Origin of the sequence: Christiangramia aestuarii (assembly GCF_009735585.1) — a bacterium.
Lineage (GTDB): Bacteria > Bacteroidota > Bacteroidia > Flavobacteriales > Flavobacteriaceae > Christiangramia > Christiangramia aestuarii.
Genome location: NZ_VJVW01000007.1, coordinates 1 through 50,882 on the forward strand (window position 1 = coordinate 1; position 50,882 = coordinate 50,882).

The window sequence follows — 50,882 nt, forward strand, 5'->3', positions numbered from 1 at the left end:
ATAAAGTAAGTATTAACGAGGATGGCAGTTTCGGGCAGCCACAGAACCTGGGAGCACCGGTCAATACCGAGTTCGATGAAAGCTTCCCCTTTATGGACAGCGATGGCAGCCTTTACTTCTCCTCCAACGGGCATGCCGGATTAGGCCTGTTCGATATCTTTAAACTGGAAGAGGGCCAGGTAGAAAACCTGGGCGAACCGGTGAATTCCAGCATGGATGATTTTGCCTATTTCCAGGTAGATAATTCAAAAGAAGGCTATATCTCCACCAACCGCGAAGGCGGCAGTGATGATATTTATGTCTTCAACAAGCTCAACCCGCTGATCCTGAAAGGACAGGTGACCGATGCGGTCAATGGCAAGCCCATCCCTTCGGCCACGGTAAGGCTGATGGATGAAGAGGGTGAGGAAATGGTGTTTCTGGAAACAGACCAGGAAGGAAATTACCAGACTGAGATCCCAAGAGACCAGACCTTCCCCGTAGAAGCCAAAGAGATCAGTTACGAGATTTTTAATGGAGAGGTTAGTTCCATGCAGGCCGATGACAAGGAGGAGATCCAGTATGATATTCAGCTAAACCCGGTAAAGGATGTGGAATACCTGGCCGAGATCGACAATATCTATTTCGATTTTGACAAAGCTAACATCCGCCCCGATGCCGCGGCAGAACTGGATAAGCTTATCGACCTGATGAAAAACCAGTACCCCGAGCTGGTCATCGAGATAGGTTCGCATACCGACCGCAGGGGTACCAACGCATACAACGAAAAACTGGCCGAGCGAAGAGCCAAATCCACCAGGGATTACCTGGTAGAAAATGGCATCGCCCCAGAGCGTATCGTTGCCTATAAAGGTTACGGCGAGACCAAACCGGCCATCGATTGTGACCGTTGTACCGAAAAAGATCACCAGCTTAACAGAAGGTCCATGTTCAGCGTGGTAAAAATGGATTAACCGGCTAACTAACCGGAAGAGGCATTCTGATATGTTTACTGTTCCCCCCGTTTTGGTAGCCCTTTAAAGGCTACGGCAGGAAACCCGGAATTGCCTCTTTTTAATAATTTTCAAACCCCAACAATTTGTTTTAGCCAAAGGTTCAGCCTCTAGCCTGAACCTTTGGCTTTTTTATTACGTAAGTATCATTAAACATGCTCTTCTTATAAATCAATAGTTTATTAACAAATTTTGGCATAATTGCTGAACTATTATGAGAGAATTGCAGAAAAAGAAATAATTGATGATACTAAAAAGAACACTAATCTGGAACATTCTTCTTTTCCTGATCCTTACCGGATGTTCAAAGGAAACAGAAGATTTTGGAAATGAAACAAGCACAAGCAGCGAAATAACCGAGCCTAATGGATCTGCCGAAGATCCTGAACTGGAGATTGAACGTTTTGTCTATAATGCCCTGAACGAAATATATTTATACAAGGCAGATGTACCAGAACTCGCAAACAACTATTTTGAAAACTCTAATGAAAAAAGCGAATACCTGGCTGGAGCTTCCTCCCCAGAAGCCCTCTTTGATGATCTTACTTCTAAAGCTGACCGGTTCAGCTTTATAACAGATGATTATAAGAGCCTGGAAGACCGGTTTGATGGGGTTAGCGGTGCCACCGGAATCAAATATGGAATTGGAAGGATTTCAGGAACCAACAATGTGTTTGGAATAATAAGATATGTTCTTCCGGGAACCTCGGCAGAGGAAGCAGGACTCGTACGGGGAGATATCTTTACCGAGATCAACGGTCAAAAACTTACCAGGAGTAACTTCTCCGATCTTATAGACCAGTCAGGTTTTACAATCAATGTGGGACAAGTAAATAATGGTGAAATCACCCTCACGGATAAGACAGTTACTCTGAGTGACGATCCTTACACTGAAAATCCTGTCTTTATTTCTAAGGTTTTTGAGATCGAAGGACGTAAGATCGCCTACCTGATGTATAACAGCTTTACAGGCAATTTTGACGATGAGTTAAATACCGTTTTTGGAGAATTTAAAACTGCGGGTGTTACCGACCTGGTCCTCGATCTAAGGTACAATGGAGGAGGCTCTGTAGAATCTGCCAAGGACCTTTCGAGTATGATCACCGGGCAATTCCAGGGAGATGTGTTTGTGAAGGAACAGTGGAATGCAAAATATCAGTCTTTCTATGAAACTCAAAATCCGGAAGCGCTTCTAAACAGGTTCGATGATAGGACACGAACCGGTGAAAAAATAAACAGTCTCAATTTATCTGAGGTATATATTCTAACTTCCGCTTCCAGTGCTTCAGCAAGTGAGCTGGTGATCAACGGCCTCGATCCATATATAAACGTAGTGCAGGTTGGTGATCATACCGTAGGGAAATTCCAGGCATCGGTCACCTTGTATGATAGCGATGATTTTAGTAAAGAAGGAGCCAGTGAAAACCATACTTATGCATTACAGCCACTGGTATTTAAATCTCTCAATTCTGTAGGAAAAACAGATTATGTAAATGGTTTGCAGCCGGATATCACCTACGTGGAAAACTTAAACGAATTTGGAAATCTGGGAGATGTAGATGAACCCTTATTACAGAAAGCCATGGATGCGATCTTAGGACGATCTGAAAGTAACAGGTCTGCCATTAAAAGAATTGAATTTGAACATCTTGGTGAAAACGGGATGAATGACCCCGAATTCCAGCGGATGTATATCAACCAGCTACCAGGTTTGAATTAATAAAATCAAACCGAATTAAAAAAGTCCAGGGTTCTAACTCCGGACTTTTTTTATTTCGGGATAATCGATATTTAATTTTTCATTAAAAGCCGTCAAAACCTATTAAATTCTCTTAAAAACGGGAAGATTATCTTGCTGCAGAATTGGTTTAAGGAAATTTTAAATAAACACCGTATAGAATTAACATTGAACCTTATCAATAAGGCATAAAAAAAAGGGCCAGCCTCTAGCCTGAACCCTTTTCTCGATTTGGGGGGAAAACAAACCTAGTTCGTTATTTTTTTATGAATATATTGGTGAAGTAATTTCTTCCTTCTTCATCCTGTCTAACTGAAATTCCAAAGTGAGTATAGTTACCTTCCACATTTTCTCTATGACCTTTACTTTTTAGCCAGGCATTTACTACCGCCTTGGAAGAACTGTAACCAAATCCTACATTTTCTCCTACAGCCTTGGCTCCTACCCTGTTCATAAGCTGGGATGCCCTCATGGAGAAATTGTCATGGCTTACTTCGCCTTCTTGTATCATATACTCATTATGACCTTCAGATTCAATAGAAACTTCAGCCAGCACCTTTAATTCGTTCAGGCCAATAGCCTTTCTGTAAGTATTAAGTTCATCAAGAATTTCAACCTCGATCGTATTATAATCGTATTCGGCCTTTTCAGTTACTACCTGGTCATAAGCGGTAACATCATCTTGAAGGCTATCTTTAGAGCACGATGTAAGAAACAACGCACAAAAAATTAACATACTTCCTGTTAACGTAATATTTTTCATCGATATACATGTTAGATTCAGGTAGGATAAATCTACATTTTTTATCGACTAAAGACATATATAAGCTAAAATATTACTAAAATTAGATAAAATTTAACATTATTTGTAGGAAAACACGGTCGGTTATTTGGTTTTCAGTCGATTAAAGGCCTGTGAGATGTTAAATCGATATTTGCTATTCGACGATAATTTCCTTACCGTCGTCGGCTAAAATCACCTTAGGAAAGATCTCCTCAGCCTCTATCCGGAACTGATCGATATTCGCGTACCTTGTAGAGTAATGTCCCAAAATAAGCGTCTGTACTTCGGCCAATTTGGCGATGCTAGCAGCCTGTTTAGCCGTGGAGTGTTTGGTAGGAAATGCCAGTTCCATCTGCTCCTCCAGGAAGGTGGATTCATGGTAAAGAGCGGTGACGTTCCTGATCAAAGGAACGATCTCCACATCGTAAACCGTATCACTGCAAAAGGCGTATGACTTTGGTGGAGGAGGATCTGCGGTTACGAGGTGGTTCGCAATGAGTTTTCCGTCCTCGGCCCTTACATCCTTTCCTGCTTTAAGGCTATTAAAAAGGCTGTAGTGAATATTGTATTCTTCAGCCTTATCTATTAGCAGCTTGCGATCTCCTTTCTTTTCACGGAATAGAAACCCATTGGTGTACACCCTGTGTTTTAACGGAATGGTAGTCACACTCAACTTATCATTCTCATACAGGAGTTGTGGATCTTTTGAAGTAAGTTCATGAAAAATGAGCGGAAAGTTGGTCCATGAATTGGCCAGTTTAAGCTGAAGGGTGATGATCTCCTTAATTCCTTTAGGCCCGTAAATATGTAATTCGGTTTCACGGTTAAGCAGGCGAAAGGTGGAAACCAGCCCGACCAGCCCATAGAAATGATCTCCATGCAGGTGAGAAATAAAAATATGTTTGATCCTGGAGAACTTGATCTTATTCCGCCTAAGCTGCACCTGGGTACCTTCGCCACAGTCGATCAAAAAATGATGATTCTGCATCTCCAGAACCTGCGAGGTAGGATTGGTAAAGCTTCGGGGAGTTGCTGCATAACAGCCCAGAATATTGATCTTCATTCGATCTGGTTTTTCAGCCTAGGTAAGCCTGTTTAAAATCCAAGATCCCTCTGGATCTCATCCATCTGAACCATGTCTTCAGCCTCCTGAAGCGTAGGAACAACCACCAGCTCATCTGGTAATTCATCGATGCCCACGGCATCGTTCACCAAAACAAAACTTTTGTTCTCGTTTCGGTGAAGGTTCGAAATTTCCAAAAAGGCCAGTATATTTTCAGAAGAGGCATTATTAAAACTTCTAAGATCTACCACCACATTCTCTGCCTTAAAATCATCATGATGGCGGGTAAGTTCTGAAGCGAATTCGGTTAAAGAATCGCCTTCTTTGGCTATCAATAAATAGTTCTCTTTCCTGGAAGTATTCATGCGTTAAATATGTTTCCCTCTAATTTAAAAAAATAGAAGTAGTCTTCTAAAGATTTTGCTATTGTTTAATTTTCGCGGCCAGCAAATAGATCACCGCCATTCTCACCGCCACCCCGTTCTGGACCTGGTCCAGGATTATGGCATGTTCAGAATCTGCAATATCACTGGTGATCTCCACTCCACGGTTGATTGGTCCCGGGTGCATGATCACGATCTCCTTATCAAGGCTATCCAGCAATCTTTTATTGAGGCCGAACTGTTTTACATATTCCCGGGTACTGGGGAAATAGCTGATGTCCATACGTTCGTTCTGAACCCTGAGCATATTGGCAACATCACACCATTCCAGCGCAGCTTTAAGATTGGTCTCCACCTCTACTCCCAGGGATTCTATATGTTTAGGGATAAGGGTTTTGGGTCCGCATACCTTTACCTGTGCACCCTGCAGTTTCAATGCGAAAATATTCGAAAGAGCCACCCGGCTGTGCAGGATATCACCAACGATCACCACTTTTTTACCGGCCACATCCCCCAGCCTTTCCCTGATAGAATAAGAATCCAGCAAGGCCTGGGTTGGATGTTCGTGGGCTCCATCACCGGCGTTCACGATACTGGCATTCACATGCCTTGAGAGAAATATCCCCGCTCCGGGATTAGGGTGACGCATCACCACCATATCCACCTTCATGGACAGGATATTATTTACGGTATCTATTAAAGTCTCGCCTTTTTTCACAGAAGATGAGGCCGCAGAGAAATTGATCACGTCTGCGCTAAGGCGTTTTTCGGCCAGTTCAAAGGAAAGCCTTGTCCTGGTACTGTTCTCGAAAAAAAGGTTGGCTATGGTAATGTCTCGCAGTGAGGGAACTTTTTTAATGGGCCTGTTAATGACCTCTTTAAAATGATCGGCTGTCTTGAAGATTAACTCTATATCTTCAGGTTTCAGATATTTGATCCCCAGTAAGTGTTTTACACTTAATTCACTGCTCATTTTTTATCTATTTTGAAATGAGGTAAACCGCATCTTCGCCATCGTTCTCTTTCCAGCTTACCTTTACTTTTTCTTCGTTGATCGCATCTACCTGTCTCCCATTATAATCTGGCTGAATGGGCAAATGCCTGCTAAACCTTCGGTCTATAAGACTTAAAAGTTCAATTTCTTTAGGTCTTCCAAAAGACTGGATCGCCGTTAGTGCTGCCCTGATGCTTCGGCCTGTATAGAGAACATCGTCTATGAACACCACGCATTTATCCTCAACAATAAAATCTATCCTCGTTTTATTGGCTTCCAGGGGCTTCTCACCCCGTCTAAAGTCATCACGGTAAAATGTGATGTCCAGCTGTCCCATTTTGATATCATCCAGGCCATATTCCTCTTTCAGGATCTTTTCCAGCCTTTCGGCCACATAGATGCCCCTTGGCTGAATCCCAATGAGCACGGTTTCCTTAAAATCGGTGTGTTTTTCTACTAATTGACAAGCCAAACGATGTAGAATGATATTGAGTTGGTTTGAGTCTAACAGTACTTTACGGCTCATGAGACTAATTGTAGATTGCCACAAAAGTAATGTTTTTTTTGAATTGAAAGCCATGCATTCTTCGATGATATCATTCAGTTAACCAGCTTCCCTCAGATAGTTTTTGTAAATTTAATAGAGCTTTTCGCCTTCAGATTTATCGATTTCAGCAATTTTCTAATTCATAAAACATGTTCAACAGCAAAGAGATCAGATGGTTTTTCCAGACCGAAGTCCAGTCCATTTCCAAATGGTTTGAAGACAATGCCTATACTTTTGAAAATACCGAAGCACGAATAGATTACTATCTCTCCCTGATCGAAAAAGAGGATGTAAGCATCAAACTTCGGGAAAACAATATCGAGGTAAAACATCGCCGAAGCAGGTCTGATGAGGAAAAGCTCACCAGCCAGGCTGAAGGCTATTTCGAGAAATATACCAAGTGGAGCTTTTCTTCGGCAGAAGATGATTCCCTGGTGCACGAGATCACCAATGAGGAGAAGCACGACTGGCTGCCGGTGAGAAAGGAAAGAATGGGATTTAAACTAAAAAAGGACATGAATGGCAATATTGTTAAGGTTAAACTGGAGGAGTTTCCGCCGTATGGCTGCCAGATAGAATATACAAGGTTAAAGGTGAAAGATGAGGCCTGGTATACTTTCGCCCTGGAATGGTTTGGAGATGAGGAGCTCAATTTTGATCTGAGTTTGATCAATGAAATTTTGGGAGATCATGAATTGAAATCCCAGGATTCTATGGGCTATGCTGAATTTTTAAAAAGTCTTTAAGTTGGCGATATCTTCCAAGTCTTGTTTTGAAGTTATACGACCTAAAAACTCCATGATCTCTTTCTCTACTACCTCTATATCCTTCGATTTGATCTCACTGCCAATAAAGTGGGTTCCCGGGGTCTCAAGAGCTTTTAAAACTTTTAAAGAGTCTGGAGTTGAAAACAACTTATAGGCATCTTCGTAAACACTAACCTCCACATGCTGGTCTTCCTCGATGAAATTCTTATGATAATACAAGGTAAGCACCGGTATTTCAATTTTCTTGAAAGTTTCCGGAAGCATGGTTGACTCCACCAAAACCTGCAGATCAACCAAAGCGCGTGACGGATAAATTGTATCCCAGTATTGTGTGGCCTCCGGCTGCTCGTGTTCGATCTTTTTCATTTCTCCGAAAGATATGAGGCTGGCGATCTCGTAACCCCAGGGTGAGTTTAGTACGAAAGTGCCGGGCTGGTCATCCTCGAGATTAGGAGAAAGATTAATAAGGGCAAAGATCTTATCTGGATAGGTTGCCGCCAGTTTTAAAGCTAAGGTGCCACCGGTCGAGGTACTCATGATGATTACCTTCTCCCCTATCTTGTTCCCTATCGCTAATGCCTCCTTCGCCGATTCCCAGGCATTCTTACCGTTAAAATTTTCCAGGGCCGCATCCGGCTGTAAACCATGTCCCGCCCAGCGGGCCATAAAAATGTTGGCATTTAAAGTATCGGCGATATGTTGGTTCACTGGATAGCCATCCCTATAACTACCGGCAAATCCGTGTAAATAAACAATGCTGTATTCCGCCTTCTCAGCTTCACGTTGCCAGACGATCCGGGCCTGGTTACCTTTTCTAACCGGCATGGAATCTTCTTTTTCAATAATTGAATGCTCCAATACTTTAAGATCTGAAGGCAAGTCTGGCAGCTTGGTTGTATACTCCGGGGTTTGGGGAATAGGTCCGGAGAAATAGGTTACCACCAATACTATTAAGAAGACCAGAGGTATCCAATATCTTTTTTTCATGTTCAATGATAAGAATTATTTAAGGCAGTAAAAGCCAAACTATTGTGAAAACCTGTAAACGCCTTCTTTTACAAAACGATTTCCGTGGTTTTAAGAGTATTGTGGATCAACAGAATATTAAAATAGAACAGCAAAACTAAATTGAACTTTAAAAATGTAATTCTATCTGGTGTAACAAAATAAACGGTACATCGTCATTGCAAGGATCACCAATCAATCATAATAGGATGAAAAAAATAATTCTTGTACTACTGCTTATCGGATTAGGCATTTCAGCAACAGCTGAAGAAAAAATGATCACCACCTCAGATGGAGTGGATCTATATGTAAAAATAGAAGGAAAAGGAAAACCCTGCCTTTATATTCACGGTGGACCCGGTTCTGGCAGCTTCTGGTTCGAGGAATTCTTTGGAGATTTTATGGAAGAGCACTTTACCATGATCTACCTTGATCAACGCGGCGTAGGGAGGTCTGGCAGCCCCAAAAATGGTGATTACAGCCTGGAAAGGATGAGCCTGGATTTTGAAGAGATCCGCCAGGAACTGGGATACGATTCCTGGCTTAGCATAGGCCATTCCTTTGCAGGAATTCTTCAGATGGGATATTTCGAAAATTACCCTAAGGCCCAGGATGGTATGATGATGATAAACTGTACTCTTTTTCTTGAGGACAGCTTTTGTAGCAGCTGGGGCCCTAAAGCTTCAGAATTCCTTGGTGAAACCTATGTGGGCTGCGAGAAAGACAGTTTAAGCCTTATGGAAAGAATAAGTAAGCTGGGGGATCAACTTCGTGAAAAAGACCTGTTCTGGAAAATGGCCTATGTAGAAAAGGAGAACCAGGCGATCATGGATGCTACCTACCAGGGCTTCCCAAACTGGAATTACGACCTGGGAAATAATGTATTCAATTTTGAAGAATACTGGAATAAATATCTCTCTGCAACCAGCGATATTGACATTCCGGTTTTATTCTTCCATGGAACGAAAGACTGGATGGTAGGCCCAGAGCATTATAAAAAGGTGGAATTCCCCAATGTCTTATTCTGGCAGTATGAAGGCGGGCATATTCCCTTCCAGGAAAACAGGGAAGATTTGAAAAAAGCGATCCTAAGCTATAAAACGAAATACAACTTCTCTATTTAGTGTTCAGATCAAAATAAAAAACCTCCTTAGTTGCCTAAGGAGGTTTAGTTTATAAATATCAGGAAAGATTACTCTTTACCTTCCATTTTGTCTTTCAACGCCTGAAGATCAGCATTTACATCACCGATAGTAGTGGTGTTGTCTTTGTTTTGCGCAGCTGATTTCTTAGCAGCCTGCTTAACAATCTTCTGCTCTTCTTCTTTGTGAATTACCATGTGAGAAGCTACCACTCTCTTGAATTCTTTATTGAATTCAATGATCTGGAATTCTGCTTCTTCACCTTTCTTCAATTTGCTTCCGTCCTCTTTTTCAAGATGTCTTTGCGGAACAAATGCAGTGATATCCTCGTTAAAGTCGATAGTTGCACCTTTGTCTACGATCTCAGTGATCTCTGCAGTGTGCTTGGTTCCAACTCCGTAATCTTTTTCATATTTATCCCAAGGATTATCCTCGATCTGCTTATGTCCAAGAGAAAGTTTTCTACCGTCCACGTCTAATTCAAGAACTACTACTTCAAGCTCATCACCTACGTTAGTAAATTCTGATGGGTGCTTGATCTTCTTAGTCCATGATAGGTCTGAGATATAGATAAGTCCGTCGATTCCTTCTTCCAACTCTACGAATACACCGAAGTTAGTGAAGTTACGAACAATACCTTTGTGCTTAGAACCTACAGGATACTTAGAAGTAATATCAGTCCATGGGTCTGGAGTCAATTGCTTGATACCAAGAGACATTTTTCTGTCTTCTCTGTCCAGGGTAAGGATCTGAGCTTCTACCTCATCACCAACGTTTACGAAATCCTGAGCTGAACGCAAGTGCGTGCTCCAAGACATTTCTGAAACGTGGATAAGACCTTCAACACCTTCAGCAACTTCGATAAATGCACCATAATCTGCGATCACAACTACTTTACCTTTTACTTTATCACCAACCTTCAGGTTCTCATCAAGAGCATCCCATGGGTGCTGAGAAAGTTGCTTAAGACCTAACTGAATTCTAGACTTAGACTCATCAAAATCAAGGATTACAACGTTAAGTTTCTGGTCAAGCTCAACGATCTCATTTGGATGGTTGATTCTAGACCAGCTAAGATCTGTAATGTGAACAAGTCCGTCAACACCACCAAGGTCAACGAATACACCGTAAGAAGTGATGTTCTTAACAGTACCTTCAAGTACCTGACCTTTTTCAAGCTGACCGATGATCTCTTTCTTCTGCTCTTCGATATCTGCTTCGATAAGCGCTTTGTGAGATACAACAACGTTCTTGAATTCATGGTTGATCTTAACCACTTTGAATTCCATGTTCTTACCTACGTAAGCATCGTAGTCTCTAATAGGCTTCACATCGATCTGCGAACCTGGAAGGAATGCTTCGATTCCAAACACGTCTACGATCATACCACCTTTAGTACGACATTTAATGAATCCGTTCACTACAAGGCTTTCATCGTGAGCTTTGTTCACACGCTCCCAGGCTTTGATAACTCTCGCCTTACGGTGAGAAAGGATCAACTGCCCGGTAGCATCTTCACGTACATCGATTAATACCTCAACCTCATCACCTTCTTTAAGGTCTGGGTTGTAACGGAATTCGTTAAGAGAAATTACCCCTTCACTCTTTGCATTGATATCGATAATTGCATCACGATCTGTAATATTGATTACTTTTCCTGTTACAACTTCGTCATCTAAAGTGTCAACGAAATTTTCTTCAACTAGCTTTTCAAATTCTTCCAGCTTCTCATCGTCGATAGGATCGATTCCTTCTTCGTAATTGTGCCAGTTGAATTCTTTAAGGAATTTCTCAGGATTTTCCTGTTGCTTTTCTGCTTCAGGTTGAGAGGCTGTCTCCATTCCGGCTACATCCTGCACTTCAATTTCCTGAGTGTCTTTGTTTTTGTTTTCTTCAGCCATTACTGACTTTAAATTTGTATTCTGAGTTTCTTCGGAAATCTTTCAGCAAAACAGAAACCACAGAAGTTGTTTATAGTTTTGATTTTCAATCCTTTTTGGATTTCCGGTCTTCTGCCAAAAAGGAGTGCAAAAATACGTAACTAAAAAAAAATCCGCAACTAATTACCTAATTAATTGCGGAGCTTTATTTTAGGGTGGGAATATCTAGGAATTCACTTCCTGGATCTTATCTTTTACGATCTTCAGGATCTTATCGAACTGCTCCTCAAGATCCATGTTCGAATTATCGAATTCTATAGCATCCTCAGCCTTTACCAGCGGGCTGTCCTCGCGTGTTGAGTCCAGGTAATCCCTTTTTTTTACATTCTTTTCTACCTCTTCATAACTCACGTCCTCTCCTCTTTCCTTTAGTTCATCATATCTACGCTGAGCTCTCTTTTCGGTAGAGGCGGTCATAAAGATCTTGAGTTCGGCATCTGGGAATACTACGGTACCAATGTCACGACCATCCATGACCACACCTTTTTCCTTGCCCATTTCTTGTTGCTCTTCTACCAGCTTCTTTCTAACTTCCGGTATAGCCGAAACTCTGCTCACCTGTTCAGAAACTTCCATATAGCGTATCTCGTTTTCTACGTTCTCCCCTTCCATATACATATCTGCATTTCCCGTCTCTTCATTTAATTTGAATTCGAGATCTACGAAGGGAAGATGCCGCAGGATAGCCTCTTTATTGAAGTTATCTTTAGAAACAAATACCTTTCTCATCATATAAAGGGTCACAGCCCTGTACATGGCTCCGGTATCCACATAAACATATCCTAACTCTTTGGCCAGTCTTTTGGCTACCGTACTTTTGCCGGTAGAAGAATGCCCATCTATCGCTATCGTAATCTTTTTTTCCATCACAATTTTATTCCAAGATGCAAATGTATAAATTAAAAACCGCCTTATTTCTCCAAAACCCATTAATCCTTAAATTGGGCCGATGAAGAAGAATTCCCAATTAGCTTTTACCGCACTTAGCATTTTAACTGTGAATAGGTAGGTGAATAAAACAATCCCAAAAAAAGAAAGGCATGTAGAATAATCCACATGCCTTTTAACTAATCAATTAAAAATTTCTATTAGAGATCTTTTGCATTCTTCACTCTTTCATTGGTAAGCGCGATATCTATAACCTCGCTCATTTCTCTTACATAATGAAAAGTAAGTCCTTTTAAATATTCTTCCTTTATCTCTTCGATATCACGTTTATTATCTTCACAAAGAATGATCTCTTTAATTCTTGCTCTTTTAGCAGCAAGGATCTTTTCCTTGATACCACCTACCGGTAATACTTTACCACGAAGGGTGATCTCCCCGGTCATGGCAATATGCTTCTTCACCTTTTTCTGAGTGAATAATGATACAAGCGACGTTAACATCGTGATCCCAGCACTAGGCCCGTCTTTTGGGGTCGCTCCTTCCGGAACGTGAATATGCACGTTATACTGATCGAAAATAGAAGGAATGATCCCAAGTCGCTCGGCATTTGCTTTGATATATTCCATGGCGATGGTCGCAGATTCCTTCATCACTTTACCCAGGTTTCCGGTAATGCTAAGATTACCCTTACCTTTTGAAAGTATTGATTCAATAAACAGAATATCCCCACCAACACTGGTCCAGGCCAGACCTGTTACCACACCGGCCACGTCATTATTCTCGTATTTATCGCGCTCCATTTTCGGGCTGCCCAGTATCTCGATAACATCCTGGTCTGTGATCTTCACATTGTACTCCTCTTCCATCGCGATATTCTTAGCAGCATATCTAACCACTTTCGCGATCTGTTTTTCAAGTCCACGCACCCCAGATTCACGGGTATAACCTTCTACGATCTTCTCGAGTTGCTTTTTGCCAATTTTAAGATGCTCTGAATTCAGACCATGTTCTTCCAGCTGTTTTGGAAGCAGGTGTCTTTTCGCGATCTGTACTTTTTCCTCAATGGTATACCCAGTTACATTGATCACTTCCATACGGTCTCTAAGGGCCGGCTGGATAGTGCTTAATGAATTACAGGTAGCAATGAACATTACCTTAGAAAGGTCGAAGCCCATTTCCAGGAAATTATCATGGAATTCAGAATTCTGTTCCGGGTCTAATACTTCAAGTAATGCTGAAGAAGGGTCTCCTGCATTACCCATACTAAGCTTATCAATCTCATCCAATACGAAAACAGGATTACTGGTTCCGGCTTTTTTCAGGCTCTGAATGATCCTTCCGGGCATCGCACCTATATAAGTTTTTCTATGTCCCCTGATCTCGGCCTCATCTCTAAGTCCACCAAGGGAGATCCTTACATATTCCCTTCCCAATGCCTCAGCTATAGATTTACCAAGGGAGGTCTTACCAACTCCAGGAGGTCCGTAAAGACAAAGGATCGGAGATTTCATATCGTTCCTTAATTTAAGAACTGCCAGGTATTCGATGATCCTCTTCTTCACATCATCAAGGCCGTAATGATCCCTGTCAAGGATCCTTTTAGCTCTCTTAAGGTCGAATTTATCTTTGCTGAACTCGTTCCATGGAAGATCCAGAAACAGGTCCAGGTAATTTCTTTGAATGGAGTATTCCGCAACCTGCGGATTCATACGCTGCATCTTGGAAAGCTCCTTCTCGAAGTGGTTCTGCACATGCTCATCCCACTGCTTATCCTTAGCCCTTTCCCGCATTTCCACGATTTCACCTTCATGAGAAACACCTCCCAGCTCTTCCTGAATGGTCTTCATCTGCTGGTGAAGGAAATACTCACGCTGCTGCTGGCTCATGTCACTCTGCACCTTGCTCTGAATATCATTCTTGAGCTCCAGTTTCTGGTTCTCGGTATTCATATGCTTCAGGGTAGCCAGCGCGCGCTCCTTAAGATCGTTCATCTCCAGCAACTTCTGCTTTTCCTCTACACTTAAGCTCATGTTGGAAGAAACAAAATTCACCAGAAAGGAATTGCTCTCAATGTTCTTGATCGCAAAAGAGGCTTCCGAAGGAATATTAGGGCTTCCTTTAATGATCTGCAGGGCCAGGTCTTTGATAGAATCTATGATAGCTCCAAACTCCGCATTATCCCTGTCGGGTCTTTGTTCTGGAATTTCTGCAACAGTAGCATTCATATAAGGCTCCTCAGTCATCACCTGGGTGATCTGGAACCTTTTCTTTCCCTGGATGATCACAGTGGTATTTCCATCGGGCATCTTAAGCACCCTTAAGATCCTTGCAACCACTCCTACCTTATTGATGTCTTTAGAAGTAGGATTTTCTACCTCCTCATCTTTCTGGGAAACCACTCCAATGATCTTGCTACCATTGTTAGCCTCGTTAATAAGCTTTATAGAGGCATCCCGTCCGGCGGTGATTGGGATCACTACTCCCGGAAAAAGCACAGTGTTCCTAAGAGGAAGTATAGGCAGAGTTTCAGGTAAACTTTCCTTGTTTATTTCCTCTTCATCTTCAGGCGTCATTAATGGGATCAACTCTGCATCCTCATCAATTCCCTGTAATGACAAACTGTCAATATTACCAAACTTTGTTTTCGCCATAATTTTATTTAAGTCAAACTGTCACCAAAACCAGAACTGGCCGGTTCTGAGCAGTATTTCAAAAGCCTTGAAAAATAAGACTTTCAGTGTTATTTCAGATTTTCTATTTCAATGTTTCAATTCCTATGCCACGCTTTATGGAAAATAATTTTTAAAAAGTGTAACAATTCGAAAACTTTCCCATCTTTATTACAGAAACCAAGTTTTAATTGACACCAACCATCACACATATTAAAGACCTGGTAGAGCGTTGCCGTCTTGGCGAGCAGCGAGCTCAAATGGAAATTTATGATCGTTATTACAAGGCTATGTATAACACTGCTTATCGTATAACAGGTCATTCAGCCGAGGCTGAAGACATCATGCAGGAAGCTTTTTTAAGTGCATTCACTAAAATTGACAGCTTTAAAGAAACTTCCACCTTCGGGGCATGGCTTAAACGTATCGTGGTGAACGAAAGCATTACGGCTTACAACAAAAAAGTGAAACTTGGAGAAGTAAGCTATAATGATGAATTAAAGAATGAAGCCGATGACGGCGGAGTAGCCTTGAATGAAGATGATAAAACCAATAAAAAGGTGCGCCTCATCCTGGAGAAGATAAAATCTCTGAAAGAGAATTACAGGTTAGGATTAACCCTGCATCTCATTGAGGGCTACGACTATGAAGAAATTTGTGAAATAATGAATATTTCTTACGCTAATTGCAGAACCATGATTTCAAGGGCGAAGGAAAGCTTAAGAAAAAAATTACAGGATCATGAAAAATAATGACTTTGACGAGCTTTTAGAAGGTCTGGATTTCGATATCGAAGAGCCTCATACCGGCCACCGGGAGCGCTTTTTCAAAAAGCTGGACCAGGAGGTTTCTAAACCTGAAGAAAAAGGAAAGGTTAGAAGACTATGGGCACCGATAATGGCTATCGCGGCCAGCTTCCTGCTTGCTTTCTTCCTTCTTGGCGAATTTGTAGCGCCAACGGCTTCAGCAAAAAATGCCGACCTGGCGAGCATCTCTCCCGAAATGAAACAAACCCAGGAGTTTTACACTGGGCTTATTCAAAAAGAGCTTAATATCCTCGAAGCAGAAAGTTCACCAGAAACAAAAGTCATTATAGATGATGCCCTTCAGCAGATGGAAAAGCTGGAAAAAAACTACGAGGAATTACGAAAAGACCTTGTTAACAGTGGAAAAGACAACAGAGTGATCCACGCTATGATCCAGAATTTTCAGCAACGAATAGACCTGCTGAACAATGTTTTAACCCAAATCGAAAATATCAAAACACTAAAGAACCAAAATCATGAAGACAATATTATCTAGTATACTCATCTTTGCCGCACTGGCCCCTGGCCTGCCCCATTTTGAAAATTCAGAATGTAGCGATCTAATTGAAAAAACCGAGCTAACAGGAAAGCATACCAAAGAAAAAAAGATCAAAAAAGAGTTCAAGGTAAGTGCAGATTCAAAGCTGAATATAGACAATAGCTACGGAAATGTAGATATTACTACCTGGAATGAGAACCGGGTGGTCATTGAAGTGATCGTCAAAACCAATGGTAACGACGAGGAAGAAGTAGAGAAGAAACTGGAAGAGATCAATGTGGAATTCAATCAGGATGCTTCAGGAGTAACTGCCAAAACAAGGTTTTCTAAAAGTGAAAAATCCTGGTGGAAAAATCTTTTCGAAGGTTTCGATAACGTGAATATGGAAGTGAATTACATGGTTCGTGCTCCAGAGGGCAACCACCTGGGAATAAGCAACGATTATGGTGGCATCTATATAGATAAAACCACCGGGAATACCAGCATCAATTGTGACTACGGAAAATTGGACTTGGGCGAGCTTAGAGGTAAAGCCAATGCGCTTACATTCGACTACACTCGCAGCAGCAGCATAGATTACGTGACCAATGCAGCGATTAACGCCGATTATTCCGATTACGAGATCAAAGAAGCCGAGCAGTTGGTTATTACGGCAGATTACTCAAAATCTAAGATTGGGAAGGTGTCCAAACTGGAGTACAACTGCGATTATGGAAGCGTAGAAGTAGATAAAGTGAAGGTTTTGATTGGGAACGGAGATTACCTAACCACCAAGATCAACCGTGTTTTCACCTCAGCAGACCTTAATATGGATTACGGTTCGCTTTCTATAGAAAAAGTTATAAAAGGCGCCAGGAACATCAATATAGATACAGATTATGCCGGGGTAAAACTTGGTTACGATAACGAGATGGATTTCGACTTTAATGTAAAAACCTCGTACGGCGGCATAAACGGACTGGAGCAATTACAGGTTCAGAAACAGAACCAGGGTAACAGCAATCATACGGTTTCCGGCTATTATGGACAGTCTGGCAGCGGAACCCAGATAAACATCTCCACCAGTTATGGAAGTGTGAAATTCTATAAACAATAATCATCAATCAATAATCAATTAAAATCATGAAAAGATCATTTTTATTTTTAGCTCTATCCTTAGTTTTTCTTAGCAGTGCCTGTGCCCAATGGGGTGGCAAGAAAGTTCGCGGTAACGGTGAAATGGTCACCAAAACACGCAGTGTTGGAGAATATGACGGGGTTCAACTGATAGGTTCCATGAACGTGGAACTGGTCTCGGGAAGTGAAGGTCAGCTCACAGTAAAAGCAGAAAGCAACCTCCAGGAGCATATAGTGACCGAGGTAAAAAACGGAACATTGAACATTAAACCAGAAAAAGGCTATAACCTTAGCCCGAAAGAAGAAATCCTAATTATTGTTCCGGTAGAAAGCATTATTGAAATTGCCGTTACCGGTTCTGGGGACATCTGGACAAAAGACAGGCTTAGCGCTTCGAACATGAAAGTACAGGTCACAGGGTCTGGAGACCTGAAGCTGGAACTGGATGTGGAAGATCTTGAGGGAATGGTTACCGGTTCTGGTGATATCGAACTAAAAGGTAACAGCAAAAATTTTGAATGTACCGTGACCGGAAGCGGAGATTTTGATGCCTTTAACCTGCAGGCCGAAAATGTGGAGGCCAGGGTATCGGGATCTGGAGATATTATGGTATATGCCGGCAATTCGCTAAAAGCATCTGTTTCAGGCTCCGGAGACATCGTATATAAAGGAAATCCAGAAAAACAGGATTTCAAAACCAATGGATCAGGAAGTGTATCTTCCCATTGATCAAAAAACAAAATGCATCAAACCCTGCTTAACCGCAGGGTTTTTTATTCGGTGATAATTCTTTTGGGCACGCGCATTAAAAGGAACACCCCTGCGATGAAAAAGACTACCAGAAATAGGATCGCATTACGAACACTACCTGTATTCTGGGCTACGAAACCATAAAGGGACATCCCGATCACGATACCGATCTTTTCAGAAACATCATAAAAACTGAAATAACTGGCCGTATCAATAGCATTTTCCGGCAACATTTTAGAATAGGTAGAACGGGACAATGATTGTATCCCACCCATGACCAGACCTACCGAAGCGGCTGCGACATAGAACTGTACCGGGCTGGTTATAAAATAGGCGTAACCACAGATAGCTATCCAAAAAAGGTTGATAAAAATCAAAATCTTAATATCCCCGTACCTTATCGCCAGTCTGGAAGTAAGGGTCGCACCCGCAACGGCTACCAGCTGAATTAAAAGAATACTTACGATCAATCCGGTGGTCGGGTCCTGGTCTCCCCATTCGAGCTCCTCTATACCAAAATAGGTGGCGATCAGCATAATGGTCTGTACAGCCATGCTATAAACGAAAAACGCAAGCAAATATCGTTTTAAAGGCTTGTTATGCTTCAAGGAAAGCCAGATTCCACGCAGTTCCCTAAATCCGTTAAAAAGAACATCCTGGGTAAGCCTGGATTTCTTATTACCCTTGGGAAGGTAATAGTAGGTATACTGACTGAATCCTATCCACCATAATCCGGTGAGCACAAAAGAAAGCCTGGTGGGGAATCCTTCACTTTCAAAACCGAACCAATCGTATTTAAGGATCATTAATAGGCATAGGATCAAAAGAATGACGCTTCCTATATATCCCAGTGAAAATCCTTTCGCGCTGGCCTTATCCTGCTGGTCGGGATAGGCGATATCTGGTAAATAGGAATTATAAAAGACCAGGCTGGACCAGAAACCTATCAGGGCCAGGAAATAACAAAGCAATCCAAACCAGAGGTATTCCAGGTTAAACCAGAAAAGACCTATACATGACAAGGCGCCGAGATAACAAAAGAATTTCAGGAAATTCTTTTTATTCCCAATATAATCGGCAATTCCAGAAAGGAAGGGACTTAAAAAACTCACCACCAAAAAGGCGGCAGCAGTCACGTAACTTATCAGGGTGTCATTATTAAAATCGATACCCAGGAATCTTACAGTATCATTGAGCTTATTGCCCTGTTCATCCTTTACGATGGTAAGCGCTCCGTAGAAAATCGGGAAGATAGCAGATGAGATGACCAGGCTGTAAACCGAGTTTGCCCAATCGTAAAAAGCCCAGGCATGGATAAGCTTTTTACTTCCTTTTGGTAGGTTCTTCATGCCTTAAAAATAGAAAAAGCCACCGAATCTGGTGGCTTTTGTATTTTAATTTTGGTTTAAGGCGACCCTAGAAGTTGGTTACCCCATATTTTCTGGCTTCCGCCACAGCTTCAGGAGCCCATTTCTGAAGATTGTTTATTCTGGTCTCATTTGAAGGGTGAGTGCTCAAGAATTCTGGTGGAGCCTGTCCCCCGCTGTTCTGTTGCATTCTTCTCCAAAGATCGGCTGCCTCGTTTGGATCATACCCGGCAATCGCCATTAGGGTTAATCCAATCCTGTCTGCCTCGGCCTCGTGGCTTCGGCTAAATGGAAGCATCACACCTACGGTAGTACCAAGACCATAAGCCTGAGCAAAGATCTGCTGAGTACTTTGACTTTCTCCACTCACTGCCACGGCTCCTGCTACAGCTCCTAGTTGCTGTAACTGCGCAGCACTCATTCTTTGGGCACCATGATCTGCAAGTGCATGGGCAATTTCATGGGCCATTACCGTGGCCAGTCCGGCCTTGGTTTCAGCTATATCAAGAATTCCAGTGTAAATCACAACTTTACCTCCAGGCATTGCGAATGCATTTGCCTGTTCGTTATTCACCAGGTTGAATTCCCATCTAAAATCGTTCATAAATCCCTGGTAACCGTTTGCATTCAGGTAACGCTCAGCAGCATTAACAATATTCTCCCCCAGATCTTTCACCATACGGGACTCTGAGGTACCGCGAACCACGTCAGCTTCCTTTAGAAACTGGTTATATTGCTCAAAAGATGCAGGGAATAACTGGTCGTTAGAAACGAAATTAAGGTTCTTTTCTCCGGTGAAGGGATTGGTCTTACAGGCCACTACTAACAGCACTATGCTCAACTTTAATAAGGCATTCTTTATTTTCATGGTTATTGGTTTTAGGAGTTTAAAAGTACAAAAGCAGCGATTATCACTAAAGCTTGTTTAAGTATGATTTAACAGAATTATGTACTCCAAAAACGATACCATTTTTGATATTTGCAGTCTTAACGGGACTTCACGAAGTATTTCCCCTTAATGTTATACTTTTTATAATAAACTGAAGAATTCTTAAAATATGACTAAAAATACCAAGGATAATACACCTGTTCAAAGACTTCTGGTGCCTTCCTACGTTTTAGTGCTCTCAAGACTATTGACCTCCATCTCCCCTTTCCTCGCAAGCAGGTTTGCCGCTAAACTATTTCTCACTCCTTTTAAATATGAACTTCCGGAAAGAGAAAAAAAGATGGACCAAAGATCTAATCAGAAAAAAGTGCTGGTGCCTTCCATGAACCGGCATATCATGACCTACGAATATGGCAAAAGCGATAAAAAGATCCTTCTGGTACACGGCTGGAGCGGCCGTGGCACCCAATTAGCCAAGATCGCCGAAGCCTTTGTTGAAAAAGGATATATGTGTGTGAGCTTTGATGCGCCGGCCCACGGAAAAACCGAAGGAAAAATGAGCATGATGCCATTTTTTATCCACGCCATTCATTATATGAACGAGCACCATGGTCCCTTTGAAGCGGTTATTGGTCATTCCCTAGGCGGCATGTCTTCTCTTAGAGCAATAAGAGAAGGAATGGAAACCGATAAGCTGGTGATCATAGGTACTGCCAATAATATCTCTGAGATCACCCGCCACTTCGCCCAGAACATGAAAATGAACGATAAGGTTGCCAAAAAGATGAAATCTTACCTTGATGACAAGTTCGATCAGGATATGGATGTGCTCTCTGGGGCCGAATCGGCGAAATATGTGAAGATACCAACCCTGGTAATTCATGACGAAAAGGACGTTGACGTGAAGATCAACTCGGCTTACGAGATAGATGAAGAACTGGAAAACAGCGAATTAATGATAACTTCAGGACTGGGTCATCGTCGCATATTAGGAGATAAGGAAGTAATTAACAAAATAACAACTTTTATCGCGGCACAATCTTTGTAATTTTATAGAAAAGATTGTCATGAAAAACCTACTATTATTCACTTTCCTTTCGGTTTTCCTGCTGAGTTGCAACGGAAATGCCCAAAAAAAATCAGATAAAAGTTCTTCAAAAAATTATGAAGTTTCAAAATCTGAAGAAGAGTGGAAAAAAGAACTCACCCCTCAGGAATTTGCCGTGCTGAGAAAAGCGGGAACCGAAACGGCTTTCACCAGTGACCTGCTGGATGTAAAAGAACCCGGCACCTTCGTTTGTGCTGCTTGCGGGAACGAGCTATATAAAACCAAGAATAAATTCGACAGCGGGACCGGCTGGCCGAGCTTTGATCGTGCTCTTGACGGTGCAGTCGCTTATGGAGCCGGCAATGTGAATGGGTATATGGGCGTAGAAGTTCATTGCGCCAGATGTGGAGGTCACCTTGGCCACGTTTTTAGTGACGGCCCAAGGGAAACCACCGGAAAAAGACATTGCATTAACGGTGTTGCCTTAGATTTTGAACCAGAAGAGAAAAAAGATGAAAAAATATAAAGTAGAAAAGACCGAGGAGGAATGGAAAAAAGAACTTTCTCCTGAACAATACAGGATCCTGAGAGAAAAAGGAACTGAGGCGCCTCATACCGGCAAGTACAACCTTCATTTTGAAAAGGGTGAATACAAATGTGCTGCCTGCGGTGAAAAACTTTTTGAGAGCGACGCCAAGTTCGACAGTGGATGTGGCTGGCCGAGTTTCGACGACGCCATCGAAGGAAAAGTAGAATATATTCAGGACCGCAGCTTCGGGATGATTCGTACAGAGATCCTTTGCTCCAACTGCGGAAGCCATCTTGGCCACGTTTTTGATGATGGTCCTACAGACACCGGCCAGCGCTATTGCGTAAATTCGGCCAGTATAGAATTCAATAATTAACTAAAACCGATAGATCATGAAAAAATTATTATCCCTTATAGTACTAGCCAGTTTAGTTCTTGTATCCTGTGAAGGAGACCGTGGCCCCCAGGGCCCTCCCGGTGAAGACGGGTTAGACGGCCTGGACGGATTGGGTTATACTTATGAAAGAACTATTAATTTCGACTATTTTGCAGATGTGAACTACTATTCACAGATCATAGATATCCCTGATGCGGTAGACACCTTCGAACCGGAGTCTGATGCCGTACTGGTTTACAGGCTTGAACTGCAGCCGGCTGAAGGTGGTGGAACCGTAGATTCCTGGAGCCTGTTGCCACAAAACTTTTTCCTGGAAGAAGGAACGATTCAGTATGTTTATAACCATACCGTAGCCGACATAGAGATCATTATCGACGGTAATTTCGACCTGAGTGATCTGGAGACCAGATTTACTGAAGGACAGACCTTCAGAGTAGTTGTTATACCTTCTGCGACCTTTCAGGCTAATAACGATGTAGATATTTCAAACTTTGGTGAAGTACAGGAAAGATTCAATCTTTCTATAGACTAATATCTTCAGAGAAAATTAAAAAAATTCAATCCGTCCCCTGTGGCGGATTTTTTTATGCTTTTATCCCCTTAAGCTAACTTTCAGTTTAGGGTTTAATTCCTTAAATTCGCAACCTCTATAACAGATTCAAAATATTCCGAATATGAGTAAATATGATATTATAGTTTTAGGTAGTGGCCCGGGTGGTTATGTTACAGCGATCCGTGCTTCTCAATTAGGTTTCAAAACCGCTATTGTTGAAAAAGAAAGCCTTGGGGGTGTTTGCCTTAACTGGGGATGTATTCCAACTAAAGCGCTACTAAAGAGCGCCGAGGTTTTTGATTACCTGAAACATGCTGAAGACTACGGTTTAAAACTTGAAAAAGCCGATAAGGATTTCGGAGCTGTGGTTAAAAGAAGCCGTGATGTGGCTAATGGAATGAGCAAGGGTGTTCAGTTCCTGATGAAAAAGAACAAGATCGATGTTCTTGAAGGATTCGGAAAATTGAAATCTGGGAAGAAAGTAGAGGTTACCGGAAAGGATGACAAGAAAAAAGAATACCAGGCAGATAACATTATTATCGCTACCGGAGCAAGATCAAGAGAATTACCTAACCTGAAGCAGGATGGTAAAACCGTGATCGGATACCGTGAGGCGATGACCCTTGAGAAACAACCTAAGAAAATGATCGTGGTTGGTTCTGGAGCTATCGGGGTAGAATTCGCTCATTTCTACAACGCCATGGGAACCGAGGTTACCGTGGTGGAATTCCTTCCGAATGTAGTGCCGTTGGAAGACGAGGAAGTTTCCAAACAATTCGAAAGAAGCATCAAGAAGGCCGGGATCAAGGTAATGACCAATTCTTCGGTAGAAAGCGTAGAAAAGAAAGACGGTAAGGTGATCGCCAAGGTGAAGACCAAAAAAGGCGAAGAAAAACTGGAGGCCGATGTAGTTCTTTCTGCGGTTGGAATCAAAACGAACATAGAAAATATAGGCCTGGAAGATCTTGGTATCAAGACCGAAAAAGATAAGATCGTAGTAAACGATTTCTACAAGACCAATGTTGATGGAGTTTACGCGATTGGTGATGTGGTTCATGGGCCAGCCCTGGCACACGTTGCTTCAGCAGAAGGAATCCTTTGTGTTGAAAAGATCAAGGGAATGGATGTTCAGCCATTAGACTACGGAAATATCCCTGGATGTACCTATGCTACTCCAGAGATCGCTTCAGTTGGAATGACCGAAAAACAGGCTAAAGAGGCTGGATACGAGCTAAAGGTCGGGAAGTTCCCATTCTCTGCTTCCGGAAAGGCCAAGGCTGCAGGAAAATCTGATGGATTCGTAAAAGTGATCTTCGATGCCAAATACGGAGAGTGGCTGGGTTGCCATATGATTGGCGCCGGAGTTACCGATATGATCGCTGAGGCGGTTCTAGGTAGAAAACTTGAAACTACTGGGCATGAAGTATTAAAAGCAGTTCACCCTCACCCAACTATGAGTGAAGCGGTGATGGAAGCCGTTGCTGCCGCTTATGATGAAGTAATTCACCTATAAGACGTTAGACGTTAGACGTTAGAAATTTTAAAAAATCCCAACTTCTTACGAAGTTGGGATTTTTATTTTCCTTATTCATAAGTTCACGTCATCCTCAACTTGTTTCAGGATCTCATCCTTAGAGTTTAGATCACTGCCTTACCGATTCTATCAATTCCATTTCCCCCAGGATCGCAGCCCTTATTTCGCTTAGCAGGTAGTGTTCGAGTTGATAGAACTGTGCAGCAGGTACAGATCCCACCTCGGTTTTTACCTTCTTATAATATTTGTTGATAAGCTTATCTGTTTTTAAGGAAAGGTCCATAGACTCTTTTATAAGCCCGTCAATATCCTCATTGCTCATGCCGTCATAATTTTCAGCATATTTTTCGAGAAGTTTGATCCTGTCCCTGCCCAGGTCTTTTCTTTCCACCTCATAATCATCATAAAGTTTCCAGAAAGCATCGGCATTGGCGTTTAAACTAAGCATTTCCTTTACAGCAGCTCTTTTCTCCATTCCAAAAATAGACTGGATGTATTCCACCTCTTCCGGCGAAACCTGTGAATAAGATTGGAAATTGGAAACTAGAAGGGAAACTAGAAATAGTAACTTTTTCATGAGCTTTATCATTTAATTATTAAATAATCTAAAATATTAATAATCAGCAAAATAAAGCCGTTTCAGGAAACAAAATTTTGATTAAAATAGCTGGGAACCAGTGTTTTAAATCGAAAGCAGATCACAAAAACAGAACTCGGTGTCCCAGGCATCCTTGTCATCCTGGAAACAATCATCATCTTTATCATTTGAAGGTTTATAGGACCTGTTCACCTTCTCACCTATTTTAAATGCAACCGGTGCATTAAATATTGGTCCGTCGAAGACAAAGGTATGGAACTCACCATTTTCACCGCAGGGATCTACATTCCCTGGCAGGTCTTTTACAAATTGATGATCTATAAGTCTTCCGCAAAAAGAATCGTCCAGGTATTTCGAGTTGGTGCAAACCACGACAGCTTTAAAATCAAGGTCTATAAATTCTGAGATCAGGTCTTGTGTATTTCTTTTCCAGAGTGGGAAGACCGCTTTTAAACCAGCTCCTGCCAGTTGTTCTTCCCGGTACTTTTTCAGGTCTTCTAAAAAAATATCACCGAAAACACTATGAGTAAAACCTTCGGAAATGAGGCTTTGGGTGGCCTCTTTCATTTTCCGGTTATAATCTTCCATACTGGTTTCCGCACCAATTTCAGAGATCATAAGTGGTAAGCCTATCTTTTCTGCCTGTTCCTTTAAGAGCGCTGTCCTAACCCCGTGCATGGTGATCCGGTCTGCATCTGAATTAATGGTGGTAAGCAGTTTTTCGATTATCAGGCTTTTGTCCTGCCGGGCAAAGTAAAGCGCTAGGGCAGAATCTTTTCCGCTACTCCAGTTTAGGTAAGCTTTATTCATCTTTGAGGAAGCTTTGAATGGCCAGGTCGTAACTCTTTAGCCCGAAACCAACAATTACCCCCGCAGCGTTCGGGGAAATATAGGATTTGTGCCTGAAGTCCTCCCGGGAAAAGGTATTTGAAATATGTACTTCTACCACGGGAATGTCGATGGCCGCAACCGCGTCCCCTATCCCAACTGAGGTGTGTGTATAAGCTGCCGCGTTGAGAATAATGCCATCAAAATCCTTACGGGCTTCCTGGATCTTATCGATCAATTCACCTTCAATATTGGTTTGATCGTAAGACAATTCCACGTTTCTGAACTTGAATTGCAGATGAGAGAAATGATCTTCGAAACTTTTTGTTCCGTATTTCTCAGGTTCCCTGGTGCCCAGAAGATTTAGATTAGGCCCGTTTAGTATTAATAGCTTCATAGTGTAAATGTAGCAAATTGAAAATATTATGCTCTAAAGGAATTGAGGGAAAGTTAAAAAGTGGGTATTGCGACCAAACTTCTTTGGTCACTCAATATTTTAAATGGTCAACCTCAAAAATTATAGTCATTTTATTTTTATTTATTCTTGAAAAAAAAGCGGGCAAAAGCCAGCTTTTCTATTAAAATCTAAACTTTATTCCCAGCCTGAATCCATTAAATCCATCTTCATAATATTCCTCATTGACTAAACCTCTATACCTGTCGGTTAACTCATAGGAGTATTTACCGTACACCGAAATCCTATTGTTGATATCATACTCCAAACCACCTGTTAAGTTCAGACCTATTTGTTACCATAATCCTGTTGATAATCAAATCCTCCGCTGGAAATATAGTTTAACTCTGGACCGGCCATTATGCGAAACCTTGAATTGAACAGTTTATAATTTAAATATGTACCTAGTCTAAATTGATCTCCATGAATGCGAGTCCACAGAAATTCTGAACTGATCCCAAAATTATCACCTAATTCCTGGTCAAAGGTAATTCCTACGAACAACCCAGAACCACTTACCCTCGATACGGGATCCCATTCCGGATTTGGTGGAGGTGTTTTTCGATTGGGGGACATAGTGGATTCAATATAACCGGCGGTAAATCCAAATTTTGAAGGTTCTTTACCAGATTCATTTTCTTGTGCCTGGGCACAAAATGGTAGGATCGCAAAGATTGCGATAAGGCTAATTCTTTTAAGCATGTGTGATTTTTAATTAAGGTTAATATTGGTATTGGCAATTAATAACGGAGAGATTGTAGGAATATCATTACTAACGCTTATAAATAAAAAAGCGGGTATTCCTCCCGCTTTTTACTGAATGTTGTGAAATATTAATTAGAACTTGTAACCTACAGATAACTGAATTACATTATTCTCGATACTATAATCTGAATCAAAATCTTCATCACTATCGTTGATATTTGATAGACCCAGATAATATCTGGCATCAAAGAATACTCCCATATCCAGTTCGTATCCAAAACCTCCAGACAATCCGAAATCTATACTGGATACATAATCTTTCAGGTCTTCTGAATCTGATTCCGTTTCTCCAACAAAAGAAACTTCGTATTCACTCTCTGCATTCAATAAAAACCCAATTTGAGGACCCAGGTGAAGATTCCAGCCCGGTGCAAATTTATATTTAGCCAACACAGGTAAATTCAAATAATCCAGCTGAAGCTTCTCTTTCACCTCAAGACCGCTTTCGCTATAATCACTTGTGGCACCCTGCCTTAACTCCAAAAGTTGTTTCCTGCGCAGATGCAGAAATAGATAAAATTGCGAAACTCGCAATTAGAAAAAATTTTCTAAACATAATTAGATTGATTAAAATGAATATGCGGCAAAAATACACGAAAGATCGAGCTGTAAAAATAATCTTACAGCTAACTTTTAGGTCTAAAAAAAGCGAACCATTGGCCCGCTTCAATAATTCTTTCAGTTTTAATTGGTTAGAACTTTACTTCCACTCCAGCATTGATCGAAGCTATATTAGCCCCATCGTTAGAGATATTCGAATAAGAAGCCAGCACATTCACGAGACCCAGGTTCACGCCAATCTGTGGTCTTACATAAAATCCTCCATCTGAATCGCTACCTACGCCTATGGCGTAACCAAGATCGGTCCCTACGAAAAGCAGGGAAAGAATGCGCAGCCTGGCAGTACCAGCTAAAGGTATAAACTGCAGGTCTTCTGCTTCAAACTGCAGGGATTCCACATCAAAACTTTTTCCAAAATAATGTGCGTAGCCTGCGGTTGCCCCAATATCAAGCAGTTTTAAAATATCTATACGATAGGCGACATCTGCACTGGCATGAAAACTATAGGCTTCTTCTACATCTCCCACCGGAATACCTCCATTAAGCCCGAAAGTCCAGTTCTTTTGTGCATTTACGTTAGAAACACCCATCCCAATAATCATCAAAAAAATTAAGATCTTTTTCATAACTCAAAGTTTAAATGAGAAATAAATATAACATTTAATAAGCTGATTATCAGGTGTGTAAAACAAAAAAAGCGAAGAAAATAATCCTTCGCTTTTTTTCATAGGTGTATAATAGTTCTAGAACTGGAACCCAACTCCTAGTTGAAATCCATTATTTTTGATAGCATCATCATCGAAATTATCGCTATCAAAGGCATCGGTAAATCCTAATACATACCTACCGTTTAGAAAAAACCCATTATTGAATTTGTAAGAAGCTCCAAAGGCACCACCAAATTCAAAGGTACTGGCGAAATCTGAATCTGCCTCCAGGTCCAGCCTGTTGTTTTCGAAATCATATTCCTCCTCTACCAGGAAATTGAAAGAAGGTCCTGCCTCCAGCGCCAGCCCATCTATCACATAAAATTTGGCAATTACCGGTACTTGTACATAATCTAACTGGTACTCTCCTTGAATGCGATCTCCTGCAAATATCCTGGTAGCTTCTGTTCCCTGTGTAGAGTATAAAACCTCAGGCTGTACAGAAAATCTTTCGCTTACAGGAATTTCAGCCAGTACACCCAGATGAAACCCGGTCCTGCTATTATTATCTTCAAATCCGTTTGAAGACATATTAGTGAAATTCACTCCTCCCTTTACTCCAAAGTTCCAGTATTCCTGCGCGTTAGACGAGGTACTGAATCCCATGATCGCAATTGCTACTAATAAAAATGTCTTTTTCATCATTTCAGTTTTTATTTTGGTCAAAAGTAGGATACAGCTCGTTAAAAAAAACTTAGCTAAACCTAAAGTATTACTAAGACTCATGCCGCTGAATTATTATCTTTAACACATGAAATGGCAAAATGCGCTACAGGATTACCAGCATTATTTAAGGCTTGAACGCGGACTTTCAGACAATTCCATCGAAAATTACAGCCTGGACCTTCTGAAACTTATTAATTACCTTCATGTTAACAACATAGAGCTAAGTCCCCTAAAGATCGATGACAGGATTATTCAGGAATTCATCTACAGCGTTTCAAAAAATCTAAATGCCCGTTCGCAATCGAGGCTAATTTCAGGTTTACGTAGTTTTTTCAGCTACCTAGTGTTCGAGGATTACAGGAATGATAATCCCCTCGATCTGCTGGAGTCTCCCAAAATCGGAAGGAAATTGCCCGATACAATTTCCATAGAGGAAGTAGACCGCATCATTGCCTCCATTGATCTAAGTAAGAATGAAGGCGAAAGGAACCGGGCCATTATCGAGACCCTCTACGGCTGCGGATTAAGGGTTTCCGAACTTATCGATCTGAAGATATCCGATCTTTTTTTCGAAGAAGGTTTTATCAAGGTTACCGGGAAAGGTGACAAACAGCGATTTGTTCCAATTTCTGAATACACCATCAAATTCATCAATATCTATAAAGACCAGGTAAGGGTGCACCAGGTTATTAAACCTGAAGTCACAGACACCCTATTTCTGAATCGAAGAGGAAACCGTCTCACCAGGGCCATGATCTTTACCATTGTAAAAAGGCTAACAGAGGCGGCGGGCATCAGGAAGAAAGTGAGTCCGCATACCTTCAGGCATTCCTTTGCCACCCACTTGCTGGAAAATGGAGCCGATCTAAGGGCCATTCAGCAGATGTTAGGCCATGAGAGCATAACGACCACTGAAGTTTACGTGCACGTAGACAGGTCGCATTTAAAGGATGTGATGGAAAGCTTCCATCCACGGCGGTAGATATTAAAGTTCTGCTAAAGCGCTTTTACGGCTTTTTCCAACGAGGCTTAATTAGTAACTTCATAAAAAATCAAATTATGAAGAAACTGAAATTTAGAAATGGTGACACGATGGACGCCATTGGGCTGGGAACCTGGAAATCTGAAAAAGGAAAGGTGACCGAGGCCGTTAAGATAGCACTTAACAACGGATATAAACATATAGATTGCGCGGCTACTTACGGCAACGAGGCCGAAGTAGGTGAAGCCTTTAGCGAGGTTTTTGGAAAAGGAGATATTAAACGCGAAGATATTTGGGTTACCTCTAAATTATGGAACAATGCCCATAAAAAGGAAGACGTGATCCCGGCATTGAAACAGACCCTGAAAGATCTGCAGTTAGACTACCTGGACCTGTATCTTATTCACTGGCCGGTGGCTTTTAAACCAGAAGTTAGTTTTCCTGAAAAAGCTGAGGATTTCCTTTCCCTCGAAGAAGTTCCATTGATCGAAACCTGGAACGAAATGGTTAAAGCCAAGGAACAGGGACTGGTAAAACATATCGGGGTTTCCAATTTCAGCATAGAGAAACTGCAGGATCTAATGGAAGATACAGATCATACTCCCGAAATGAACCAGGTAGAGCTTCACCCCTATTTACAACAGAATAAATTACTTGAATTCTGCAGCAAGAACGAAATAAACGTAACAGCATATTCACCCCTTGGTAGTGGTGACCGTCCAGATGAAATGAAGGCTGCCGATGAACCTTCACTATTGGAAAACCCAACCATTACCAAAATAGCCGAAAAACATGGCGCTTCTCCGGGACAGATCCTTATAAAATGGAGCGAACAACGAGGTACCGCGGTGATCCCGAAATCTACCAATGAAAAAAGGATTAAGGAAAATATAATGAGTGCCGGTTTCCAGCTGGACAATGATGATATGAAAGAGATCGCTGAACTGGATTATCATTTCAGGTATGTGAACGGGAAATTCTTTGAAATGGAAGGAAACTCGTATTCTAATATTTATGATGATTAATTGAAGTAATTCTGACCTGGTCATTTTACACCGAAAAAATGAGATGAGAACTCTTAAATCAGATTTCTCCCTTAGGTCGAAATGACAAGAAAGAATTTTGAACTATTTGAAATATAAAATCATCCTGGACTTGTTTCAGGATTTTGACGAATAAAAAAAGGCCGTTCTTTCGAACGGCCTTTTTTATACAATTAATAAATTTCTATTTCGCGACGTTCACCGCCCTGGTCTCACGAATTACCGTGATCTTCACCTGGCCGGGATAGGTCATATCTGTTTGTATCTTTTGAGAGATCTCAAACGATAGGTTGGCAGCTTTTTCATCTGAAACCTTCTCGCTTTCCACGATCACACGCAGTTCTCTACCTGCCTGGATGGCGTAAGCTTTCTTAACCCCGCCGAAACCAAAGGCGATGTCTTCAAGGTCTTTCAGTCTCTGGATATAAGAATCCAAAACCTGCCTTCTTGCTCCAGGTCTTGCTCCGCTAATTGCGTCACAAACCTGAACGATAGGAGACAATAAAGAGTTCATTTCTATTTCGTCATGGTGAGCTCCAATGGCGTTACATACCTCTGGTTTTTCACCATACTTCTCTGCCCACTGCATCCCAAGGATCGCGTGAGGTACTTCAGTTTCAGTTTCCGGAACTTTACCAATATCGTGCAGTAATCCGGCACGTTTGGCAAGTTTAGGGTTAAGACCAAGTTCTGCAGCCATCACGCCACATAGTTTGGCAACTTCTCTCGAGTGCTGTAACAGGTTCTGCCCGTAGGAAGAACGATATTTCATTCTACCTACCATCTTGATCAACTCCGGCTGCAAACCGTGAATTCCTAGATCGATAACAGTTCTCTTACCTATATCGATAATTTCCTCTTCGATCTGCTTTCTGGTCTTCTTCACCACTTCCTCGATTCGAGCCGGGTGAATACGACCATCGGTTACCAGTTTATGCAGGGATAACCTCGCCACCTCTCTTCTTACCGAATCGAAACAGCTTAGGATGATCGCCTCAGGCGTATCGTCTACAATGATCTCCACTCCTGTAGCTGCTTCCAGCGCACGAATGTTTCTACCTTCACGACCAATAATTCTACCTTTTACATCATCACTTTCCAGGTTGAACACAGAAACACAATTTTCAATGGCTTCTTCTGTTCCAATTCTCTGGATGGTATTAATAATGATCTTTTTAGCTTCCTGCTGTGCGGTTAATTTCGCCTCTTCAACAGTATCCTGGATAAGCGACATGGCATCTGCCTTGGCCGTATCCTTAAGTGATTCTACAAGCTGCGCCTTAGCTTCTTCCGCAGAAAGTCCCGAGATCACTTCCAGTTGCTGAACCTTACTATTATGAAGCTTATCGATCTCCTCCTGTTTCTTTTCAAGGTATTCTACCCTATGATTGTAATCGGCGATCTTGTCCTCAAGATCCTTGTTCAGTTTTTTGTTCTTGCCAAGCTCATTAGAAACATGAGACTCCTTGTCTTTGATCCTCTTTTCAGCATCATTGATCTTCTTATCACGTGAAAGGATCACTTTCTCATGCTCAGATTTAAGCTCAATGAACTTCTCTTTTGCCTGCAGGATCTTGTCCTTCTTGATGCTTTCCCCCTCGGCTTTCGCCTCTTTGATAATGCTCGCAGCTTCTTTCTTCGCGCTCGCTATAGTATTGGAGGCCTGCTTTTTTTCCAGCATTTTTGCTATTGCAAAGCCGAGTGCCAGACCTATTACTGCGGCTATGATTATGGTAAGTATTTCCATTCGCTATTGTTTAATTATATATATAAAAAAAGCCTGTATTAGATAGGTTTTGTTATAAACTCCTTAAAATCAAGTTTAGGACTAACAGGTTGATCAAGAATCCGCTCTCCCGTAAGGGACACGGCACGCTTTTACAACCTAGACTCATCCTTTTTAAAGAATTCGTGTTGAGTTTATCAAAAAAGCACTAATACAGGCAGTAACCTTATTTTATTTAAAGAACTTAAGAGGTTAAATGCTGCTGCAGCAAGTCGTTAAGTGACCTTAACTTCTCTTCTGCTTCAATCATTTCGCTCGATTTATCAATATTTTTCTGCTCGGTCTGGGCGGCGAACTGCAATGCACACATTGCCAGCACATCCTGTTTATCCCTTACGGCATAGCTTTGCTCAAACTGCTTGATCATCGCCTCGATCTTCTTGGCCGCCTTGCGCAAACCTTCTTCCTGGCTAGGCTGAATGGTAAGCGGATAAACGCGGTCTGCAATCGATATTTTGATCTTCAGTTTATCGTCCATCATGATGTCAATTTATTCAGATAACTGAACTATACACTGATCGATCTCTCTGATCAGGCTGTTTATTTTGAGCTTTGTTTCTCTTTTATGGTCGGTACTGCCAAGCATCGCGTTCGCAGCTTTTAAGGACTGAATCTGATCTTTGGAAGCTTCAAAATTCTCTTCCAGTTGTGCATATTCAGCTTTTACAGAAGCTAATTCCTGCTGAAGGGATTCGTTCGCCTGTTTCATAACATCATATTTATGAAGCAGCTTACTTATCCTATTCTCAAGGTTATCAACTATTTCTGTAATCTCACTCATAAGCGCTTAAACCGATGTGAACCCCTACAAAGTTAACATACGCTTTGTAATATCCCAATACTTTTTTAGCAGTTTTAAAATAATAATCAACAATCTGGATAATTCTCTGTAGCCAAGCCGTTTAATTTTGAGTTAAGTTTGATTAACTTTACGGCAGGTTTATAAATTGAATTACCCCAAGATCTATGAAGCGAGCAACAAGCCTGTTATTCCTTATCCTATTTTCAACTATCCAAGCCCAGAACGGCGTTCCCAAAGATTATTTTCAGAATCCCCTGGATGTCCCTATCGTTCTGGCCGGCACTTTTGGGGAGTTAAGGTCCAATCATTTTCACAGTGGGCTGGACATTAAAACCCAGCAACGGGAAGGCCTGGAAGTAAAAGCTTCGGCGGCAGGCTATGTAAGCCGTATCAATATTCAGCATTATGGCTACGGAAAAGCACTTTATATCCAGCATCCAAATGGCTACACCACCGTTTACGGACATTTACAAAAACTTGCTCCCAAGCTTAAGGAGTATCTTAGAAAACAACAATACGCCAGGGAATCTTACGAGATCGAACTTTTCCCTGAACCGGGAGAACTTTCTGTAGAACAAGGTGAATTGATCGCTTACAGCGGGAATACTGGTGGAAGTGGCGGACCTCATCTTCATTTCGAGATACGCGATGGCAGCCAGCGCCCCATGAATGCACAGATGTTCGGCCTGGAAGTTCCGGACTCAAAAAGCCCTATGGTACAGGGCGTGTTTGCCTATCCCATAGGTGATGATGCTCACGTAAACAACTCACAGGAACGCCAGAAACTAAATCTTATCCCGTTGGATGACGGCACTTATACCACACGTGAAGTTGAAGCTTGTGGTGAGATAGGCTTCGGTATCTCTACTGTAGATCAGCAGGATGGCGCTTACAACCACAATGGAGTCTATAAGATCGAATCGAATTTGAACGGAGATAAGGTCTTTGAGATCGATTTTCAGAAATTCTCATTTTCTGAGACCAGGCATCTTAACCAGTTAATAGATTATGAGTATTACGCGAAACATAAAAGCAGGGTTCAGAAATTATACCGGGAACCGGGAAATCCGTTGAGCATTTACGGGCAACTGGAAGATGAAGGCAAACTGAACATTAAAGACAGCCTGGATTACCAGTATACCATCAGGGTGACCGATTTTAAAGGCAATGAAAAACTGGTTAGGATCCCAATTAAAGGACAGATCAGCTCCAGTTTAAAGAAAAAAGAGAACAGGGAAACAGATTACCTGGCCAGCGCTTCAAACGGACTTTCAGCCCAGCGCGGGAAAATGGATGTTTACATCCCCGGTGGTAGCCTTTACCAGGATGCCTATCTGGATATCAATTTTACCGAAGACATGGTAGAGGTGCACGAAGATGAGATCCCGCTGCATAAGAATTTTACCGTTGGTTTCGACGTAAGTGATTATCCTGCTGAAGAAAGGGAACAGTTATTTATAGCAAGGCTTTCAGATTATGGGAAGCCTATCTATTCCACTACTTATAAAAAAGGCAACAGGTTTACCACGGGCACCCGGACTTTCGGAAAATACTTTTTAGCAAAGGATAGTATCGCTCCAAAAGTTTCTCCGGTTAATTTCTACGACGGCCAGTGGATCTCAGGGAATGAAACGCTAAAAGTGAAAATTTCAGATGACCTTTCCGGAATAAATGCATACAGGGCTACCGTGAACGGCAAGTTCATCCTTATGGAATACGAATACAAGAACAATACACTTACCCACTATTTTTCTGATAACGTCATTACCGAAACTGAAAATGACCTGAAGGTGATCGTGACAGATAATGTAGGGAATACAACAACCTATACTGCGAAGTTTTTCCGGAAGTAGATGAATAACCCTGAACTAGTTTCAGGGTCTCTTTACAATGGGATTAGATATCATAGATTCTGAAATATATTCAGGATGACGCGCTCCGATAATCGGATTTAATAAACAAAAAAAAGCTGAACCATCGGGTTCAGCTTTTTAATTTATGATAAGAGAACTGATTAATTCTCGATGAATTCTTTTAAAGTCTTCACCACGTAGTCTATCTCTTCCTTGGTATTATATCTTGAAAAGGAGAACCTCAAGGAAGGTTTCTTTTTCTCCTCATCTGGCAAAAATGCATTAAGAACATGAGAACCCTGATCGCTTCCACTCTGGCAGGCGCTACCTTTTGAACAGGCGATGCCTTTTAGGTCCAGCTGGAACAACAACATTAAAGCCTTTTCTTCACTTAACGGGAGACGAACATTTATCAAGGTATAGGTACTGTTCTCGAAATCTTCACAGGCACCATTGAATTTAACTCCCGGAACCTCTTTCTTCAGGCTATCTATAAAATGTTTTTTAAGAGAACTTATATATTCCTTTTCCTCATCAAGGTTTTCGTAGGCAAGTTTCAAAGACTCTTCCAGCCCCACGATATTGTGAACCCCTTCGGTCCCTGCGCGGTGACCTCTCTCCTGCTCTCCTCCAAAAATGAGTGGCTTAAGGCCTGAGTGACTTCGTACAAAAGCGAATCCAACGCCTTTTGGCCCATGGAATTTATGCGCGCTTACCGCGGTAAAATCTACGGGGATCTCGCTTAGGTCCAGGTTAAAATGACCTATGGACTGCACGGTATCTGAATGAAAAAGAGCATTATAAGATTTTACCAGCTCGGCTGTTTTCTTAAGGTCTATCTTGTTCCCGATCTCGTTGTTAACATGCATCAGGCTCACCAGGGTCTTTTTATCTGAATTCTTTAGCCTTGCCTCCAGGTCCTCCAGATCTATATTCCCCATTGGATCTACATCTACATATTCTACCTCCACATCGAAGCAATCCTGAAGCTGATTTACGGTGTACAGCACTGCATGGTGCTCTATCCTGGAAGTAATGATCCTTTCCACCCCAAGATCACGAACTGCGGAATTCAGGGCCAGGTTATCGGCCTCTGTACCTCCTGAAGTAAAGACTATCTCAGAAGCCCTGACATTCAGTATCTTTGCAACAGTCTTACGGGCCTGCTCTATGAGAGATTTAGAAGACCTCCCGAAGCTATGAGTAGATGACGGGTTCCCGTAATTTTCTTTTAAAACGCTGGTCATTTTATCGACCACTTCCTCCCTTATTTGGGTAGTAGCTGCTGAATCAAAATACACATTTTTCATAGGCCCCAAAAATAACGTAAATAAAATAATTTCCTACTTCTGTCCCATATAAGTTTGATTCCTTTATTTTTGTTCAAAAAGCAGCTTCATGAGACGTTTATTATTTGGCATTTTTTCTCTTAGCCTTCTAGCATCCTGCGACGACGGCGATATTATAGTGACAGATTTCGATTTTGATGAAAGCAGGATAGAATTCTGTGATGGCCCTAATAAGAACGTTTTTTATGCTATTAATAACGACGGGGTTTTTGAATCTATCTCCCTTGAATACAGGAATAATGAGTTACCTATCGATGATGAGGGAAACCTAGTCCCGCCAGACCCTATTGATGAGGAGAACATAATCAACCTGGACGACCAGAATAATCGTATCGTCTACCGATTATATAACGGGGAGATCCCAACAGGCAGTAATTCCTATTTTTGCAGTGTGGTTCCCCCAAGTCAGCCAAGAGTGGTTGAAGAATGGGTAAGCGGCTCTGGTGCCTTTGCGCGAATAACTGCCGGGTATACCGATGAGACCGGGGATGTAGATGCAGATGGAGATGGGATTGATAACATTGATGAAGGCTGGGATCCTGATGGTTTAAATCACCAGGATACAGATAGCGATGGCATACCTGATTACCTAGACGAAGATGATGATGGGGACAATGTTCTAACATCTGTGGAAACATCGAGTAGTATTCCTTTAAATGATGCGGGAGTTCGAGATACAGATGAAGATGGAATCCTGAATTATCTGGATTCGGATGACGATAATGATGGAGTACCTACCAGGCTTGAAGTAGATCCAGAAGACCCTTTAGAACCAACCCTGCAGGTAAGCACAGAGCTGGGTCCAGATTATCTAAATCCAGAACAAATGCCGAGATTTGAGCATGATCAATACAAAGAAAACGTTATCACCAGGACCTTTGGATTTCGCATCCTTATAGAGGAATTACAGTTAACAAACCAGGACGGTTCTGGAGAAACCCAGCGTTTTGGGCAAACCTATAATTTTGGGAATTATAACCAGGGAACCGTAGAGGTTAGAACCTGTCCTAGCCAGGACCCAGATTGCGGTGAGCCGGAATCTGAAGAGCCCACAAACGCCAATTAAGAGGAATCTGGTAACTAGGGATTCTGCATAATATATACTTCGGTCGCACCCAGCCCGTATTTCTGGTAGTCGGCATCGTAAAATTTTACATTCGAGTATCTTCCAAGAAGATATTCTAATTCCATTTTAAGCACCCCTTCACCAACACCGTGGATGAATACGACTTTCTGGATGCGCTTCCTAATGGCAAATTCCAGTTTGTGCCTGGCTGTGTCTAACTGCAAATTTAGCATTTCGTGATTAGACATCCCCCGGGAAGACTTTACGAGCTGGTTTATATGAAGGTCTACCTCCATAGGTGGCGCTGCCTTATCTTTAGATCTTTTAGGGATAGACTTTGGTTTTTTGGCAGGTTTCTTTTCTTCAAGAACTTTCTCAAAGTCGAATTCCTCGACATCAATATCGTTGATATCATCCTTTATTTTGACCAGGTGGTCTTCCGGAAAGCTCATCACGAAACCATCCTCTGTTTTAATATGGACCTCAGAATCTTCAACCTTCTGAACAATTCCGCTTAGATCGTCATCTAACAATTCTACCCTGTCTCCTGCTTTAAGCTCCATAGTCATTTCTCATTTTCGTCCTTATGATCATCTTTGGTGGCTACCCAGTAATTGGTAGCCCGGTATAAACCCAACATTATTATGACCAAACCAATAATTTTGAAATATGGGCTAACATCATCTGCCGAAATACTATAGATAAGCAAAACTCCTCCAACCAGGATAAGAGTAGTATTCAAAACCTGTGAATTATTCATTTTCAGATAGTTAAATTCTTTTTCAGAAGTGATCTGAATAGATTTAATGTTTACATTTATGCAAATTTATGGCTTTCATGAAGCTTCCACTCCTTTTTTTGCTGATTTTTGGCACTACAGGCCTGTACGCCCAGTTATATCTCTCTCCTTCAACAGAGTCTGATACTTATATCTATGCAAAGGACCGGCTGGTTTATGTCAAAGAACAAATCGAACTGGTAAAGAATAATAAAAAGGAGACCGAAGCCAGCATTTACCTGCGTAAGAATTCTGAACTAATACAGGGCCGTACTGGTAGCAATGGCAACAGAGGAACCGGCCTTATATCGGTTTTTCAAAAAGGAACTTCGAATGCTTATGATTATAATTACTGGGGAGTACCAGTTAATATAAGCACTAAAAATTCCCGGTTGAACGACCTTATCTTTGACCCTATCAACCAGACAGAGAGCAGAACTGCGAACCTTATAGGCAGTCTGGAAGGCTCTTCCAGCCCTCTTAGTATCTCCAACCGTTGGATCTATACCTTCAGCGGGACGAATTATTCCAACTGGTTATATGCCGGTGATATTTTCGACCTCCTGCCAGGTGAAGGTTTTACTATGAAAGGTGTGAATGGAAGCAACTTAAATACAATAGAAAGTGAAAGCATTAACCCGGGAAATGCCCAGATCTATGACTTTCGCGGCTTACCTAATGATGGGCTAATAGAACTACCCATAAAAAAGGATCAGATCCTTCTGGTTGGAAACCCCTATCCCAGTAGCCTGGACCTTGATAAATTCCTGATCGAAAACACATCAACTACCGGAATCGCTTATTTCTGGGATTCTAAAGAAAACGGAAATTCTCATTATCTCGCAGATTATGAAGGAGGATATGGCACTTATTCTCCGGGAACAGGAATTTATATTCCCCCGGCCTTCAAAAAATATTCTGACGGCACAGATACAGGGCAAACCGGAAAATATTATGACCGCAAGCTCATACCGGTTGCCCAGGGATTTATGCTTATAGGCAATAAAAATGGTTTACTTAAATTTCAAAATTCCCAGCGAAGCTATCCCTGGAACAGGACTAATTTGCCGGTCTTCAAAACCCAGGCTTCGGCCATGGAATCTTTGAATTTGGATATTGAGATCAATGAGACCTATCTACAAAAACTGGCTCTTGTTTTTAAAACCGAATCGACTCCTGAGGAAGATCACGCCATGGATGCTAGGAAAATGGACAGCTACCCTAAAGATATCAGCTGGTCTATCGCTAATACAGCCTACGTAATCAACGTTCGTCCAAGGAAAGACCAGGAATTAATTCCATTGAAGATCTCCCTGGCAGATAAGGCAGAGTTGAAATTCTATATTTCTGATCTCAATAATTTTAACCCTGAGCGTATCTTTATTTACGACGCCAGGAAGGAACTTTACTATAGTATAAAGACTGGTTATTTAAAGCTTAGCCTTGATAAAGGAGAGTATCAGGACTGGTTCTATTTAAGTTTCATTGAAAAAATTCAGGAGACCACAAATCCCGATAGTCCAGATTCCACCAGAATTGAAAAGCCAGAAAACATCCTCCTAAACACAATTGATATTTTTCAGAATAATGGCGGGCAGCAGCTGGAAGTCAAAATGCTTTACGATGCAAATCTTAGCAGAATCAGGCTTTATGACCTTAACGGAAAGCAATTTTTGGATAAAAATTTTAAGATGCCAGAGAAAGAATTTAATTTCCCTACCGGGAATTTAAGTAATGCGGTTTATATTGTCAAGGTAAATACCAGCGACCATAAAGAACTGACCAAGAAAATTGGCGTAAAGAATTGAGTAATCCAGAAGAATACATGCTCCCCTGTCTTAACAAAAGTCTTTTCGGGCTTGACTGTACAGGCTGTGGAGCCCAGCGAGCAGCTGTTCTGCTTTTCCAGGGTCATTTCAAGGACGCTTTCTTTATGTATCCCGCTATTTATAGCCTGGCATTGCTGCTGTTATTCCTGGTATTCAATCTTTTTTATAAATTTAAAAACGATTATAAGCTCAAAATAGTGCTCATCATCATTAATGCAGTGGTTATAGCCGGTGCATATATCATCAAGATGTTTTTCATTTTAAACTAACTAACAACCAATTTTATGGAAAAAAGAGAATTACCTAATTCAACCCTCATTCTTGTTTTTGGAATTTTATCGATCTTAGGCTGTTGTTGCTATGGGGTTGCCGGTATTGTTTTTGGGATCATAGCCCTGGTAATGGCCAAAAGAGCGGTGGAGATATATAATGCCGATCCCGAGCTTTATACCGGTTATCAAAATGTAAAGACCGGTCGTATCCTGGCAATTATAGGCTTGGTGCTAAGCGGAATTAGCATAATTACCAATATCATCTTCTTCATTATGTACGGTGGATTCGAAGGCATGATGGAAATGCAGGAACAGATCATGAGGGAGTACGGAGGTTAATTCTAAACCCTTTCAAAATAAAAAATCCCGCCTATAGCGGGATTTTTTTCTTATTTCAATCTTAATTATTTTTCGAACTGCTTTAGGGTGCTGGTAATAATGTCTACACAATCCCTAAGTTGTTCCTCGTTCATCACCAATGGTGGAGCGAACCTGATGATATTACCGTGAGTTGGCTTGGCCAGCAGGCCGTTTTCTTTAAGAGCCATACAAATATCCCAAGCTGTAGAACTTTCTTCGGAATCGTTAATAACGATAGCGTTTAGCAATCCACGCCCTCTTACCAGGCTTACAATATTGGAGTCCCTGATATAATCATCCATCAACCTTCTGAAAAGCTTACCAAGTCTACGGGCATTCTGGATTAGATGCTCGTCTTTCACCACATCCAGGGCGGCAACCGCAACAGCAGCTGCAACCGGGTTTCCTCCAAAGGTAGAACCATGTTGTCCTGGCTGGATCACATCCATCACTTCGTTATCTGCCAGTACCGCAGAAACTGGATAATTTCCTCCGGAAAGCGCTTTCCCCAGGATCAGGATATCGGGTTTGCTATAAGTTTCCTGTCTTTCACAGTGACCTTCACAGGTACAGTGACCACAAACTGCTAGAAGACCACCAGTTCTGGCGATCCCTGTCTGGATCTCATCGGCCATGAACAATACATTGTGTTTGTTACAAATCTCCTTGGCTCTCATCATATAATCATCTGCCGGAGTAAATACTCCCGCTTCTCCCTGGATAGGCTCCACTAAAAATCCTGCAACATTCGGATTTTTTTCAAGGGCGGCGTCCAGTGCATCCAGATCGTTATAAGGAATCTTAGTGAACCCTGGTGTATATGGGCCAAAATTTCTTCTGGCGTCTTCATCGTTGGAGAAAGAGATCACCGTTGTTGTTCTACCGTGGAAGTTATTGGCACAAACCACGATCTCTGCCTCGGTCTCCTTAACTCCCTTTCTTTCATAAGCCCATTTACGAGCTATCTTGATCGCAGTTTCTACTGCCTCTGCTCCGGTATTCATTGGTAACAACTTATCGAAACCAAAATACTCGGTCGCATATTTTTCATAAGCTCCCAGGACATCATTATGGAATGCACGGGAAGTTAGTGCCAGTTTTGATGCCTGTTCATGCATCGCACCTACAATTTTAGGATGACAATGCCCCTGGTTAACCGCAGAATAAGCCGAAAGAAAATCGTAATATTTCTTCCCTTCTACATCCCAGACATGGACACCTTCTCCCCTGCTTAGAACAGCAGGTAAGGGATGGTAATTATGGGCCCCATGTTGGTCTTCTAGTTTGATTGCCTCTTCTGAAGAGTTGATTTTAGGTAATGGCATGTTAGTTTTCGTTTTTGAATTATTGTTTAAGTAATTCCTTCTTTTTTCGGTTAAAAAGTGACGAAAGGGGAGAGAAATCATCCCCTGAATTTGAATTCCTGCAAATTACTAAATGTTTGTTGAAAATTTCAACCGGCCTCTCTTTAAATCTTGTTAATTATCCTATTTTTGCGACATGGCGAGAAGAAATAAGAGCAAGCTTTTTAAGGAAATTGAAGTTACAGATGCCGGGGCCAAAGGTAAGGCCGTTGCCAAATCTCCAGATGGCCGGGTGATCTTTATAGACAACGCGGTACCGGGCGATGTAGCCGATGTACAGACTACCAGGAAAAGAAAATCATACTACCAGGGAACCGCGGTAGAATTTCATAAATTATCAGACAAAAGAACAGAACCTGTTTGCCAGCATTTTGGAACCTGTGGAGGTTGCAAATGGCAGAATATGGACTATAAATATCAATTGGAATTCAAGCAAAAGGAAGTTGAAAATAACCTCCGCCGGCTTGGAAAAATTGAACTTCCCGAGATCACTCCAATCCTTGGCAGCGAAGAGATCTATTTTTATCGCAATAAAATGGAATTCTCCTTTAGCGACAGCCGCTGGCTAACCCAGGATGAGATACAAAGCGGGGAAAACATCGAAAACAGGAATGCCCTTGGTTTTCATATTCCCGGGATGTGGGACAAGATCCTTGATATTAAAAAATGTCATTTACAGGCAGATCCCAGCAATGCCATTAGGAATTTCGTTAAGGATTTTGCTACAGAAAATGGTCTGGAATTCTTCAATACCCGCAATCAGGAAGGTCTTCTTAGAACACTTATGATCAGGACCACTTCTACAGGCGAGATCATGATCCTGGTACAGTTCTTCGAGGACAACAAGGAGAAAAGAGAACTTCTTCTTGATGCCGTAGCCGAGAAATTTCCTGAGATCACCTCCTTGCAATACGTGGTGAACAATAAGGCCAACGATACTATTTACGATCAGGAGGTGATCTGCTACAAAGGGCGTGACCATATCTTTGAAGAGATGGAAGGCCTGAAATTCAAGATCAACGCCAAGTCATTTTACCAGACGAATTCAGACCAGGCATACAACCTTTATAAAATAGCCAGGGAATATGCAGATCTAAAAGGTGACGAACTGGTTTATGACCTTTATACCGGTACAGGAACTATCGCCCAGTTCGTGGCTAAAAATGCCAAAAAGGTTATTGGCGTGGAAGCTGTTCCTGAAGCGATCAAGGATGCTAAAGAAAACGCCGAAAGAAATAATGTAGAAAATACCGAGTTCTATGTTGGGGATATGCGTAAGGTTTTCACTGAAAGTTTTATCGCCATGCATGGCCAGCCAGATGTGATCATTACCGATCCGCCAAGGGATGGGATGCATAAGGATGTGGTGGCCCAAATTATTGGTATATTGCCACAACGCATAGTTTATGTAAGTTGTAATTCGGCTACACAGGCACGTGACCTGGCCCTGCTGGATGAATACTATAAAGTTACCAAAGTTCAGGCTGTGGATATGTTCCCGCAAACCCATCACGTGGAAAACGTTGTTTGCCTGGAAAAACGATAGGTATATATGAAATTTAATACATATTCTCTTTTTCTTCTTTTCGTTTGCGTTCTAGCCCTTACAGGCTGCCAGCGAGACGATATTTGTCCCGCAACAGAAGATACCACTCCCCTGCTCATCATTCGCTTTTATGATATTGATGAAACAGATGAGCCAAAGTCTCCCCAAAACCTCGGCATCAGGGCTGAAGGCTTTGAAGAATATGTTTCCATTAGAAATGAGAACAACCGTGATCAAACGATAGTTTTCGAAAGATTCACCGGCGACAGCCTAGCCATTCCATTAAAAACCGATGCCGATGTTACCAAGTTCGGTTTTACGCTGAATAATAACCTGGCCAGCCAGGAGCCAAGCGCCCTTAAGAATACAGACAGCATCACCTTCAGCTACGGAAGGAACGAGGAATACATTAACCGGGCCTGTGCTTTCAAGGTTAATTACGTAGGCCTGAAGGCGATCAATGAAGCTGGCGAAGATGGAAGCTGGATACAGGATATCCAGGTTGAGACCACCAATGTTGAAGATCAAAATCAAGCGCATGTATCGATATTTTTCTAGCCTCTTATTCATACTTACCCTGGGAATATCTGTGCATGCTCAGCGAACAACTGCTCAGGATACACTGCAGTACCGCGAGAAATACGGAATAAGGCTGGGCGTGGATATAAGCAAACCTGTTCGTAGCCTTCTTGATGATACCTACAGCGGTATAGAGGTGGTGGGCGACTATCGCATCTACAAGAACTTTTATATTGCTTCAGAACTTGGTACAGAAAAGAGAACCTTTGAAGGAGATAATATTGAAACTTTTACCAACGGAAGTTATATCAAGGTGGGTGGAGATTACAACGCCTACGAGAACTGGCTGGAAATGCAGAATGCCATTTTTGTGGGAGTTAGATATGGCTTTGCTACCTTCTCTCAAACCCTGGATGAATACCGCATCTATACTTCTTCAGATTATTTTGGCCCCGATTTCAGGGAAGATGATACCGAAACAACAGGCCTTACTGCCAGCTGGGCCGAAGTGATGATAGGTATCAAGGTAGAGGTGCTGAATAATTTGTTCCTTTCAGCAAATGTTCAGCTTAAAAGAAGGATCGGGCAAAACAGTCCGTCGAATTTTGATAACCTGGCCATCCCCGGTTTCGGAAGGACCTATGATAGTGGCGAATTTGGCGCCGGCTTTGGGTATACGGTTTCTTATCTTATCCCTTTCTATAAAAAGGCCAGGAATTAATCCTTTTGCTTGCTCTTTTTCTTAGAACCTTCGTAAAGAACGTATTTTAGCAACCTGCCTTCCAGCGGCCCGTTATACAACTTGATCTTTCGGGAAGCCCTTAAGCCTACGCTTTTTATGGCATCGAAATTAGTGGCAATGAACCAGGCATGGGTACCGGGATAATTCTGTTTTAGGGTATCACCTATCCTGCCGTAAAATTCTTCGATATCTATCTCCAGTCTTTCCCCATATGGCGGATTGAAAAGCATATGCAGATAACCTTCATTTTCTTTCTCGCTTTCAAAGAAGCTTTTCTGTTGTATCTCTATAAAATCTGAAAGGTTCGCATTCTTTACATTTTCTTTGGCCTTCATCACAGCAGAAGGCGCCTTATCGTAGCCTTTGATCTTGAAATGGAAATCGCGTACCTTCTTCAGGGCAGACTCTTCGATCTTCTCATAAAGGTCTTCGTCCCAGTCGCTCCATTTTTCGAAAGCGAATTCCTTCCTGTTCAGGTTAGGCGGAATATTACTGGCGATCATGGCAGCCTCAATTGGAATGGTACCACTACCGCACATAGGATCAAGAAAATCGCATTGACCGTCCCAGCCAGACATTAAAAGCATTCCGGCCGCAAGTACTTCGTTGATCGGGGCTATATTGGTAGCCGAACGATAACCTCGTTTATGTAAAGAATCGCCTGAACTATCAAAAGACACATTACAGAAGTTTTTTTCTATATGGATATTGATGCGCAGATCGGGAAAATCCAGGTCTACATCTGGCCGCTCCCCAAATTTTTCCCTGAAGCGGTCAACGATCGCATCCTTGGCCTTTAAGGCTACATATTGCGAATGCGTGAATATATCTGAATGTACCGCAGAATCTATGGCCAGGCTTCCTTTTACGTCCAGGAACTTCTCCCAGGGAAGTTTTTTGATATTATCATACAGTTCCTCTTCAGAATTCGCGCGGAAACTTTCATAAGGTTTTAGGATCTTTATGGCCGTTCTAAGGCAAAGGTTAGCTTTGTACATAAAACCTTTATCACCAACGAAGCTCACCATACGGTTTCCTTCCTTGATCTCCATTGCACCTAAATCCAGTAATTCTTTCGCGAGGATCGATTCAAAACCGTACAGGGTCTTGGCGATCATTCTAAAGTTATTAGCCATAATCCTTCTTTATAGAACGACAAAAATAAGTTAATTTTGTCCGAAACTATAATTATTACAGGATTGTTCAGCGCATAGTTCTGAACAGTCGCCCAACCACCAACCATAATCAATTTGTTAACAGACCTGTACATTTACCTCCTTCCAATAATCGCTGTTTTTATCGGCTATGTGATCTCATTATTCCTTAAACCAGGAAGTTCTTCCGGCTTTAAGTTATTACTAGCCTTTAGTGGGGCTTATTTACTGGCGGTTACGGTCCTGGAATTACTTCCCGATGTATACCGGGAACCAGACTCGGGGATCGGCGTATTCATCATGCTGGGCCTTTTATTACAGATCGTATTGGAGTTCCTTTCGAAAGGTGTGGAACACGGGCACCTGCATTTCAATGAAAATTCCACCGCTTTCCCCCTGCTGCTTCTAATAAGTCTTAGCCTGCATTCTCTCCTGGAAGGTTTTCCCCTCGATAAGGACAATCATTTATTACATGGGGTTGTGGTACATAAGATTCCGGTAGCGGCTATCTTATCTGTATTTTTGGTGCACAGCAAATTGAGTAAAATAAAGGTATTTTCGTTCCTGGCTTTTTTCGCTCTTATGACACCACTGGGAAGCTGGTTAAAAAATAGTGTCCCGGTGATCTCGCAATATTCAGATTATGTGAACGCCATGGTGATCGGTATCTTTTTACATGTTTCTACCACCATCCTGTTCGAATCTTCAAAAAACCATTCCTTTAATGCCTCCAAGCTCGGGGTTATCATTCTTGGGATCTTACTCGCTTATTTTATCTAGATGTTCAGCAAAGAAGAATCAAAGAAATTAAGACAGGAATTCTGGACCAGCTTCGGAAAGGAATTTCCACATAAATGGCTGCTTTATAATACAAAAATGAAGGAGATACAGTTGAAATTTACCTTCAGCCGAAAAGTGGCCCAGGTGTCCCTTGATATAGATGATGAAGATGAATTGATTCGTGCCTATTATTTTGAAAAGATGCTATCTCTTCAAAATGTGTTAAAAGCAGAATACTTACCCGAAGCTATTTTTGATGAAAGTTATGAACTTCCTGAAGGCAAGATCATCTCTCGCGTTTATATAGAAATGCCAGGGGTTAGCGTACATAATAAAAAGGACTGGCCTGGTGTTAAATCATTTCTTGCTGAAGATATGTTGAAACTAGAGGAATTCTTTAAGGATTTTCAGGATTTCATAAAAGATTAGTTGTCTCTTCAATTATTCAGAGATTTCTTTTGAAGTTATTTTAACGCACAATCATTTTTTAGCCCTAACAGGTTTAAATTAAACCCTGAACTTCCAGCAATTAATTTGGACCGGATTACTGTTCGTTTATAAACTGGATAATATTTCCTGAGCCTGAGGAACAGGATCCCGGGCTATCGACTTTCCATCTCTCTGGACTTTCATAAAAGTTAGTAAAGCAAAATATCCCTGCTGGATAGGCGCTTATTCTTATATCGATAAAATTCAGACAATTAACTACGAATTACGCAATTTAAACTACTGATTTTCATCGAATTATTAGTATATTATATGGCTTTTGCGGGTTTCTTAAATCAACCTGATTTTTTCAATCCTTTCCTTAGAATAACCCCGAAGGCATAGATCTATTACTAATTAAAACTTTTATTACTATGAGTACAACAAAAGCAACCGAGCAGCAAAAAATTCAGAAACCAAAGTTCAAGAACTCCTACGATAATTATATTGGTGGAAAATGGACGGCGCCGGTGAAAGGTGAATATTTCGATAACATATCTCCGGTAGATGGAAATAGTTTCACCAAGGTAGCAAGATCTACCGAAGAGGATATTAACAAAGCGATCGATGCCGCCTGGAAAGCCGCTCCTGAATGGAATAATTCTTCGGCCGCCTATAGAAGCAACCTTCTTCTTAAGATCGCAGACATCATGGAAGAAAATCTCGAGGATCTTGCCAGGGCTGAAACCTGGGATAATGGAAAGGCCGTAAGGGAAACCCTTGCCGCAGATCTCCCGCTGGCGGTAGACCATTTCAGGTATTTCGCCGGGGTGATCAGGGCTGAAGAAGGTTCTGTTGCCGAACTGGATCCAAATACCGTCTGCATAAATGTTACCGAACCCCTTGGAGTTGTGGGACAGATCATTCCCTGGAACTTCCCAATCCTTATGGCAACCTGGAAACTTGCCCCTGCCCTGGCCGCTGGGAACTGCGTGGTTTTAAAACCAGCCGAGCAAACACCTGTAGGCATACTATTACTTATGGAGCTTATCGAAGACGTGCTTCCTGCCGGGGTACTCAATATTGTTAATGGATTTGGAGCTGAAGCAGGGAAACCTCTTGCCTCCAGCCCAAGGATCAGCAAGGTTGCCTTTACCGGTGAAACTACCACCGGGCAGCTCATCATGCAATATGCTTCCAAGAATATCACTCCGGTTACCCTGGAACTTGGTGGGAAATCACCCAATGTGTTCTTTGAAAGTATTATGGAGGCCGATGATGAATATTTCGATAAATGTATAGAGGGAGCCGTGATGTTCGCCCTTAACCAGGGAGAAGTATGTACCTGTCCTTCCAGATTACTGATCGAGGAAAGTATATACGACAAATTTATTGCTCGCGTGATAGAAAGGACCGAAGCGATTAAACTAGGTCATCCCCTGGATCCAGATACCATGATGGGTGCACAGGCCTCTAATGATCAGTATGAAAAGATCCTGAACTATATCAACATAGGAAAAGAAGAAGGTTGTGAAGTGCTAACCGGAGGAGAAGCTGCCTTTAATGAAGGTCTTGAAGGAGGATACTATATCAAGCCAACTATTCTGAAAGGAAACAACAAAATGAGGGTATTTCAGGAAGAGATCTTTGGGCCGGTGGTTTGTGTGACTACTTTTAAAGATGAGGCAGAAGCAATTGAAATCGCCAATGATACCTTATATGGTCTTGGAGCTGGGGTCTGGACCAGGGATACCCACCAGGCTTACCAGATAGCGAGGGCAATAAAGGCTGGCCGTGTTTGGGTCAACAATTATCATAATTATCCGGCACATGCGCCATTTGGTGGATATAAAAAATCTGGAATTGGCCGCGAAAACCATAAGATGATGTTGAGCCATTATCGCCAAACCAAGAATATGCTGGTTTCTTATGACAAGAAGCCTATGGGATTCTTTTAGAATATGTATAAAAGAGTAGATATAACCGAAGAGGCAAAAGAGGTCATTGATCAATTAAGAGAGCGCCATGGAGATCTGATGTTCCATCAGAGCGGTGGATGTTGTGATGGATCCTCCCCAATGTGTCTTGAAAAAGGTGATCTTTTACTGAACGAAAATGATGTCTGGCTTGGTACGGTCCATGGTTGCGAATTCTTTATGAGCAAAGACCAGTTCGAATACTGGAAACACACCCATCTTTTGGTAGATATCACTAAAGGTCGTGGCTCCAGTTTTTCCCTGGAAATCCCTCTGGGATTAAGGTTCGTTATTAAATCAAGAATGTTCAAGCCAGAAGAACTGAAAGACCTTCAGCCATTGAAGCATGGAGAAGAGTTCATGGACTGAGATTGGTCATGTTTTATAAACAAAGCCGTCTGTTATAATTCCAGACGGCTTTCTTGTTTTTATTAAAATCGATAAGATTAAAGGAAATAAATTATATTCGGAAAAAACTTTTCCAATTGAACCAAACAGAAATTCCAACTCTAGAAACACTGCGGCTTAGTCTTGAAAAAATAAAATCCGAAGATCAAGAACTTATTTTTAGAGGACTGTCCCATCCCGAAGTGATAAAATACTATGGAGTTAGTTACTCCAGCTTTCAAGAAACAAAGGAACAGATGGAATGGTATACAAATCTCGAGAAGTCCAATTCCGGGATGTGGTGGGCTATTTGGTTAAAGGATTCAAAAGAGTTTTGCGGTGCAATCGGTTATAACGGCCTCATGGAAGAGCATAAGAAAGCTGAACTTGGTTTCTGGCTATTGCCTGAATTCTGGGGCAAAGGAATTGTTCAGGAAGCCGGGCAAAAGGTGATCCAGTATTTTTTCAGGGATTTAGAACTACACAGAATAGAAGCTTATGTGGAGGCTGGCAACATTAATTCTTCCAAAGCCTTAAAAAGGCTGGGATTTGAGCATGAAGGCTGCCTTAGGGATTCCGAATTTAAAAATGGGCAATTCATTAGCGTGGATATCTTTGCTCTACTTAATCCCACCCCTTAATCTTTCAAACCTATTAAAATCAAAAAGCAGCCACCAGGGCTGCTTTTTTGTGTTGCATACTTATGTTATTATTTCGCTATAGCGCATAAAAAAACCCCATCAGCGAACTGAAGGGGTTTTCAAGAAGAAGGCGGCGACATACTCTCCCACAATGATAGCAGTACCATCTGCGCTAACGGGCTTAACTACTCTGTTCGGAATGGGAAGAGGTGAGCCCCGTTGCTATAGCCACCTTAAAAGGTTAGTTA

General features: G+C 41.8%; 54 protein-coding genes, 1 rRNA gene and 1 other RNA gene. 28 read left to right on the top strand and 28 right to left on the bottom strand.

Annotated elements, in window-relative coordinates:
• The coding region (locus FLP08_RS14610; protein ID WP_156277805.1) for an OmpA family protein at positions 1 to 953 on the top strand (953 nt) is incomplete at its 5' end.
• A gap of 283 nt (positions 954 to 1,236) precedes the next feature.
• Entirely contained in the window at positions 1,237 to 2,712 is a 1,476-nt protein-coding gene (locus FLP08_RS14615; RefSeq protein ID WP_156277806.1) for a GFO_1087 family putative carboxy terminal peptidase, read from the top strand.
• Between the two features lie 274 nt (positions 2,713 to 2,986).
• Here the strand turns inward: FLP08_RS14615 and FLP08_RS14620 are convergent, their stop codons facing one another.
• From FLP08_RS14620 to pyrR, 5 genes are all read right to left on the bottom strand, one after another.
• Positions 2,987 to 3,493: a CAP domain-containing protein gene (locus tag FLP08_RS14620; protein WP_156277807.1), complete on the bottom strand. Its 507-nt coding sequence runs from the start codon at positions 3,491 to 3,493 to the stop codon at positions 2,987 to 2,989.
• 175 nt (positions 3,494 to 3,668) lie between these two features.
• Positions 3,669 to 4,577 (bottom strand): ribonuclease Z, encoded by a 909-nt coding sequence (locus tag FLP08_RS14625; protein WP_156277809.1) that lies wholly within the window; start codon positions 4,575 to 4,577, stop codon positions 3,669 to 3,671.
• A gap of 32 nt (positions 4,578 to 4,609) precedes the next feature.
• Positions 4,610 to 4,942, bottom strand: coding sequence for a ribonuclease Z (locus tag FLP08_RS14630; protein ID WP_156277811.1), 333 nt, complete (start codon positions 4,940 to 4,942; stop codon positions 4,610 to 4,612).
• A 58-nt stretch (positions 4,943 to 5,000) separates the two neighbouring features.
• Positions 5,001 to 5,933 (bottom strand): aspartate carbamoyltransferase catalytic subunit, encoded by a 933-nt coding sequence (locus FLP08_RS14635; RefSeq protein ID WP_156277813.1) that lies wholly within the window; start codon positions 5,931 to 5,933, stop codon positions 5,001 to 5,003.
• 7 nt (positions 5,934 to 5,940) lie between these two features.
• Entirely contained in the window at positions 5,941 to 6,480 is a 540-nt protein-coding gene (gene pyrR / locus FLP08_RS14640; protein WP_156277815.1) for a bifunctional pyr operon transcriptional regulator/uracil phosphoribosyltransferase PyrR, read from the bottom strand.
• Between the two features lie 170 nt (positions 6,481 to 6,650).
• Between pyrR and FLP08_RS14645 the strand changes: the two genes are divergently transcribed.
• Complete coding sequence (locus tag FLP08_RS14645; RefSeq protein ID WP_156277817.1) at positions 6,651 to 7,247, top strand: hypothetical protein; 597 nt, start codon at positions 6,651 to 6,653, stop codon at positions 7,245 to 7,247.
• Here FLP08_RS14645 and FLP08_RS14650 read toward each other — a convergent pair.
• On the bottom strand, positions 7,233 to 8,255 hold the full coding sequence (locus tag FLP08_RS14650) for an alpha/beta hydrolase (RefSeq protein ID WP_156277819.1): 1,023 nt from the start codon (positions 8,253 to 8,255) through the stop codon (positions 7,233 to 7,235). The two genes, FLP08_RS14645 and FLP08_RS14650, sit on opposite strands and share 15 nt — an antisense overlap.
• 227 nt (positions 8,256 to 8,482) lie before the next feature.
• Between FLP08_RS14650 and FLP08_RS14655 the strand changes: the two genes are divergently transcribed.
• Positions 8,483 to 9,397, top strand: coding sequence for an alpha/beta fold hydrolase (locus FLP08_RS14655; protein ID WP_156277820.1), 915 nt, complete (start codon positions 8,483 to 8,485; stop codon positions 9,395 to 9,397).
• A gap of 68 nt (positions 9,398 to 9,465) precedes the next feature.
• Here the strand turns inward: FLP08_RS14655 and rpsA are convergent, their stop codons facing one another.
• From rpsA to lon, 3 genes are all read right to left on the bottom strand, one after another.
• The gene (rpsA, locus tag FLP08_RS14660) at positions 9,466 to 11,316 is read right to left on the bottom strand and encodes a 30S ribosomal protein S1 (RefSeq protein WP_156277822.1); all 1,851 of its coding nucleotides are present in this window, start codon (positions 11,314 to 11,316) and stop codon (positions 9,466 to 9,468) included.
• A gap of 204 nt (positions 11,317 to 11,520) precedes the next feature.
• Entirely contained in the window at positions 11,521 to 12,222 is a 702-nt protein-coding gene (cmk, locus tag FLP08_RS14665; protein WP_156277824.1) for a (d)CMP kinase, read from the bottom strand.
• A 221-nt stretch (positions 12,223 to 12,443) separates the two neighbouring features.
• Positions 12,444 to 14,894, bottom strand: a complete 2,451-nt coding sequence (gene lon / locus FLP08_RS14670; protein WP_156277825.1) for an endopeptidase La — start codon at positions 14,892 to 14,894, stop codon at positions 12,444 to 12,446.
• A 209-nt stretch (positions 14,895 to 15,103) separates the two neighbouring features.
• Between lon and FLP08_RS14675 the strand changes: the two genes are divergently transcribed.
• The 4 genes from FLP08_RS14675 to FLP08_RS14690 are packed head-to-tail and all read left to right on the top strand — an operon-like array spanning position 15,104 to position 18,062.
• On the top strand, positions 15,104 to 15,664 hold the full coding sequence (locus FLP08_RS14675; RefSeq protein WP_156277826.1) for an RNA polymerase sigma factor: 561 nt from the start codon (positions 15,104 to 15,106) through the stop codon (positions 15,662 to 15,664).
• Positions 15,654 to 16,214, top strand: coding sequence for a DUF4179 domain-containing protein (locus FLP08_RS14680; protein ID WP_156277827.1), 561 nt, complete (start codon positions 15,654 to 15,656; stop codon positions 16,212 to 16,214). Before FLP08_RS14675 ends, FLP08_RS14680 begins: the two co-directional genes overlap by 11 nt.
• The gene (locus FLP08_RS14685; protein ID WP_156277829.1) at positions 16,195 to 17,313 is read left to right on the top strand and encodes a DUF4097 family beta strand repeat-containing protein; all 1,119 of its coding nucleotides are present in this window, start codon (positions 16,195 to 16,197) and stop codon (positions 17,311 to 17,313) included. Before FLP08_RS14680 ends, FLP08_RS14685 begins: the two co-directional genes overlap by 20 nt.
• Positions 17,314 to 17,339: 26 nt before the next feature.
• On the top strand, positions 17,340 to 18,062 hold the full coding sequence (locus FLP08_RS14690) for a head GIN domain-containing protein (protein ID WP_156277830.1): 723 nt from the start codon (positions 17,340 to 17,342) through the stop codon (positions 18,060 to 18,062).
• A gap of 44 nt (positions 18,063 to 18,106) precedes the next feature.
• Here FLP08_RS14690 and FLP08_RS14695 read toward each other — a convergent pair whose 3' ends face one another.
• Complete coding sequence (locus FLP08_RS14695) at positions 18,107 to 19,432, bottom strand: MFS transporter (RefSeq protein ID WP_156277832.1); 1,326 nt, start codon at positions 19,430 to 19,432, stop codon at positions 18,107 to 18,109.
• A gap of 67 nt (positions 19,433 to 19,499) precedes the next feature.
• Positions 19,500 to 20,318 carry a M48 family metallopeptidase gene (locus FLP08_RS14700; RefSeq protein ID WP_156277834.1) on the bottom strand — a complete coding sequence of 273 codons (819 nt, stop codon included), beginning with the start codon at positions 20,316 to 20,318 and terminating at the stop codon, positions 19,500 to 19,502.
• A 190-nt stretch (positions 20,319 to 20,508) separates the two neighbouring features.
• Between FLP08_RS14700 and FLP08_RS14705 the strand changes: the two genes are divergently transcribed.
• The 5 genes from FLP08_RS14705 to lpdA all read left to right on the top strand — a co-directional run bounded on the left by FLP08_RS14705 (position 20,509) and on the right by lpdA (position 24,379).
• The gene (locus FLP08_RS14705) at positions 20,509 to 21,387 is read left to right on the top strand and encodes an alpha/beta fold hydrolase (protein WP_156277836.1); all 879 of its coding nucleotides are present in this window, start codon (positions 20,509 to 20,511) and stop codon (positions 21,385 to 21,387) included.
• Between the two features lie 19 nt (positions 21,388 to 21,406).
• Positions 21,407 to 21,913: a peptide-methionine (R)-S-oxide reductase MsrB gene (msrB, locus tag FLP08_RS14710; RefSeq protein ID WP_156277837.1), complete on the top strand. Its 507-nt coding sequence runs from the start codon at positions 21,407 to 21,409 to the stop codon at positions 21,911 to 21,913.
• Complete coding sequence (gene msrB / locus FLP08_RS14715; RefSeq protein WP_156277839.1) at positions 21,900 to 22,292, top strand: peptide-methionine (R)-S-oxide reductase MsrB; 393 nt, start codon at positions 21,900 to 21,902, stop codon at positions 22,290 to 22,292. Before msrB (FLP08_RS14710) ends, msrB (FLP08_RS14715) begins: the two co-directional genes overlap by 14 nt.
• Positions 22,293 to 22,308: 16 nt before the next feature.
• Positions 22,309 to 22,845, top strand: coding sequence for a hypothetical protein (locus FLP08_RS14720; protein ID WP_156277841.1), 537 nt, complete (start codon positions 22,309 to 22,311; stop codon positions 22,843 to 22,845).
• A gap of 142 nt (positions 22,846 to 22,987) precedes the next feature.
• On the top strand, positions 22,988 to 24,379 hold the full coding sequence (gene lpdA, locus FLP08_RS14725; RefSeq protein ID WP_156277843.1) for a dihydrolipoyl dehydrogenase: 1,392 nt from the start codon (positions 22,988 to 22,990) through the stop codon (positions 24,377 to 24,379).
• 130 nt (positions 24,380 to 24,509) lie between these two features.
• On the opposite strand, the gene FLP08_RS14730 is transcribed toward lpdA, so the two are convergent.
• The 7 genes from FLP08_RS14730 to FLP08_RS14760 form a co-directional block, all read right to left on the bottom strand.
• Positions 24,510 to 24,977: a hypothetical protein gene (locus FLP08_RS14730; RefSeq protein WP_156277845.1), complete on the bottom strand. Its 468-nt coding sequence runs from the start codon at positions 24,975 to 24,977 to the stop codon at positions 24,510 to 24,512.
• A gap of 105 nt (positions 24,978 to 25,082) precedes the next feature.
• The gene (locus FLP08_RS14735) at positions 25,083 to 25,808 is read right to left on the bottom strand and encodes a Dph6-related ATP pyrophosphatase (RefSeq protein ID WP_156277847.1); all 726 of its coding nucleotides are present in this window, start codon (positions 25,806 to 25,808) and stop codon (positions 25,083 to 25,085) included.
• A complete protein-coding gene (gene aroQ, locus FLP08_RS14740) occupies positions 25,801 to 26,223 on the bottom strand; it encodes a type II 3-dehydroquinate dehydratase (protein WP_156277849.1) in 423 nt (140 codons plus the stop codon). Before aroQ ends, FLP08_RS14735 begins: the two co-directional genes overlap by 8 nt.
• 345 nt (positions 26,224 to 26,568) lie before the next feature.
• The gene (locus tag FLP08_RS14745; protein WP_156277851.1) at positions 26,569 to 26,982 is read right to left on the bottom strand and encodes a hypothetical protein; all 414 of its coding nucleotides are present in this window, start codon (positions 26,980 to 26,982) and stop codon (positions 26,569 to 26,571) included.
• Between the two features lie 135 nt (positions 26,983 to 27,117).
• Positions 27,118 to 27,579: a porin family protein gene (locus FLP08_RS14750; RefSeq protein WP_156277853.1), complete on the bottom strand. Its 462-nt coding sequence runs from the start codon at positions 27,577 to 27,579 to the stop codon at positions 27,118 to 27,120.
• Between the two features lie 158 nt (positions 27,580 to 27,737).
• Positions 27,738 to 28,232 (bottom strand): hypothetical protein, encoded by a 495-nt coding sequence (locus FLP08_RS14755; RefSeq protein ID WP_156277855.1) that lies wholly within the window; start codon positions 28,230 to 28,232, stop codon positions 27,738 to 27,740.
• 117 nt (positions 28,233 to 28,349) lie between these two features.
• Positions 28,350 to 28,955, bottom strand: a complete 606-nt coding sequence (locus FLP08_RS14760; RefSeq protein WP_156277891.1) for a porin family protein — start codon at positions 28,953 to 28,955, stop codon at positions 28,350 to 28,352.
• A gap of 109 nt (positions 28,956 to 29,064) precedes the next feature.
• Here FLP08_RS14760 and xerD point away from each other — a divergent pair, with 109 nt between their 5' ends.
• Together xerD and FLP08_RS14770 are read left to right on the top strand one after the other, a co-directional pair.
• On the top strand, positions 29,065 to 29,961 hold the full coding sequence (gene xerD / locus FLP08_RS14765; RefSeq protein WP_156277857.1) for a site-specific tyrosine recombinase XerD: 897 nt from the start codon (positions 29,065 to 29,067) through the stop codon (positions 29,959 to 29,961).
• A gap of 77 nt (positions 29,962 to 30,038) precedes the next feature.
• Positions 30,039 to 30,986: an aldo/keto reductase gene (locus FLP08_RS14770; protein ID WP_156277859.1), complete on the top strand. Its 948-nt coding sequence runs from the start codon at positions 30,039 to 30,041 to the stop codon at positions 30,984 to 30,986.
• A gap of 202 nt (positions 30,987 to 31,188) precedes the next feature.
• Here the strand turns inward: FLP08_RS14770 and rny are convergent, their stop codons facing one another.
• From rny to FLP08_RS14790, 4 genes are all read right to left on the bottom strand, one after another.
• Entirely contained in the window at positions 31,189 to 32,751 is a 1,563-nt protein-coding gene (gene rny / locus FLP08_RS14775; RefSeq protein WP_156277861.1) for a ribonuclease Y, read from the bottom strand.
• A 56-nt stretch (positions 32,752 to 32,807) separates the two neighbouring features.
• Positions 32,808 to 32,924, bottom strand: a non-coding RNA gene (gene ssrS, locus FLP08_RS14780) — 6S RNA.
• A gap of 50 nt (positions 32,925 to 32,974) precedes the next feature.
• A complete protein-coding gene (locus FLP08_RS14785) occupies positions 32,975 to 33,268 on the bottom strand; it encodes a cell division protein ZapA (protein ID WP_156277893.1) in 294 nt (97 codons plus the stop codon).
• A 12-nt stretch (positions 33,269 to 33,280) separates the two neighbouring features.
• A complete protein-coding gene (locus tag FLP08_RS14790) occupies positions 33,281 to 33,571 on the bottom strand; it encodes a coiled-coil domain-containing protein (protein WP_156277863.1) in 291 nt (96 codons plus the stop codon).
• A gap of 185 nt (positions 33,572 to 33,756) precedes the next feature.
• Here FLP08_RS14790 and FLP08_RS14795 point away from each other — a divergent pair, with 185 nt between their 5' ends.
• Complete coding sequence (locus tag FLP08_RS14795) at positions 33,757 to 35,445, top strand: M23 family metallopeptidase (protein WP_156277865.1); 1,689 nt, start codon at positions 33,757 to 33,759, stop codon at positions 35,443 to 35,445.
• 161 nt (positions 35,446 to 35,606) lie between these two features.
• Here the strand turns inward: FLP08_RS14795 and FLP08_RS14800 are convergent, their stop codons facing one another.
• A complete protein-coding gene (locus FLP08_RS14800; RefSeq protein ID WP_156277867.1) occupies positions 35,607 to 36,755 on the bottom strand; it encodes a cysteine desulfurase family protein in 1,149 nt (382 codons plus the stop codon).
• An 88-nt stretch (positions 36,756 to 36,843) separates the two neighbouring features.
• On the opposite strand from FLP08_RS14800, the gene FLP08_RS14805 reads away from it, so the two are divergent.
• Positions 36,844 to 37,860 carry a hypothetical protein gene (locus FLP08_RS14805; RefSeq protein ID WP_156277869.1) on the top strand — a complete coding sequence of 339 codons (1,017 nt, stop codon included), beginning with the start codon at positions 36,844 to 36,846 and terminating at the stop codon, positions 37,858 to 37,860.
• Between the two features lie 14 nt (positions 37,861 to 37,874).
• Here FLP08_RS14805 and FLP08_RS14810 read toward each other — a convergent pair whose 3' ends face one another.
• Both FLP08_RS14810 and FLP08_RS14815 read right to left on the bottom strand, forming a co-directional pair.
• Complete coding sequence (locus tag FLP08_RS14810; RefSeq protein ID WP_156277870.1) at positions 37,875 to 38,423, bottom strand: DUF8465 domain-containing protein; 549 nt, start codon at positions 38,421 to 38,423, stop codon at positions 37,875 to 37,877.
• A gap of 2 nt (positions 38,424 to 38,425) precedes the next feature.
• Positions 38,426 to 38,620 (bottom strand): hypothetical protein, encoded by a 195-nt coding sequence (locus FLP08_RS14815; protein ID WP_156277871.1) that lies wholly within the window; start codon positions 38,618 to 38,620, stop codon positions 38,426 to 38,428.
• A gap of 77 nt (positions 38,621 to 38,697) precedes the next feature.
• Here FLP08_RS14815 and FLP08_RS14820 point away from each other — a divergent pair, with 77 nt between their 5' ends.
• From FLP08_RS14820 to FLP08_RS14830, 3 genes are read left to right on the top strand one after another with little or no spacing between them, the layout of a single operon-like run.
• A complete protein-coding gene (locus FLP08_RS14820; protein ID WP_162431094.1) occupies positions 38,698 to 40,446 on the top strand; it encodes a DUF8693 domain-containing protein in 1,749 nt (582 codons plus the stop codon).
• Complete coding sequence (locus FLP08_RS14825; protein WP_238388509.1) at positions 40,443 to 40,736, top strand: DUF2752 domain-containing protein; 294 nt, start codon at positions 40,443 to 40,445, stop codon at positions 40,734 to 40,736. The genes FLP08_RS14820 and FLP08_RS14825 overlap by 4 nt, the downstream gene beginning before the upstream one ends.
• Before the next feature lie 15 nt (positions 40,737 to 40,751).
• Positions 40,752 to 41,078, top strand: coding sequence for a CCC motif membrane protein (locus FLP08_RS14830; protein WP_156277873.1), 327 nt, complete (start codon positions 40,752 to 40,754; stop codon positions 41,076 to 41,078).
• A gap of 65 nt (positions 41,079 to 41,143) precedes the next feature.
• Here FLP08_RS14830 and rocD read toward each other — a convergent pair whose 3' ends face one another.
• A complete protein-coding gene (gene rocD, locus FLP08_RS14835; RefSeq protein WP_156277875.1) occupies positions 41,144 to 42,424 on the bottom strand; it encodes an ornithine--oxo-acid transaminase in 1,281 nt (426 codons plus the stop codon).
• 175 nt (positions 42,425 to 42,599) lie between these two features.
• Here rocD and rlmD point away from each other — a divergent pair, with 175 nt between their 5' ends.
• From rlmD to FLP08_RS14850, 3 genes are read left to right on the top strand one after another with little or no spacing between them, the layout of a single operon-like run.
• Positions 42,600 to 44,009 (top strand): 23S rRNA (uracil(1939)-C(5))-methyltransferase RlmD, encoded by a 1,410-nt coding sequence (gene rlmD, locus FLP08_RS14840; protein ID WP_156277877.1) that lies wholly within the window; start codon positions 42,600 to 42,602, stop codon positions 44,007 to 44,009.
• A gap of 6 nt (positions 44,010 to 44,015) precedes the next feature.
• Complete coding sequence (locus FLP08_RS14845; protein ID WP_156277879.1) at positions 44,016 to 44,567, top strand: DUF6452 family protein; 552 nt, start codon at positions 44,016 to 44,018, stop codon at positions 44,565 to 44,567.
• On the top strand, positions 44,548 to 45,249 hold the full coding sequence (locus tag FLP08_RS14850) for a DUF6048 family protein (RefSeq protein ID WP_156277881.1): 702 nt from the start codon (positions 44,548 to 44,550) through the stop codon (positions 45,247 to 45,249). Before FLP08_RS14845 ends, FLP08_RS14850 begins: the two co-directional genes overlap by 20 nt.
• Here the strand turns inward: FLP08_RS14850 and FLP08_RS14855 are convergent.
• Entirely contained in the window at positions 45,246 to 46,406 is a 1,161-nt protein-coding gene (locus FLP08_RS14855) for a THUMP domain-containing class I SAM-dependent RNA methyltransferase (protein ID WP_156277883.1), read from the bottom strand. The genes FLP08_RS14850 and FLP08_RS14855 overlap by 4 nt on opposite strands.
• Before the next feature lie 114 nt (positions 46,407 to 46,520).
• Between FLP08_RS14855 and FLP08_RS14860 the strand changes: the two genes are divergently transcribed.
• The 5 genes from FLP08_RS14860 (at position 46,521) to FLP08_RS14880 (ending at position 50,634) form a co-directional block, all read left to right on the top strand.
• On the top strand, positions 46,521 to 47,204 hold the full coding sequence (locus FLP08_RS14860) for a ZIP family metal transporter (protein WP_238388510.1): 684 nt from the start codon (positions 46,521 to 46,523) through the stop codon (positions 47,202 to 47,204).
• Positions 47,205 to 47,633 (top strand): DUF4268 domain-containing protein, encoded by a 429-nt coding sequence (locus tag FLP08_RS14865; protein ID WP_156277885.1) that lies wholly within the window; start codon positions 47,205 to 47,207, stop codon positions 47,631 to 47,633.
• Positions 47,634 to 48,064: 431 nt separating this feature from the next.
• On the top strand, positions 48,065 to 49,588 hold the full coding sequence (gene exaC, locus FLP08_RS14870) for an acetaldehyde dehydrogenase ExaC (protein WP_156277887.1): 1,524 nt from the start codon (positions 48,065 to 48,067) through the stop codon (positions 49,586 to 49,588).
• A gap of 3 nt (positions 49,589 to 49,591) precedes the next feature.
• Entirely contained in the window at positions 49,592 to 49,975 is a 384-nt protein-coding gene (locus FLP08_RS14875) for a DUF779 domain-containing protein (protein ID WP_156277889.1), read from the top strand.
• A gap of 116 nt (positions 49,976 to 50,091) precedes the next feature.
• A complete protein-coding gene (locus FLP08_RS14880; protein ID WP_156277890.1) occupies positions 50,092 to 50,634 on the top strand; it encodes a GNAT family N-acetyltransferase in 543 nt (180 codons plus the stop codon).
• A 125-nt stretch (positions 50,635 to 50,759) separates the two neighbouring features.
• Here the strand turns inward: FLP08_RS14880 and rrf are convergent.
• Positions 50,760 to 50,870: ribosomal RNA gene (gene rrf / locus FLP08_RS14885) — 5S ribosomal RNA — on the bottom strand.
• Positions 50,871 to 50,882: the final 12 nt, after the last annotated feature.

Coding starts and splice junctions, on each gene's coding strand:
- FLP08_RS14625 (WP_156277809.1), bottom strand. CDS start 4,577: ATGAAGATCAATATTCTGGGCTGTTATGCAGCAACTCCCCGAAGCTTT.
- FLP08_RS14795 (WP_156277865.1), top strand. CDS start 33,757: ATGAAGCGAGCAACAAGCCTGTTATTCCTTATCCTATTTTCAACTATC.
- FLP08_RS14815 (WP_156277871.1), bottom strand. CDS start 38,620: ATGAATAATTCACAGGTTTTGAATACTACTCTTATCCTGGTTGGAGGA.
- FLP08_RS14620 (WP_156277807.1), bottom strand. CDS start 3,493: ATGAAAAATATTACGTTAACAGGAAGTATGTTAATTTTTTGTGCGTTG.
- FLP08_RS14790 (WP_156277863.1), bottom strand. CDS start 33,571: ATGAGTGAGATTACAGAAATAGTTGATAACCTTGAGAATAGGATAAGT.
- msrB (WP_156277837.1), top strand. CDS start 21,407: ATGAAAAACCTACTATTATTCACTTTCCTTTCGGTTTTCCTGCTGAGT.
- FLP08_RS14735 (WP_156277847.1), bottom strand. CDS start 25,808: ATGAATAAAGCTTACCTAAACTGGAGTAGCGGAAAAGATTCTGCCCTA.
- FLP08_RS14655 (WP_156277820.1), top strand. CDS start 8,483: ATGAAAAAAATAATTCTTGTACTACTGCTTATCGGATTAGGCATTTCA.
- pyrR (WP_156277815.1), bottom strand. CDS start 6,480: ATGAGCCGTAAAGTACTGTTAGACTCAAACCAACTCAATATCATTCTA.
- xerD (WP_156277857.1), top strand. CDS start 29,065: ATGAAATGGCAAAATGCGCTACAGGATTACCAGCATTATTTAAGGCTT.
- FLP08_RS14695 (WP_156277832.1), bottom strand. CDS start 19,432: ATGAAGAACCTACCAAAAGGAAGTAAAAAGCTTATCCATGCCTGGGCT.
- FLP08_RS14730 (WP_156277845.1), bottom strand. CDS start 24,977: ATGAAAAAGTTACTATTTCTAGTTTCCCTTCTAGTTTCCAATTTCCAA.
- FLP08_RS14800 (WP_156277867.1), bottom strand. CDS start 36,755: ATGAAAAATGTGTATTTTGATTCAGCAGCTACTACCCAAATAAGGGAG.
- rocD (WP_156277875.1), bottom strand. CDS start 42,424: ATGCCATTACCTAAAATCAACTCTTCAGAAGAGGCAATCAAACTAGAA.
- FLP08_RS14760 (WP_156277891.1), bottom strand. CDS start 28,955: ATGAAAAAGACATTTTTATTAGTAGCAATTGCGATCATGGGATTCAGT.
- FLP08_RS14805 (WP_156277869.1), top strand. CDS start 36,844: ATGAGACGTTTATTATTTGGCATTTTTTCTCTTAGCCTTCTAGCATCC.
- msrB (WP_156277839.1), top strand. CDS start 21,900: ATGAAAAAATATAAAGTAGAAAAGACCGAGGAGGAATGGAAAAAAGAA.
- FLP08_RS14615 (WP_156277806.1), top strand. CDS start 1,237: ATGATACTAAAAAGAACACTAATCTGGAACATTCTTCTTTTCCTGATC.
- FLP08_RS14700 (WP_156277834.1), bottom strand. CDS start 20,318: ATGAAAATAAAGAATGCCTTATTAAAGTTGAGCATAGTGCTGTTAGTA.
- FLP08_RS14680 (WP_156277827.1), top strand. CDS start 15,654: ATGAAAAATAATGACTTTGACGAGCTTTTAGAAGGTCTGGATTTCGAT.
- FLP08_RS14785 (WP_156277893.1), bottom strand. CDS start 33,268: ATGGACGATAAACTGAAGATCAAAATATCGATTGCAGACCGCGTTTAT.
- FLP08_RS14850 (WP_156277881.1), top strand. CDS start 44,548: ATGTATCGATATTTTTCTAGCCTCTTATTCATACTTACCCTGGGAATA.
- FLP08_RS14690 (WP_156277830.1), top strand. CDS start 17,340: ATGAAAAGATCATTTTTATTTTTAGCTCTATCCTTAGTTTTTCTTAGC.
- aroQ (WP_156277849.1), bottom strand. CDS start 26,223: ATGAAGCTATTAATACTAAACGGGCCTAATCTAAATCTTCTGGGCACC.
- exaC (WP_156277887.1), top strand. CDS start 48,065: ATGAGTACAACAAAAGCAACCGAGCAGCAAAAAATTCAGAAACCAAAG.
- FLP08_RS14845 (WP_156277879.1), top strand. CDS start 44,016: ATGAAATTTAATACATATTCTCTTTTTCTTCTTTTCGTTTGCGTTCTA.
- rlmD (WP_156277877.1), top strand. CDS start 42,600: ATGGCGAGAAGAAATAAGAGCAAGCTTTTTAAGGAAATTGAAGTTACA.
- FLP08_RS14685 (WP_156277829.1), top strand. CDS start 16,195: ATGAAGACAATATTATCTAGTATACTCATCTTTGCCGCACTGGCCCCT.
- FLP08_RS14755 (WP_156277855.1), bottom strand. CDS start 28,232: ATGAAAAAGATCTTAATTTTTTTGATGATTATTGGGATGGGTGTTTCT.
- lon (WP_156277825.1), bottom strand. CDS start 14,894: ATGGCGAAAACAAAGTTTGGTAATATTGACAGTTTGTCATTACAGGGA.
- FLP08_RS14720 (WP_156277841.1), top strand. CDS start 22,309: ATGAAAAAATTATTATCCCTTATAGTACTAGCCAGTTTAGTTCTTGTA.
- FLP08_RS14830 (WP_156277873.1), top strand. CDS start 40,752: ATGGAAAAAAGAGAATTACCTAATTCAACCCTCATTCTTGTTTTTGGA.
- FLP08_RS14630 (WP_156277811.1), bottom strand. CDS start 4,942: ATGAATACTTCCAGGAAAGAGAACTATTTATTGATAGCCAAAGAAGGC.
- FLP08_RS14705 (WP_156277836.1), top strand. CDS start 20,509: ATGACTAAAAATACCAAGGATAATACACCTGTTCAAAGACTTCTGGTG.
- FLP08_RS14645 (WP_156277817.1), top strand. CDS start 6,651: ATGTTCAACAGCAAAGAGATCAGATGGTTTTTCCAGACCGAAGTCCAG.
- rny (WP_156277861.1), bottom strand. CDS start 32,751: ATGGAAATACTTACCATAATCATAGCCGCAGTAATAGGTCTGGCACTC.
- rpsA (WP_156277822.1), bottom strand. CDS start 11,316: ATGGCTGAAGAAAACAAAAACAAAGACACTCAGGAAATTGAAGTGCAG.
- FLP08_RS14745 (WP_156277851.1), bottom strand. CDS start 26,982: ATGCTTAAAAGAATTAGCCTTATCGCAATCTTTGCGATCCTACCATTT.
- FLP08_RS14855 (WP_156277883.1), bottom strand. CDS start 46,406: ATGGCTAATAACTTTAGAATGATCGCCAAGACCCTGTACGGTTTTGAA.
- FLP08_RS14820 (WP_162431094.1), top strand. CDS start 38,698: ATGAAGCTTCCACTCCTTTTTTTGCTGATTTTTGGCACTACAGGCCTG.
- FLP08_RS14770 (WP_156277859.1), top strand. CDS start 30,039: ATGAAGAAACTGAAATTTAGAAATGGTGACACGATGGACGCCATTGGG.
- FLP08_RS14875 (WP_156277889.1), top strand. CDS start 49,592: ATGTATAAAAGAGTAGATATAACCGAAGAGGCAAAAGAGGTCATTGAT.
- FLP08_RS14635 (WP_156277813.1), bottom strand. CDS start 5,933: ATGAGCAGTGAATTAAGTGTAAAACACTTACTGGGGATCAAATATCTG.
- FLP08_RS14650 (WP_156277819.1), bottom strand. CDS start 8,255: ATGAAAAAAAGATATTGGATACCTCTGGTCTTCTTAATAGTATTGGTG.
- lpdA (WP_156277843.1), top strand. CDS start 22,988: ATGAGTAAATATGATATTATAGTTTTAGGTAGTGGCCCGGGTGGTTAT.
- FLP08_RS14810 (WP_156277870.1), bottom strand. CDS start 38,423: ATGGAGCTTAAAGCAGGAGACAGGGTAGAATTGTTAGATGACGATCTA.
- cmk (WP_156277824.1), bottom strand. CDS start 12,222: ATGGAAAAAAAGATTACGATAGCGATAGATGGGCATTCTTCTACCGGC.
- FLP08_RS14865 (WP_156277885.1), top strand. CDS start 47,205: ATGTTCAGCAAAGAAGAATCAAAGAAATTAAGACAGGAATTCTGGACC.